The sequence below is a fragment of the Enterobacter sp. ECC-219 genome, assembly GCF_043966805.1.
In the GTDB taxonomy this organism is placed as follows: Bacteria; Pseudomonadota; Gammaproteobacteria; order Enterobacterales; family Enterobacteriaceae; genus Enterobacter; species Enterobacter cloacae_N.
In genome coordinates this window covers 224,919-282,589 of the sequence record NZ_CP143680.1, presented here as the reverse complement: position 1 = coordinate 282,589, position 57,671 = coordinate 224,919, and the positions used below count along the sequence as shown (strand labels likewise).

The window sequence follows — 57,671 nt, the reverse complement described above, 5'->3', positions numbered from 1 at the left end:
ATCAGGATCAATAAAACCGCTGCTGAAATGATTTCACTCATGTAAATTATCCCTGAAACTCTCTATGGTTATTATGATAATTAGCTGTATTTCTGATTGCCGGGCAATCATCGATTAATTTCGCTTGCGACTTTGGCAGCATTTTGTAATGTGAAGCATATCCCAGTTCAATACTGGCTTGCACAATCAGCACACACCCTCAGCAGGAAAAAAATGCTATGAAAAACGTTGGTTTTATCGGCTGGCGCGGTATGGTCGGCTCTGTACTCATGCAACGCATGGTTGAAGAGCGCGATTTCGACGCTATCCGCCCGGTCTTCTTCTCCACTTCTCAGCTCGGCCAGGCTGCTCCGTCCTTTGGTGGTACCACAGGCACGTTGCAGGATGCTTACGATCTGGAGGCGCTGAAGGCACTTGATATTATTGTGACCTGCCAGGGCGGCGATTATACCAACGAAATCTATCCAAAGCTGCGTGAAAGCGGCTGGCAGGGCTACTGGATTGACGCAGCCTCTTCGCTGCGTATGAAAGACGATGCCATTATTATTCTCGACCCGGTTAACCAGGGTGTCATCACCGACGGCCTGAATAACGGCGTGAAAACCTTTGTCGGCGGTAACTGCACCGTCAGCCTGATGCTGATGTCCCTCGGCGGCCTGTTCGCGCAGGATCTGGTGGAGTGGGTCTCCGTGGCGACCTACCAGGCCGCGTCCGGCGGCGGCGCGCGTCACATGCGCGAGCTGCTGACCCAGATGGGCCAGCTGCACCACAGCGTTGCGGCCGAGCTGGCAAACCCGGCGTCCGCTATTCTTGATATCGAACGTAAAGTGACCGAGCTGACCCGCAGCGGCGAGCTGCCGGTGGATAACTTTGGCGTACCGCTGGCCGGTGGCCTGATCCCGTGGATCGACAAACAGCTGGATAACGGTCAGACCCGCGAAGAGTGGAAAGGCCAGGCCGAGACCAACAAAATCCTCAATACCGCGTCGGCGATCCCGGTTGACGGTCTGTGCGTGCGTATCGGCGCGCTGCGCTGCCACAGCCAGGCCTTCACCATTAAACTGAAAAAAGATGTGTCTATTCCGACCGTGGAAGAGCTGCTGGCCGCGCACAACCCGTGGGCGAAAGTGGTGCCAAACGATCGCGATATCACCATGCGTGAGCTGACCCCGGCAGCCGTTACCGGCACGCTGACCACGCCGGTTGGTCGTCTGCGCAAGCTAAACATGGGGCCGGAGTACCTCTCCGCGTTCACCGTCGGCGACCAGCTCCTGTGGGGAGCCGCCGAGCCGCTGCGCCGCATGCTGCGTCAGCTGGCGTAATAATTTGTTAACTACCGGGGGTGATTTTCACCCCCTTTTTTTTGCGTAATACATGGAGTAACGCGCGTATGTCTTATTTTTATCAGGAGTCGTGTAGAGCGTTGGCTATGCTTTAAGGAAGAGTCATTTCTTACCTGAGGTTAGGACGGGACTAAGTGGATGCCCGTTCAGGTCACATTAAAGTCGTCCCAGGCGCTAAAAAAGGACGACATAAAAAACAGGATGAATACCATGTCCGATCGTGTGGATAGAGACGTGATTAATGCGCTTATTGCGGGTCACTTTGCCGACCCCTTTTCCGTGCTGGGGATGCACCATACAGAGGCCGGGCTGGAAGTCCGGGCGTTGTTACCGGATGCCACCGAAGTGTGGGTCATCGAGCCCAAAACCGGCCGCAAGGTGGGCAACCTGGAGTGCCTCGACTCGCGCGGCTTTTTCTCGGGCGTCATGCCCCGCCGTAAAAACCCCTTTCGCTATCAGCTCGCCGTTATCTGGCACGGCCAGCAAAACCTGATCGACGATCCCTACAGCTTTGGCCCTCTGCTGAAAGAGATGGATGCCTGGCTGCTCTCCGAAGGCACGCATCTTCGCCCTTATGAAACGCTGGGTGCCCATGCGGATACCATGGACGGAATTACCGGTACGCGGTTTGCCGTGTGGGCGCCTAACGCCCAGCGCGTCTCCGTTGTCGGGCAGTTCAACTACTGGGACGGTCGCCGCCACCCGATGCGCCTGCGCCGTGAGACGGGCATCTGGGAGCTGTTTATCCCCGGGGCGCACAACGGCCAGCTCTATAAATTCGAAATGATCGACGCCCACGGCAAGCTGCGCATTAAAGCCGACCCGTATGCCTTCGAGGCGCAGATGCGCCCGGATACCGCGTCGCTGATTTGCGGCCTGCCGGAGAAGGTCGTCCAGACGGAGGAGCGTAAGCAGGCTAACCGCTTTGATGCGCCGATCTCCGTTTATGAAGTGCATCTCGGCTCCTGGCGCCGCCACACCGATAATAACTTCTGGCTCAGCTACCGGGAGCTCGCCGACCAACTGGTGCCGTACGCCAAATGGATGGGCTTTACCCACCTCGAACTGCTGCCGGTTAACGAGCATCCGTTCGACGGCAGCTGGGGCTATCAGCCCACCGGGCTGTACGCCCCGACGCGCCGCTTCGGCACGCGGGATGACTTCCGCTATTTCATTGATGCCGCGCACGCCGCCGGGCTGAACGTGATCCTCGACTGGGTGCCGGGCCATTTCCCGTCGGACGATTTTGCGCTGGCAGAGTTTGACGGCACGAAGCTGTACGAGCACAGCGACCCGCGCGAAGGCTATCACCAGGACTGGAACACGCTGATCTACAACTACGGGCGCCGTGAAGTCGCGAACTACCTGGTCGGGAACGCGCTGTACTGGATCGAGCGATTTGGTATTGACGCCCTGCGCGTGGATGCGGTGGCCTCGATGATCTACCGCGACTACAGCCGCAAAGAGGGCGAGTGGATCCCGAACGAGTACGGCGGTCGTGAAAACCTGGAAGCGATTGAGTTCCTGCGCAATACCAACCGCATTATTGGCGAGCAGGTGGACGGCGCCGTGACTATGGCGGAAGAGTCGACGGACTTTGCAGGCGTCTCCCGCCCACCGTCATCAGGCGGCCTGGGGTTCTGGTATAAGTGGAACCTGGGCTGGATGCACGACACCCTCGACTACATGAAGCTCGACCCGGTTTATCGTCAGTATCACCACGATAAGCTCACTTTCGGGCTGCTCTACAACTACACCGAAAACTTCATGCTGCCGCTGTCGCACGATGAAGTGGTGCACGGCAAAAAATCCATTCTCGACCGCATGCCCGGCGACGCGTGGCAGAAGTTTGCCAACCTGCGCGCCTACTACGGCTGGATGTTTGCCTTCCCGGGTAAAAAACTGCTGTTTATGGGCAATGAGTTCGCCCAGGGGCGCGAGTGGAACCACGACTCAAGCCTCGACTGGCATCTGCTGGAAGGCGGCGACAACTGGCATCACGGCGTGCAGCGTCTGGTGCGCGACCTGAACCTGACCTACCGCCACCACAAAGCGCTGCACGAGCTGGACTTCGACCCGTACGGCTTTGAGTGGCTGGTGGTGGACGATCACGAGCGCTCGGTGTTTGTCTTTGTGCGTCGCGATAAAGCGGGCAACGAGATCATTGTCGCCAGCAACTTCACGCCGGTGCCGCGCGAACACTACCGCTTCGGCATTAACCAGCCGGGGAAATGGCGCGAGATACTGAATACCGATTCCATGCACTACCACGGCAGCAACGCCGGCAACGGCGGGCTGGTGCAGAGCGATGCCGTCGAAAGCCACGGGCGACCAAACTCCCTGAGCCTGACGCTGCCGCCGCTTGGCACCATCTGGCTGATGCGGGAGGGAGAATGACGCAGCTTACGGCAGGTAAACCCGAACCGCTCGGCGCGAGCTATGACGGAAAAGGGGTGAACTTCACGCTCTTTTCTGCTCACGCGGAGCGGGTGGAGCTCTGCGTGTTTGACGGGGAGGGTAACGAGCACCGTTACGATTTACCGTCCCGCACGGGAGACATCTGGCACGGTTACCTGTCGGGTGGGCGTCCGGGGATGCACTACGGTTTTCGCGTACACGGCCCGTGGGAGCCCTCTCAGGGGCACTGGTTTAACCCGGCGAAGCTATTGATTGACCCGTGCGCGCACCGCGTGGACGGCGAGTTTAAAGACGACCCGCTGTTCCACGTCGGCTACGGCGAGCCCGACCACCGCGACAGCGCGCCCGTCGCGCCAAAAAGCGTGGTGGTGCACGATCTCTACGACTGGGAAGACGATGCCCCGCCGCGCACGCCGTGGGGCAACACCGTCATTTATGAAGCGCACGTCAAAGGGCTGACCTACCTGCACCCGTCGATCCCCAAAGAGATGCGCGGCACCTATCAGGCGCTTGGGCATCCGACGATGGTCGCTTACCTGAAGCATTTGGGCATCACGGCCCTGGAGCTGCTGCCTGTGGCGCATTTCGCCAGCGAGCCGCGCCTGCAGCGCCTGGGGCTGAGCAACTACTGGGGCTACAACCCGCTGGCGATGTTCGCCCTGGAACCGCGCTATGCCGCGCATCCGGAGAAGGCGCGGGATGAGTTTCGCGACGCGGTGAAGGCGCTCCACGCCGCGGGAATTGAGGTCATTCTGGACGTGGTGCTGAACCACAGTGCGGAAAGCGATCTTGACGGCCCAACGCTCTCACAGCGCGGAATCGATAACCGTAGCTATTATTGGATCAGGGACGACGGCGATTACGAGAACTGGACCGGCTGCGGTAACACCCTCAACCTCAGTCACCCGGCGGTCACGCATTACGCGTACGAGTGCCTGAAATACTGGGTTGAGACGTTCCACGTGGACGGTTTCCGTTTCGACCTGGCGCCCGTGATGGGGCGCACGCCGTCCTTTAGCCAGCAGGCGCCTCTGTTTGAGGCAATCAAAAACTGTCCGGTGCTTTCACAGGTGAAGCTTATCGCGGAGCCGTGGGACATCGGTGACGGCGGTTATCAGGTGGGGAACTTCCCGCCGCTGTTTGCCGAGTGGAACGACCACTACCGTGATGCCATCCGCCGCTTCTGGCTGGCGCGCGATCTGTCACTGGGCGAATTTGCCGGGCGCTTTGCCGGCTCCAGCGATCTCTTTAAGCGCGACGGCAAACGTCCGTCGGCCACCGTCAACCTGGTGACGGCGCACGACGGTTTTACGCTGCGCGACTGCGTTTGTTTCAATCAGAAACACAATGAGGCCAACGGCGAAGAGAATCGCGATGGCACTAACAATAACCATAGCTTCAATCATGGTATAGAAGGATTAGGCGGAAGTCTGGATGTGATCGAGCGGCGACGCGCCAGCGTTCATGCGCTGCTGACGACGCTTTTGCTGTCGCAGGGCACGCCGATGCTACTGGCGGGCGACGAGCACGGCCATAGCCAGCACGGCAACAACAACGCCTATTGTCAGGACAATACCCTGACCTGGCTCGACTGGGGGGAGGCGAACAGCGGGTTGACCCATTTCACCGCGGCGCTGATCCACCTTCGCCAGCAGATCCCCGCCCTTACCGCCGACCGCTGGTGGGAAGAGGGTGACGGCAACGTTCGCTGGCTGAATAAAGACGCGCAACCGTTGAGCGCGCAAGAGTGGCAACACGGCATCACCTGTCTGCAAATCCTGCTCTCGGATAAGTGGCTGGTGACGCTGAACGCGACGGACGACGTCGCAGAGATTGTTTTACCTGACGGGGAGTGGCGAGCCGTTCCCCCCTTTGCCGGAGCGGATAATCCGGTAGTAATGGCTGTCTGGCACGGGCCTGCGCACGGAGTGTGCGTATTCCAAAGATGATAAAAAAGGAGTTAGTCATGGTTAGATTAGAGAAGAACGATCCCTTAATGTTGGCACGCCAGCTACCCTTAAAAACGGTTGCCCTGATACTCGCGGGCGGGCGTGGTACCCGTCTGAAAGATTTGACCATCAAGCGTGCCAAGCCGGCCGTTCACTTTGGTGGTAAGTTTCGCATCATTGACTTTGCGCTCTCCAACTGCCTGAACTCGGGCATTCGCCGCATTGGCGTCATTACGCAGTATCAGTCGCACACCCTGGTGCAGCACATCCAGCGCGGCTGGTCATTCTTCAGCGAAGAGATGAACGAGTTTGTCGATCTGCTCCCGGCGCAGCAGCGCGTTCACGGCGAAAACTGGTACCGCGGCACGGCGGATGCCGTGACCCAAAACCTCGACATCATTCGTCGCTACAGCGCGGAATACATCGTGATCCTCGCCGGGGACCACATCTACAAGCAAGACTACTCGCATATGCTGATCGACCACGTCGAAAAAGGGGCTCGATGCACCGTGGCGTGTCTGCCGGTGCCCGTTGCCGAGGCGACGGCGTTTGGCGTGATGCACGTGGATGCGGACGATAAGATTATCGACTTCGTAGAAAAACCGGCGAACCCGCCCACCATGCCGGGGGATGACACCAAATCGCTCGCCAGCATGGGGATCTATGTCTTTGATGCGGATTATCTTTATGAGCTACTGGAAGAAGACGACAAAGACGAAAACTCCAGCCACGACTTCGGCAAAGACATTATCCCAAAAATAACCAAAGCTGGCATGGCCTATGCACATCCTTTCCCATTGTCCTGCGTACAGTCCGACCCGAATGCGGAGCCTTACTGGCGCGATGTGGGAACGCTGGAAGCATACTGGAAAGCCAACCTGGACCTGGCGTCCGTGACGCCCGAGCTGGATATGTACGACCAGAACTGGCCGATTCGTACCCATATGGAATCCCTGCCGCCTGCGAAATTTGTTCAGGACCGCTCCGGCAGCCACGGCATGACGCTGAACTCGCTGGTCTCCGGCGGGTGCATTATCTCCGGTTCGGTGGTGGTGCAGTCCGTGCTGTTCCCGCGCGTGCGTATAAACTCATTCTGTAATATCGATTCGGCAGTCCTGCTGCCGGATGTCTGGGTAGGGCGTTCGTGTCGTCTGCGTCGCTGCGTGATCGACCGGGCCTGCGTCATTCCTGAGGGAATGGTGATTGGTGAAAACGCGGAAGAAGACGCGCGTCGCTTCTACCGTTCTGAAGAGGGGATCGTGTTAGTCACACGGGAAATGTTGCGGAAGCTGCAGATCAAACAGGAGCGATGATGCAGGTTTTACACGTATGTTCTGAGATGTTCCCGTTGTTAAAAACGGGCGGTCTGGCAGATGTTCTGGGTGCATTACCCGCGGCGCAGATCGCCGGAGGGGTGGATACCCGAGTCCTGCTGCCCGCCTTCCCGGATATCCGGCGCGGCATACCTGATGCAAAGGTCGTGACCCGCCGTGAAACGTTTGCCGGACGCATCACCCTGCTGTTTGGGCATTACAACGGCGTAGGGATCTACCTGATCGACGCGCCGCATCTGTACGACCGACCGGGCAGCCCGTATCACGATACGAACCTGTTCGCTTATACCGACAACGTGCTGCGCTTTGCGCTGCTCGGCTGGGTGGGGGCGGAGATGGCCGTCGGGCTGGATCCGTTCTGGCGTCCGGATGTAGTGCATGCGCATGACTGGCACGCCGGGCTGGCGCCTGCATATCTGGCGGCAAAAGGGCATCCGGCAAAATCGGTGTTTACGGTGCACAACCTGGCGTATCAGGGCATGTACTACGCCCATCATATGAATGACATCGATCTGCCATGGTCGTTCTATAACATGCACGGTCTGGAGTTCAACGGGCAAATTTCGTTCCTGAAGGCCGGGCTGTACTATGCCGATCACATTACGGCGGTGAGCCCCACCTATGCGCGTGAAATCACCCAGCCGGAGTTTGGCTACGGCCTGGAAGGGCTGCTGCAGCAGCGCCACCGCGAAGGCCGCCTGTCGGGCATTCTGAACGGCGTGGATGAACAGATCTGGAGCCCGGAAACCGATCTCCTGCTGGCGGCGCGCTATGGCCGCGACTCGGTGGAAGACAAAGCCGAAAACAAACGCCAGCTGCAGATTGCGATGGGGCTGAAGGTCAACGACAAGGTGCCGCTGTTTGCGGTGGTCAGCCGCCTGACCAGCCAGAAAGGGCTGGATCTGGTGCTGGAAGCGCTGCCCGGTTTACTGGAGCAGGGCGGACAACTGGCGCTGCTCGGCGCAGGCGACCCGGTGCTGCAGGAGGGTTTCCTCGCCGCCGCCGCGGAACATCCGGGGCAGGTGGGCGTGCAGATTGGCTATCACGAAGCGTTCTCGCACCGAATCATGGGCGGCGCGGACGTGATTCTGGTGCCGAGCCGTTTCGAACCCTGCGGCCTGACGCAGCTCTACGGCCTGAAGTACGGCACGCTGCCGCTGGTGCGCCGCACGGGCGGGCTGGCGGATACGGTGTCGGATAGCTCTCTGGAAAACCTGGCGGACGGTATTGCCAGCGGGTTTGTCTTTGAAGACAGTAATGCCTGGTCGCTGCTTCGGGCGATTCGGCGTGCTTTCGTCTTGTGGTCCCGTCCATCCCTTTGGCGTTACGTACAGCGTCAGGCGATGTCCATGGACTTTAGCTGGCACGTTGCGGCGCAGTCGTACCGCGATCTCTATCAACGCTTGATGTAACGAGGCGAAGTTACTGATATGAACGCTCCATTTAGCTACTCTTCACCCACGCTCAGCGTTGAGGCGTTAAAGCACTCCATCGCCTACAAGCTGATGTTCACCATCGGGAAAGACCCGGTCATTGCCAACAAGCACGAGTGGCTGAACGCCGCGCTGTTTGCGGTGCGTGACCGCATGGTCGAACGCTGGCTGCGCTCAAACCGCGCTCAGCTTTCGCAGGAGACGCGGCAGGTTTATTACCTGTCGATGGAATTTTTGATTGGCCGCACCCTCTCTAACGCGCTGCTGTCGCTCGGTATCTACGACGACGTCAAAACCGCGCTGGAAGAGATGGGGCTGGATTTAGAAGAGCTGATTGACGAAGAGAACGACCCGGGGCTGGGCAACGGGGGGCTGGGGCGTCTCGCCGCCTGCTTCCTCGACTCGCTGGCGACGCTGGCGCTGCCGGGCCGCGGCTACGGTATTCGCTATGACTACGGCATGTTCAAACAGAACATCGTCGATGGTCGTCAGAAAGAGTCCCCGGACTACTGGCTGGAGTACGGCAACCCGTGGGAGTTTAAGCGCCACAATACGCGCTACAAAGTGCGCTTTGGCGGGCGTATCCAGCAGGAAGGAAAAAAGTCCCGCTGGGTAGAAACTGAAGAGATCCTCGCCGTGGCCTATGATCAGATCATCCCCGGCTACGACACCGACGCGACCAACACGCTGCGCCTGTGGAACGCCCAGGCCAGCAGCGAGATCAACCTCGGTAAATTTAACCAGGGCGACTACTTTGCGGCGGTGGAAGATAAAAACCACTCTGAGAACGTCTCCCGCGTCCTGTACCCGGATGACTCCACCTACTCCGGCCGCGAGTTGCGCCTGCGTCAGGAGTATTTCCTCGTCTCCGCGACGATTCAGGACATCCTCAGTCGCCACCATCAGCTGCACAAAACCTACGCCAACCTGGCGGAGAAAACGGCGATTCACCTTAACGACACCCACCCGGTGCTCTCCATTCCCGAGCTGATGCGCCTGCTGATCGACGAACATAAGTTCAGCTGGGACGACGCGTTTGAGGTGACGTGTCAGGTGTTCTCCTACACCAACCACACGCTGATGAGCGAAGCGCTGGAGACGTGGCCGGTGGATATGCTCGGCAAAATCCTGCCGCGCCATCTGCAGATTATCTTTGAGATCAACGACTATTTCCTCAAGACACTGCAGGAGCAGTATCCGAACGATACCGGCCTGCTGAGCCGAGCCTCGATTATTGATGAATCCAACGGCCGTCGCGTGCGTATGGCCTGGCTGGCGGTGGTGATCAGCCACAAGGTGAACGGGGTGTCTGAGCTCCACTCAAACCTGATGGTGCAGTCGCTGTTCGCCGACTTCGCGAAGATCTTCCCGACGCGCTTCTGCAATGTCACCAACGGCGTCACGCCGCGCCGCTGGCTGGCGCTGGCGAACCAGCCGCTGTCCGACGTGCTGGATGAGAATATCGGCCGCACCTGGCGTACCGATTTGAGCCAGCTGAGCGAGCTTAAGCAGCACATTGATTTCCCGACGGTGAATAAAGCCGTGCGGGAAGCTAAGCTGCGGAACAAAAAACGTCTGGCGGTCTGGCTGGCGATGCACCTCAACGTGGTGGCAAACCCGAAAGCGCTGTTCGACGTGCAGATCAAACGCATCCACGAATACAAGCGTCAGCTGATGAACGTGCTGCACGTGATCACCCACTACAATCGCATTAAGGCCGATCCAACCGCCGAGTGGGTGCCGCGCGTGAAGATCTTCGCCGGTAAGGCGGCTTCCGCCTACTACATGGCGAAGCACATTATTCATCTCATCAACGACGTGGCGAAGGTGGTGAACCAGGATCCGGATATTGGCGACAAGCTGAAGGTGGTGTTCATCCCGAACTACAGCGTCAGCCTGGCGCAGCTGATCATCCCGGCGGCGGATCTCTCTGAGCAGATTTCCACGGCGGGCACGGAAGCGTCCGGCACCAGTAACATGAAGTTTGCCCTTAACGGAGCGCTGACCATCGGCACCCTGGACGGGGCGAACGTCGAAATGCTGGAGCACGTCGGGGAAGAGAATATCTTCATCTTCGGTAACACCACGGAAGAGGTGGAGGCGCTGCGCAGGAAAGGTTACTCGCCGCGTGAGTTCTATGAAGGGGATGAAGAGCTACGTCAGGTTCTGACGCAGATTGCGACCGGCGTGTTCAGCCCCGACGAGCCGGGCCGTTATCGCGATCTGGTGGATTCGCTGATTAACTTTGGCGACCACTATCAGGTGCTGGCGGATTATCGCAGCTACGTGGACTGCCAGGATAAGGTGGATGAGCTATACCGCCAGCAGGAGAAATGGACCAGCGCGGCGATGCATAACATCGCCAACATGGGGTATTTCTCTTCTGACAGGACCATCAAGGAGTATGCCGAGACGATCTGGCATATTGATCCGGTGAGGTTGTAAAAGCAAAACGGCAACCTCGGTTGCCGTTTTTAGTGTTTGTTCCCTTTCCCTGTGGGAGAGGGGCAGGGTGAGGGCATCAGCCCGCACCGATCGCATCAGGACGCCAGCGAAAGCTCACGCTTGCCCGCATGCTGCTGCAGCCATTGCGCCACACGGGACTGCTGCTCTGTGTTCAGCCACATCCCTTCTTTAGTACGACGCCAGATGGCATCGTCCAGGCGGCGAACCCATTCGTGCTCAACCAGGTAGCGCAGCTCGGCCTCGTACAGCTCGTGGCCGAAATGTTCACCCAGATCGGCAAGCGATTTCGCGTCGCCCAGGAACAGCTCGGTATTGCTGCCGTAGGTGCGGGCATAGTGGCGCGCCATCCCTTCGGTAATGAACGGGAAGCGACGGCGCAGCTTCGCGGCGTAATCGTCGCGGTTTCCGCCGATATCTCCACCGGGCAGTACCGCCTCTTTGGTCCACGCCGGGCCAATGCCCTTGTAGTACGGCGCCAGTTTTTCCAGCGCGTGCTCGGCCAGCTTGCGGTAGGTGGTGAGCTTGCCGCCAAACACCGACAGCAGCGGTGCCTGACCGTCAACGTCGTGAATATCGAGCGTATAGTCGCGGGTAATCGCCTGCGGCGAGTCAGACTCGTCATCGCACAGCGGACGCACGCCGGAGTAGGTCCAGACCACGTCATCCCGTGACAGCTGTTTCTTAAAGTGCGCGTTATACACTTTGAGCAGGTAATTCACTTCGCTCTCGTCGATCTCGACGTTCTTCGGATCGCCTTTGTACTCCACGTCGGTGGTGCCGATGATGGAGAACTCGTCCATCCACGGGATCACAAACACGATGCGCTTGTCTTCGTTTTGCAGAATGTACGCCTGCTTCTGGGTATGCACGCGCGGCACCACAATGTGGCTGCCCTTGATCAGGCGAATGCCGTACGGTGAAGGCAGGTGCATGCCGTCGTCGAAGAACTGCTTCACCCACGGGCCGGTAGCGTTCACCAGGCCGCGCGCTTTCCAGCTGAATTTCTCGCCGGTATCGATGTCCTCTGCTTCCACAATCCACAGGCCGTTTTCGCGGCGTGCGGCGGTCGCGCGGGTCCGGGTTTTCACCTCGCCGCCTTTCTTCTCGACCATCTGCGCATTCGCCAGCACCAGACGCGCATCGTCCACCCAACAGTCGGAATATTCGAAACCGCGCACGATTTCCGGCTTAAGGACCGATTCTGAGCCAAAACGCAAACCGTTCGAACCCGGCAGGCTGGTGCGTTTACCCAGATGATCGTACATAAACAGACCGATGCGGATCATCCACGCCGGACGCAGGTGCGGGCGGTGCGGCAGGCGGAAGCGCATCGGGATCGCCAGATGCGGGGCCATTTTCAGCAGCACTTCACGTTCTGCCAGCGCTTCGCTGACCAGGCGGAATTCGTAGTGTTCCAGGTAGCGCAGGCCACCGTGGATCAGCTTGGAGCTGGCGGACGACGTCGCGCAGGCGAGGTCGTTAGCTTCCAGCATCAGCACGGATAAACCGCGTCCTGCGGCATCAACCGCAATACCGGCACCGTTGATGCCACCGCCTATCACAATCAGATCTTTGGTTTCCATAACACCCTCATGCACTTTCGTTAAAGCTCAAAAATGTTCGATATCGCTCATAATAGCAAAGGAACGCGCTTTTGGTAACATCAAAAAAACAATTTAGAGTGATATGGATAACATAATGGCGTTTACCCGCCGTCAGGACGTACACTACGGGGTAAAATAGTGCGGTCTGATGCCCTCACCCCAGCCCTCTCCCACGGGGAGAGGGTAGGGTGAGGGGAAAAACGCACCACACCTGAATAAGCGAAAGAGAACACCATGGATCAGTTTGAATGTATTAACGTAGAAGAAGCCCACCAGAAGATGCACCAGGGAAAAGCGGTGCTGGTGGACATCCGCGATCCGCAAAGTTTTGCGATGGGCCACACGCCGGGCGCGTTCCATCTCACCAACGACACGCTGGGCGCGTTTATGCGCGATAACGACTTCGACACGCCGGTAATGGTCATGTGCTACCACGGCAACAGCAGCAAAGGCGCGGCGCAGTATCTTATTCAGCAGGGCTACGACGCGGTATACAGCGTCGATGGCGGCTTCGATGCCTGGCATCGTCATTTCCCGGCAGAAGTGGAATACGCGTTTGAGCGCTAATCCCGCTATACTGTTCCCTTTTGTGTGGAAATAAGCGACCGCTGCCCATGTTGATGATCACCTCTTTTACCAACCCGCGCGTCGCCCAGGCGTTTGTCGACTATATGGCGACGCAGGGCGTTATTCTGACCATTCAGCAACATACTCAGACCGACGTCTGGCTGGCCGACGAGAGCCAGGCAGGGCGGGTAAACGAAGAGCTGGCGCGTTTTCTTGAGAACCCTGGCGACCCGCGCTATCTGGCGGCCAGCTGGCAATCCGGCCAGACCGGCAGCGGACTGCATTACAGCCGTTTTCCCTTCCTTGCCACGATTCGCGAGCGCGCGGGCCCGTTTACGCTGCTGCTGATGGCGGCCTGTATTATCGTCTTCATTATTATGAACGTGGTGGGCGACCAGAGCGTAATGATCGCGCTGGCGTGGCCGTATGACCCATCGCTGCAGTTTGACGTCTGGCGCTACTTTACCCACGCGCTGATGCACTTCTCGGTGATGCATATCCTCTTTAACCTGCTGTGGTGGTGGTATCTCGGCGGCATCGTTGAGAAGCGGCTCGGCAGCGGTAAGCTGATTGTCATCACCGTGATTAGCGCCCTTCTGAGCGGCTACGTGCAGCATAAATTCAGCGGCCCGTGGTTCGGCGGGCTGTCGGGTGTCGTCTACGCCCTGATGGGCTACGTCTGGCTTCGCGGGGAGCGCGACCCGGAAAGCGGCATCTATTTACAACGCGGATTAATAGCCTTTGCGTTAATATGGCTAATTGCCGGATGGTTTGATCTGTTTGGTATGTCTATCGCCAATGGTGCGCACGTCACCGGCCTGGCGGTCGGGCTGGCAATGGCGCTTGCCGACACGCTCCATGCGCGAAAACGAACATAATTCTCAGGGATAATTGATGAAACAAACACAACGTCATGACGCCATTATCGAACTGGTCAAAAAACAGGGATACGTCAGCACCGAAGAGCTGGTCGAGCAGTTTGCCGTCAGCCCGCAAACCATCCGTCGTGACCTGAACGATCTGGCCGATCAGAACCGTATTTTGCGCCACCACGGCGGGGCCGCGCTGCCGTCCAGCTCGGTCAACACCTCCTGGCACGACCGTAAAGCCACGCAGACGGCGGAAAAAGAGCGCATTGCCCGTAAAGTGGCGAGCCAGATCCCGAACGGCGCGACGCTGTTTATTGACATCGGCACCACGCCGGAAGCGGTCGCCCATGCCCTGCTGGATCACGAGAACCTGCGCGTGGTGACCAACAACCTGAACGTCGCCAACACCTTGATGCAGAAAGACGATTTTCGCATCATCCTCGCGGGCGGCGAACTGCGCAGCCGCGACGGCGGGATTATCGGCGAAGCGACGCTCGATTTTATCTCTCAGTTCCGCCTCGACTTCGGCATTCTGGGGATCAGCGGCATCGACACCGACGGCTCGTTGCTGGAATTTGATTACCACGAGGTGCGCACCAAGCGCGCGATTATTGAAAACTCGCGTCACGTGATGCTGGTGGTGGATCATTCGAAGTTTGGCCGTAACGCAATGGTGAACATGGGCAGCATCAGCATGGTGGATGCGGTCTATACCGACGTGATGCCGCCGGCGGGCGTGATGCAGGTAATTAAAGATAATAATTTGCAGTTAGAGTTGTGTTGAAAAGCCTTTCACCCTCTCCCCGTGGGTGTACAGTCCGGGGACATGGTAGACAGGTGTTCGGGGACATGGTGAACACTTTTTAACATCCTTTACCCATGGTGATCGACTTTTTCTTCAGGTCGATCACCCCCACTTTCGTGCTGTACCACCACACTTCATAGCAGCCGTCCTCCTGCGTCTCCTTCAGCCCGACCCGTTCTCCCCTGAACGCCTTGCCTGCGCTCAGACTTACCCCTTTCACGCTCAGCTTTCCGCTGACATCCACTTTCCTGACCATCACGCCCTCGTCATATTCCGGTGGCGTTGTGTTGCCGCTGTACTGCCGGGCTGACGGCTGATACCGCGAGCCCGGTACCGCCATATCCAGCGCCTCGTGCGGGCGTTCAAGGTTATAGACCGTCCGCCAGTGGTCGAAGGCGCGCTGCAGCTCACCGCTGTCCGCGAACCATTTTCCCTGCAGCACTTCCGCCTTCAGGCTGCGGTGAAAACGCTCCAGCTTGCCCTGCGTCTGCGGATGGTAAGGCCGGGAGTGCCCCACCCGGATACCCAGACGCATCAGCCACAACTCCAGCGCCGTCCAGGTGCCGGTGGTGTCGCCCCACGGTGAGCCGTTGTCCATCGTCATCCGGTCCGGCAGGCCGTAGCGTTCAAACACGCTGACCAGCTGCTGCTGCACGGTCTCGCGCCGTTCATCGGTACAGGGCGCCAGGCACAGGGAAAAACGGGAGTGGTCGTCCAGCAGGGTGAGCGGATGGCAGCGGCCACCGCCAAAGAGAAAGTGGCCCTTAAAATCCATCTGCCAGAGGCGGTTCGGCGCGTCGTGTTCGAAGCGTCCCGTGGCGGGAATGCCCGGTGAAGCGCCCGGCAGCAGGCCGTGACGGGCCATGAGGTTATGGACGGTGCTGAAGGCGGGCATGGGGTGCCCCTGGTCTTCGAGCCAGCGCTTAATCTTGCGGGCGCCCCAGCGTTCATGACGGTCATGCGCCATGCGCAGCAGGGCAGTGATGTCGTCAGATGAGCGGTTCGGGGAATGGTGCGGTATGCGCGGGCGGTCCTGAAGGCCGGACGGGCCTTCGTGAGCCCAGCGGCGAAGCCACTTGTAGCCGGTGGCAGGTGAAATGCCAAAGCGACGGCAGAGGGAACGGATGTTCGCCCCGTCCTGCGAGGCGAACAAAACAAACTCGGTACGTAATGACATGGTATCTCTCGCATCCCAGGGCATAAGCGACTCCATAAACGGGTTCTTATGCCTCAGTTGTAAGTGTCTACCATGTCCCCGAACAAGTGTTCACTATGTCCCCGGACTGTACAGTGGGAGAGGGCCGGGGTGAGCAGCTGTGTTTAAAGTCAACGGCTGACGGCTAAGCTGCCACCCATTTTTTATTGTCCCGCACCATTGCATTCAGGATTGTCACCAGCTTCCTGACGCAGGCCGTCATCGCCACTTTAAACGCTTTTCCCTTTCCTCTCAGTCTCTCAAAAAACGCCTGTATGGTCGGGTTATAACGCACCGCTGACATCGCAGCCATATACAACGCTGCCCGCACTGCACTCCGTCCTCCCCAGATACAGCGTTTTCCTTTCATTTTTCCGCTGTCATGCGCATACGGACACACCCCGACCAGGGCACTGATTTTACGTCTGCTAAGCTGCCCCAGCTCAGGCAGCATCGACAGCAGAACCGCCAGTGTTGTCCGCCCGATACCTTTCACTTCCTCCAGAAGCTTTACCTTCTCCTGCCATAGCGGCATCACTTTTATCTGCCGGTCTATGTCGTCATCCGTGTCCTTTATCTCCGCGTTCAGCCAGTCGATATGCCGTTTGATACCCGTCCGGATGAGTTCGTCGGTGCAGGAGCCGTAGCGGTTCTGCTCCATGGTTCTGTTGTCCACCAGCTGACGACGACGGGATACCATCATGGCCAGACGCTGCGTCTGCTCGTCTGGTGCGGGGCGTACATCCGGCGTCATCCTGCGACCAAACTCGCAGATAATACGGGCATCATTCGGGTCGGTCTTGAAGAGTGTTCCCAGCGCCCGGGCGAAATGTCTGACCTGAGCGGGGTTCACCACGGCGACGGGAAGGCCGGCAAGCTCAAGCGTGGCAGCCAGAAGGTTATGGTAACGGCCGGTGGCCTCCATCACGATGCGAACAACGGTGCGGGATGCGAGTGCATCGAGGAGTTGCTGGTGCCCGTGTGGGGTGTTCTCCAGATGGAGAAACAGTCCGTCAGGACTGATGAAGACGTCAAAAGTGTCTTTGGCAATATCGATGCCGACGGTGGTATGTTCAGTCATGTTCATGTCTCCCGGCCTTGTAATATACGGGCTGGCACAGGCCGCCCGGGCAGCTGTTCGGGTTAACAGGAAAACTGATGCCACGCCATGAGCTCACCCGCGGGCTTGAAAACCCAGAGGGCTAACGGGCTGTGGCATCAGGTGAAACTCAGTGACAGTTTACCCGTCTGTAGACGGGTAACTGAAGTGACTTTAAACATACAAGGGCATCAGACCGCAGAGGATCTAAACCCCATATCCCATCATCTTCAACAGTTGCTGCGCATGCTGCACCGCATCCTGACGGTGCGCCACGCCCAGCTTCTGATACAGATTGCGAATATGCGTTTTGATGGTGGTTGCCGCCACCGCCAGCTCTCCGGCAATCTGCTCATTGCTGTAGCCTGAATAGATCAGCCCCAGCACCTGCCATTCGCGCTGGGTGAGCGGGCTGGTGCGAATAAGCTCTGGCACTTCCGGGTGGTTCAGCAGGCGTTCAACGAAGTTCTCGTCGAAATGCGCAAACTTGTGACGGTGGTGCTGATTAATCTCGCGCAGAATGCGCTGGGCGCGATGCTGATCCAGCTCCGGCAGCGTGTTGAGCTGAATCAGCTGGCGCAGCTGCTGCGCCATCACTTCACCTTCAATCACGAAGTGGCTAATAAACCCGGTGCGGTTCGCCAGCTGCAGGGCTTCCAGCAGCACGCGCTGGGCGTCGTTTTTGCGCCCCGCCTGCCAGTAAAGCTGATTAAGCAGCAGCAGGTTGCGGTTCAGGTCGCTCATCAGGCGCAGGCTGCGGGCGTTTTCGTTTAACTCTTCCAGCACAATTTCGGCAGGCTCAAAGTCACCCAGCAGGATCTGCACGCGGGCGATGTTGCGCCACTGGCTTTGCAGGAAGTGGTTATTGGCAAATTCCGGTTTTGGCGTCTGACGCAGCCAGTTGGCGGCGGATTTTTTGTCCCCCGTCATCTGCCAGTAAATTACCCGGACCTTGTCAGCGTTTGACACCCAGTCGCTGTGGTACTGCCCGTTGCCGAGCAGGTTTTCCAGACGGTTAAGGTGATTGCGGGCGTTATCCAGATCGCCGCGCGCCAGCGAGCACTGCACCAGCAGAGCCAGACACTGCAACTGCTGCTGCGGCTGGAAGCCAGAAAGCACGTTCACACCCTGACGGGCGCAGCTTTCTGCTTCATCCAGGCGCGACCACGCCCACAGGAGCTGAGCGCGAATACGCAACAGGAACTCGTGCATCGGCAGCTGTTCCAGGTGCTGTTCACGAATCAGCTGGAACGCTTTTTCCTGATTTTCCCAGGCCGCCTGCAGGAACCCCTGAGCGAATAAAATCTCGCTTTGCTGGATCAGGCTCCACAGCGCGTAGTGCCACACATCATGGCGGCGCGCCATCTGCTCGGTTTGCTGCATCAGCGAAAGGGAACGCGTCAGTTCACCCTTGCAGTGCAGCACTTCGCCGTGCACCGAGGTCGCCACAATCCGGCTGTAGAAATTCGCCAGCGGCAGTTCATCCAGCGCGACCATCGCCAGTCGTTCCGCTTCATCCGCATCGCCGTCGTTAATCGCGACCTGCGCCCGCAGGGCGTTAAATTCGCCATGCAGGGTGATATCCATTTCGCTTTCCATCTCCTGCTCGGCGCGCGCCAGCAGGGTATTCACTTCGCTGTAGCGGTGCTGGCTCTGCATCAGCCAGGCCTGGAGCAGCACCAGACGCGGGTTCTCCAGCAGGCTCTCCCACGGCAGGGCTTTCAACGACTCTTCCAGCAGCGTCAGCTCGCTGTGGTTAAACAGTCCCCACGCGTGGTTAAGCAAGATATCGCGCAGCATGCTGGCGTCACCGGCGGCAAGCGCGTGGTGAATGGCCTCGCTCGGGAAACCTTGCGCCATCCAGCTTTCGGCGGCGGCGCGGTGGATTTCCGGCAATTCCGTGGCAAGCTCCCACTGGCAGCGCTGGCGCAGGAAGCTGCCAAACAGCGGATGGTAGCTGAACCACTCGCCGGGATCGTCCATGCGCGTCAGGAACAGGCCCTGACGTTCAATCTCTTCCAGCTGCAGCTGGCCGTTTTCACAGCCGGTAACGCGCACAATCAGCGCGTCGTTCATGGAACGCAGCAGGGAACTTTTCAGCAGGAAATTACGGGTCGATGGATCGACGCTGTTCAGCACCTCATCCACCAGGTAATCAGAAAGATGGCTGGCGTTGATGCCGGCCAGACGACGCGCAGACTGGTGCGTCGGGCTGTTGTTTTGCCGGGCAGAGAGGGCAATCAGCTGTAGCGCCGTCGCCCAGCCCGCGACGTCATCACACAGGCGGCTGCTTTCAGCGGCCTCAATCGGCGAGGTCAGGCGGCAGTCGAAGAACTGTTTCGCTTCCTGGTGGGTGAAGGCCAGCTGTTGGCTGCCCACTTCCAGAAGCTGATCGCGCACGCGCAGGTTGGCAATTCCCAGCTGCGGCAGGTTGCGTGACAGCACGACTAAGGTCAGGTTTTCCGGCTGATGACGCAGGAAGAAGCGCATCGACTCGTGGATCACCGGGTTCGTAATCAGATGATAGTCATCAATTACCACGTACAGCGGGCGATGCCATTCGGCCAGTTCGATAAATAGCTGAGAGAAAAGGGAGGACAGGCTGGCGTACTGGCGCTTTTGCACCATCGCTTCACTGGCGACGCAGTGTCCATTGGTTGCCTGTTGAATAGCGGCAATCAGATAGCTGGCAAAACGCTCTTGCTGGTTATCGCCCTCATCAAGAGAGTACCAGCCAAGATCGCTTTTACCTGCGGCCCATTGTGAAATGAGCGTTGTTTTTCCATAACCTGCAGGGCTCGTAACCAGCGCCAGTCGGAAATTATGCGCGCCGGAAAGTTTAGCCAACAGACGCTCGCGGACCACTGTATGGTCAAGACGAACCGGGCGACTTAATTTAGACGGAATCAACATAGGTTTCACTTCACTGTGGGGAACGAGAGAATTTATTTTTTTTGCGCTTCGTAATTAATAGCTATAAGGTCGGTCAGAAAGAGAACTATTGCAAGTTATGTCTGGCTTTTGTGGCTCTGAATTTGCACTCTGTCACAAAACATTCCGGCCAGTGTTGGAACTTTTTTGAAAAGGCTTTGATGCCGCGTGAATGCTGGCTTGTATGGATGTCATCCGGTCGGGCTGAAACTGGTTTCAGAAAGGTATAATGACGTCGAATTTAATAAACTTCGGGTAAAGTTGAGTGAGATTAATAATCTCCTTAGGTATGAGCCCATTGCTGAAATATTATTCTCCGTAAGCAATCATTTCCGGGCGGATTAATTTCACCCGAAACTGCATTTCATTTCTTTGACATTCTCCCCGGTTACTTTTTTAACTTCCTGGCACGCTACGGCTATGCTCTCAGAGTGGCCTCGATCACACTTTTATGCTCATCCCCACTACTCCTCCCTGTCTAATCCCCCACGGGAGGAGGAAGAGGTGAAATGAGCCAGGCACACTAGCGCCAACTTGTGTTTTCTTTCTAAAGGATGCCGATCCCCTATGTCACAGCCTACCTTCAACAAAGCTCAATTCCAGGCTGCCCTGACGCGTCAGTGGCAGCGTTTTGGCCTTCATGCTGCAAACGAGATGACGCCTCACCAGTGGTGGCAGGCGGTGAGCGGGGCGCTCGCAGAGCAGCTGGATGCTCAGCCCGTGGCGAAGCCCGTCAAAGGCCAGCGTCACGTCAACTATATCTCGATGGAGTTCCTGATTGGCCGCCTGACCGGCAACAACCTGCTGAACCTTGGCTGGTATCAGGAGGTGGGTGATGTGCTGAAAGAGCATGACATTAACCTGACCGACCTGCTGGAAGAAGAGATTGACCCGGCGCTGGGTAACGGCGGTCTGGGTCGTCTGGCGGCCTGCTTCCTTGACTCCATGGCGACCGTCGGCCAGTCGGCGATTGGCTATGGTCTGAACTACCAGTACGGTCTGTTCCGTCAGTCGTTTGCCGACGGCCATCAGATGGAAGCGCCGGACGACTGGCACCGTAACACCTACCCGTGGTTCCGCCACAACGCGCAGCTGGATGTGCAGGTCGGCATAGGCGGGAAAGTGACGAAGCTGGGGCTCTGGGAGCCGGCGTTCACTATTACCGGTGAAGCCTGGGATCTGCCGGTGCTCGGCTACCGTAACGGTGTGGCGCAGCCGCTGCGTCTGTGGCAGGCGAAGCACGCGCATCCGTTTAACCTGACCAAATTCAACGACGGTGATTTCCTGCGCGCCGAACAGCAGGGCATTGACGCCGAGAAGCTGACGAAGGTCCTCTACCCGAACGACAATCATCTGGCGGGTAAAAAGCTGCGCCTGATGCAGCAGTACTTCCAGTGCGCCTGCTCCGTGGCGGACATTCTGCGTCGCCATCATCTGGCGGGCCGCAAGCTGGCGCAGCTGCCGGACTTCGAAGTTATCCAGCTCAACGACACGCACCCGACTATTGCCATCCCGGAACTGCTGCGCGTGCTGATCGACGAGCATCAGCTGAGCTGGGACGACGCCTGGGCCATCACCAGCCGCACCTTCGCCTACACCAACCACACCCTGATGCCAGAAGCGCTCGAGTGCTGGGATGAGAAGCTGGTGAAAGCGCTGCTGCCGCGCCATATGCAGATCATCAACAAGATTAACGACCAGTTTAAAGCGCTGGTTGAGAAAACCTGGCCGGGCGACAAAGCCGTTTGGGCCAAGCTGGCAGTGGTGCACGACAAACAGGTGCGCATGGCAAACATGTGCGTAGTCAGCGGCTTTGCCGTTAACGGCGTGGCGGCGCTGCACTCCGACCTGGTGGTGAAAGATCTGTTCCCGGAATATCACCAGCTGTGGCCGACCAAATTCCACAACGTGACCAACGGCATCACGCCGCGTCGCTGGATCAAGCAGTGCAACCCGCTGCTGGCCGGCCTGCTGGACAAGACCCTGAAGAAAGAGTGGGCCAACGATCTGGACCAGCTGATCAACCTGGAAAAACAGGCCGACGACGCGAAATTCCGCGAGCAGTACCGTGCGATCAAGCTGGAGAACAAGGTTCGCCTGGCGGAGTTCGTGAAAGTGCGTACCGGGATTGAGATCAACCCGCATGCCATTTTCGACATTCAGATCAAACGTCTGCATGAGTACAAGCGCCAGCACCTGAACCTGCTGCACATTCTGGCGCTGTACAAAGAGATCCGCGAGAACCCGCAGGCCGACCGCGTGCCGCGCGTGTTCCTGTTCGGTGCGAAAGCGGCGCCGGGCTACTACCTGGCGAAAAACATTATCCTCGCCATTAATAAAGTGGCGGCGGCGATCAACAGCGATCCGAAAGTGGGCGACAAGCTGAAGGTGGTGTTCCTGCCGGACTACTGCGTCTCGGCGGCTGAAATGCTGATCCCGGCGGCGGATATCTCCGAGCAGATCTCGACCGCAGGGAAAGAAGCGTCCGGTACCGGCAACATGAAGCTGGCGCTGAACGGCGCGCTGACCGTCGGCACGCTCGACGGGGCGAACGTCGAAATCGCCGAGAAGGTCGGTGAAGAGAATATCTTTATCTTCGGCCATACCGTGGAAGAGGTGAAAGCCATCAAGGCCAAAGGCTACGATCCGGTGAAATGGCGTAAGAAAGACAAAGTGCTGGATGCGGTGCTGAAGGAGCTGGAAAGCGGCAAATATAGCGACGGCGACAAGCACGCGTTTGACCAGATGCTGCACAGCATGGACAAACACGGTGGCGACCCATACCTGGTAATGGCGGACTTCACGGCCTACGTTGAAGCGCAGAAACAGGTCGACGTGCTGTACCGCGACCAGGAGGCGTGGACCCGGGCGTGCATTCTGAACACCGCCCGCTGCGGCATGTTCAGCTCTGACCGCTCAATCCGTGATTATCAGGCTCGTATCTGGCAGGCAAAACGCTAAGGAAGCGCGATGGAGAGTAAACGTCTGGACAGTGCCGCGCAGGCGGCGGGAATTAGCCTCAGTTACATCAACGCGCACGGCAAACCGCAGTCTATTGGTGCGGACACCAAAAGACGTTTGCTGGATGCGATGCACAAAACCGACGCGAAAGCGTCGGTTGCCCCGGTGCCAAACGTGAAGGTCTTTACCGCAGGCAAAAAGATGCCGCTGGCGGTGGAGGGGCTCGGCGAGTTTAGCTGGCTGCTCACCACCGAAGAGGGGCATCAGCATAAAGGCCACGCCACCGGCGGCAAAACGTTAAACCTTCCGGCGAAGCTGCCGGAGGGCTATCACAGCCTGACGCTCACCCAGGACGAACAGCGTTTTCACTGCCGGGTGATCGTCGCGCCAAAACGCTGCTATGAGCCGCAGGCGCTGCTTGAAGGCAAAAAGCTGTGGGGCGCCTGCGTGCAGCTCTATACGCTGCGTTCCGACAGCAACTGGGGCATCGGCGATTTTGGCGACCTGAAGAACATGCTGGCATCCGTGGGCGAGCGCGGTGGGGCCTTTATTGGCCTTAACCCAATTCACGCGCTCTATCCGGCGAATCCGGAAAGCGCCAGCCCGTACAGCCCGTCTTCCCGACGCTGGCTGAACGTGATTTACATCGACGTTAACGCGTTAGACGACTTCAAAAACAGCAAAGAGGCGCAGGCGTGGTGGAAGCTTGATACCACCCGGCAGATGCTGAAGCAGGCTCGCGACGCGGACTGGGTGGACTATTCCACCGTCACGGCGCTGAAAATGGCCGCGCTGCGTCTGGCGTGGAAAGGCTTTGCGAAACGTGATGATGAGCAGATGGCGGCCTTCCGCCAGTTTGTGATGCAGGAAGGCGAAAGCCTCTACTGGCAGGCGGCATTTGATGCGCTGCACGCATATCAGGTGAAAGAGGACGAAATGCGCTGGGGCTGGCCGGTCTGGCCGGAAGCGTATCAGACCGTTGATACCCCTGAAGTCAAAGCCTTCTGTAAAAATCATGCCGACGAGGTGGACTTCTACCTGTGGCTGCAGTGGCTGGCGTACAGCCAGTTTGCTGCCTGCTGGCAGGTGAGCCAGGGCTATAAGATGCCGATCGGTCTGTATCGTGACCTGGCCGTGGGCGTGGCGGAAGGCGGCGCTGAAACCTGGTGCGACCGTGAGCTCTACTGCCTGAAGGCGTCTGTGGGCGCGCCGCCGGATATCCTCGGGCCGCTCGGCCAAAACTGGGGGCTGCCGCCGATGGATCCGCACGTCATCGCGGCGCGCGCCTACGAGCCGTTTATCGACTTGCTGCGCGCGAACATGCAGAACTGCGGGGCGCTGCGCATTGACCACGTGATGTCCGTGCTGCGCCTGTGGTGGATCCCGTACGGTGAAACGGCCGATCACGGGGCGTACGTCCAATATCCGGTTGACGATCTGCTGTCGATCCTGGCGCTGGAGAGTAAACGTCACCAGTGCATGGTGATCGGTGAAGATCTCGGTACCGTGCCGGTGGAAATTGTCAGCAAGCTCCGCGACAGCGGCGTCTACTCCTATAAAGTGCTCTATTTTGAAAACGACCATGAGAAAACCTTCCGCGCGCCGAAAGCGTACCCTGAACAGTCAATGGCAGTCGCGACGACGCATGATCTTCCTACGCTCAGGGGCTACTGGGAAAGCGGCGACCTGACCCTCGGCAAAACGCTGGGACTGTATCCTGATGAAGAGGTTCTGCGCGGTCTGTATCAGGATCGTGAGCTGGCGAAGCAGGGGCTGCTGGATGCGCTGCATAAGCATGGCTGTCTGCCGAAGCGTGCAGGGCATAAAGCGTCGCTGATGGCGATGACCCCAACGCTCAACCGTGGCCTGCAGCGCTATATTGCCGACAGCAACAGCGCGTTGCTCGGCCTGCAGCCGGAAGACTGGATTGATATGGCGGAGCCGGTGAACGTTCCGGGCACCAGCTATCAGTACAAGAACTGGCGACGCAAGCTGTCCACAACGCTTGAGAAGATGTTTGCCGATGACGGGGTGAACAGGCTGATTAAGGATTTGGATAAGCGCAGAAGGGCAGTGGGTAAGAAGCGGTAGTTTCACCCTTGTATGTTTAAAGTCACTTCAGTTACCCGTCTACAGACGGGTAAACTGTCACTGAGTTTCACCTGATGCCACAGCCCGTTAGCCCTCTGGGTTTTCAAGCCCGCGGGTGAGCTCATGGCGTGGCATCAGTTTTCCTGTTAACCCGAACAGCTGCCCGGGCGGCCTGTGCCAGCCCGTATATTACAAGGCCGGGAGACATGAACATGACTGAACATACCACCGTCGGCATCGATATTGCCAAAGACACTTTTGACGTCTTCATCAGTCCTGACGGACTGTTTCTCCATCTGGAGAACACCCCACACGGGCACCAGCAACTCCTCGATGCACTCGCATCCCGCACCGTTGTTCGCATCGTGATGGAGGCCACCGGCCGTTACCATAACCTTCTGGCTGCCACGCTTGAGCTTGCCGGCCTTCCCGTCGCCGTGGTGAACCCCGCTCAGGTCAGACATTTCGCCCGGGCGCTGGGAACACTCTTCAAGACCGACCCGAATGATGCCCGTATTATCTGCGAGTTTGGTCGCAGGATGACGCCGGATGTACGCCCCGCACCAGACGAGCAGACGCAGCGTCTGGCCATGATGGTATCCCGTCGTCGTCAGCTGGTGGACAACAGAACCATGGAGCAGAACCGCTACGGCTCCTGCACCGACGAACTCATCCGGACGGGTATCAAACGGCATATCGACTGGCTGAACGCGGAGATAAAGGACACGGATGACGACATAGACCGGCAGATAAAAGTGATGCCGCTATGGCAGGAGAAGGTAAAGCTTCTGGAGGAAGTGAAAGGTATCGGGCGGACAACACTGGCGGTTCTGCTGTCGATGCTGCCTGAGCTGGGGCAGCTTAGCAGACGTAAAATCAGTGCCCTGGTCGGGGTGTGTCCGTATGCGCATGACAGCGGAAAAATGAAAGGAAAACGCTGTATCTGGGGAGGACGGAGTGCAGTGCGGGCAGCGTTGTATATGGCTGCGATGTCAGCGGTGCGTTATAACCCGACCATACAGGCGTTTTTTGAGAGACTGAGAGGAAAGGGAAAAGCGTTTAAAGTGGCGATGACGGCCTGCGTCAGGAAGCTGGTGACAATCCTGAATGCAATGGTGCGGGACAATAAAAAATGGGTGGCAGCTTAGCCGTCAGCCGTTGACTTTAAACACAGCTGCTCACCCTAACCCTCTCCCGGAGGGAGAGGAAATAGAATGTAGGCCGGGTAAGCGTCAGCGCCACCCGGCTTTTTTACATCAGACAACCATATTCAACAGCAGCACCCCGACCAGACCACACACCGAAATAATGGTTTCCAGCGCGGACCAGGACTTGATGGTTTCACCGATCGTCAGGTTGAAGTACTCCTTGAACAGCCAGAAGCCAGGGTCGTTAACGTGAGAGAAAATCACGCTACCGGAACCGACGGCGATAACCATCAGCTCAGGGCTTACGCCCGTGGTCGCAATCAGCGGGGCAACGATACCGCCTGCGGTGATCGCCGCAACGGTCGCAGAACCCAGCGCAATACGCAGAACTGCAGCAATAGACCAGGCCATCAGGAGCGGCGACACGTTGGTTTCATGCATCATGGCAGCGATGTATTTGTCCACGCCGCTGTCGACCAGCACCTGCTTGAACGCACCGCCGCCGCCGATGATCAGGAGCATCATGGCAATGATTTTGATGGAAGAGGTCAGCGTGTCGTTGATTTGATCCATTGAACGACCGCGGTTAAGACCGAAGGTGAACATCGCGATCAACACCGCAATCAGCGTTGCCATTACCGGGTCACCCAGGAATTCCGCAACGGACAGGAAAGCATGACCTTTCGGCAGGATCATCTCCGCCACGGCGCGCATCGCCATCAGGATCACCGGCACCAGAGAGGTCCAGACGCTGACGCCAAAGCCCGGCATCTCTTCTTCGGTGAAGGTTTTGGCGCTGTACAGACCTTCCGGGATAGGCTTATCAATGCCTTTCAGGAAGCGGGCATACACCGGGCCCGCCAGAATCACGGTCGGGATCGCCAGAATCGTACCGAACAGCAGGGTTTTACCCATATCGGCGTGGAAGATGGTGGCGATAGCGGTTGGACCCGGGTGTGGCGGCAGGAAGCCGTGGGTCACGGACAGGGCCGCAGCCATTGGCACACCCACAAACAGCAGCGGGATGTTCGCTGCCGCAGCGATGGTAAACACCAGCGGCAGCATCAGCACAAAGCCCACTTCATAGAACAGCGCGAAACCGACGGTAAAACCGGTTAACACCACTGCCCACTGAATGTGCTGTTTACCGAATTTGGCAATCAGGGTGGTGGCAATACGCTGCGCGCCACCGCAGTCCGCCAGCATTTTGCCGAGCATGGCGCCGAAGCCCATGATCAGCGCCAGGCTGCCGAGCGTGCCGCCGACGCCGGCTTTGATAGAGCTGATAACTTTAACCAGCGGCATCCCCTGCATCAGACCGACTGCAAGTGCCACCAGAACCAGAGCGATAAATCCGTTCATTTTGAAACGGATCATCAAGAGCAGTAATAACACAACACCGATAGCAACGATGACTAATGGCATGATTTACCTGGCCTTTGAATTGTTATGGGTAACGTCATTGTTTCAACGACAAATTCCGATTGTCCCAACTGGGAACAGAGTGGTTAACGGCACTCATACTGATGCCTGCGAAACAGTTAAGTTTAGTCGGCTGTTATAAGGGTATTGAGTGCCCACGAGAATGATACGGGTAACATATCGCGGTTGAGAATCACCCAGTGAGGCAAAATTTGAATTATGAGACGCAGGTCAACATATCGAGGTGGGAAGGCAAGGGAGGTTGGCCCGGTAAGCGTGGCGCCACCGGGCAATACGGGCGGGTACTGAATTAGTAGTAAGAGTGCTCGCCGCGCTGGTGCTCGGTCAGATCACGCACGCCTTTCAGTTCCGGGAACTCGTTCAGCAGCTGCTTCTCGATCCCTTCTTTCAGGGTCACGTCGACCATAGAGCAACCATTACAGCCGCCGCCGAACTGCAGGATCGCCAGGCCGTCTTCCGTGATTTCCATCAGGGAAACGCGACCGCCGTGGCCAGCTAGCTGTGGGTTGATCTGGGACTGAAGCAGATACTCAACGCGCTCCATCAGCGGCGCATCGTCAGACACTTTACGCATTTTGGCGTTTGGCGCTTTCAGGGTCAGCTGAGAACCCAGCTGGTCGGTGACGAAGTCGATCTCCGCATCTTCAAGATACGGCGCGCTCAGTTCATCGACATAAGCGGTGAGCTGTTCAAATTTAAGGGCAGTGTCAGTTGCTTCCACAGCATCCGGAGGACAATAAGAGACACCACATTCTGCATTCGGAGTGCCTGGATTGATCACAAACACGCGGATCTGCGTCCCTTCTTCCTGATTTGCCAGCAGTTTGGCAAAGTGCGCTTGTGCAGAATCGGAAATACGGATCATAGCTTTGGCCTAATAGTTGACTAAATTACCTGGGTATAATCATACGCCCATTGAAGAAGGGCTACAAGGTACGGCACAGACACCATACCTGAACCGACGCGGCGCCGCTTTGCAAAAGCAGTCGGGAAAGTTCAGCAACGGTACTGCCTGTGGTGACGACGTCATCCACGATGGCGATATGGAGGCCTTTGACCGGCAATTCAAGGCGAAAGGCGTTTTTCAGGTTCCTTTTGCGAAGCCGGGCGTTGAGCTGATGCTGGATAGCGGTGGCATGTACGCGGGTAAGCGCGCAGGCATCATAGCGACAGCCTAGCCACCGGGCGAGCGGGCGGCAGAGCAGGTCGCTTTGATTATAGCCGCGCCGCCAGTGCCGACGTTGGTATAAGGGGACATTCACCACCCTATCGATTTTCGGCAGAGCGCGGGTTCTTCGCGCCTGTAAAACCGCCAGCAATAGCAGGCGGGCAAGGGGCTGCGCCAGCGAACTCTGGCCGGAAAACTTCAGGGCGTGAATAAGCCCGCTCAGCGGTGGGACATAATCATCCACGGCTACCAGCGCGCTCCACGGCGGGGATTTTTTCAGGCAGCGGCCGCAGGGCACATAGCGGTTAGCCGCCGGTAAACCACATTGCGGGCAGGTTGTGATACGCCTTGCCAGCGAGCGCGTGCAGACGGAACAGACGCCCCACGCGCTGAGGGCAAGCGGCATTTTGCATAGCCAGCACAAGCCAGGCACTGTTAGCATGTGCAACCTCCATGTGAAAAAAGAGAACAGTAACTGATGAAGACGCTGTGGTGGCAGACCGTAGGGACAGGAAATTGCCATCTTGTGCTGCTGCACGGATGGGGCCTGAATGCGGAAGTGTGGCATTGCATAAGCGAGGAACTTGCCTCGCAATTTACGTTACATCTGGTTGATCTACCGGGCTACGGTCGCAGCCGCGGCTTTAGCGCGATGTCGCTTGATGAGATGGCGCAGCAGGTTGTGGACGCCGCGCCGCAAAATGCCATCTGGCTGGGCTGGAGCCTGGGCGGGCTGGTGGCAAGCCAGATTGCGCTCTCCTGGCCCGAGCGCGTTAAGGCGCTGGTCACCGTGGCCTCGTCGCCATGCTTTAGCGCGCAAGAGGCGTGGCCCGGCATCAAACCTGACGTGCTGGCGGGCTTCCAGCAGCAGCTGAGCGACGATTTCCAGCGGACTGTCGAGCGATTCCTCGCATTGCAGACAATGGGGACGGAAACCGCGCGTCAGGATGCCAGAGCGCTGAAGCAGGTGGTGCTCTCCCTGCCGATGCCGGACGTCGAGGTGCTTAACGGCGGTCTTGAGATCCTGAAAACGGTCGACCTGCGGGAGCCGCTGACTGCGCTGGCCATGCCGCACCTGCGTATCTATGGCCATCTGGACGGGCTGGTGCCGCGCAAAGTGGTTCCACTTCTGGATTCCCTCTGGCCGGACAGCGAATCCCGGGTCATTGCCAAAGCCGCGCATGCTCCGTTTATCTCTCATCCGACGGAATTTTGTTCAGCGCTGGTTGCGTTAAGTCAACGTTTAGACTGATTATTTTCTATCCAGCCTGGAAAAAGTTACACACCGCAACCATACTCCAGATGTCGTTGCGGTTGTTCTGCCTACGATAATCAAAAACAACAATCCTATGGAGAGTCAGGCTATGAAACTTGTTACAGGTATTGTCACTTCTCTGGTTATTGGGTCACTGTCATTTGGCGTTTTTGCGGCGAAAGAGCTGGAAAAAGATAAAGTTGCCGGGATGAATCTGACGAAAATTGGTGAGATTTCTACGTCTGACACCACCGCGCCGATGGATGCAAGAAAAGAGCTGTCGAAGAAAGCGGATGAGCTGGGCGGGACGTACTACGTCGTCACCAGTGCAGAAAAACAGACCAAAAACGTACGCGCTACCGCGGACGTCTATAAGTAATACGATAAAGCCGGGCAGCAATGCCCGGCTTTATTAGCGCAGTGCCCACCACTCCCTGAGGCAGGCCTTTCCTTCCGGGCAGCTTTTACAACTGCCGGAGAGGCAGCCGTCCGCTTCTTCCTTAATCCGCACGGCTTTACCCATCGCTTCCAGGCGTTCCAGCATGGCATCGATCATCGGCTGCGGCGTATGCAGGCTGAGGCTGAGCTGTTTTGCCTCCATCCGCCCCTGAAGCGCCAGCAGGTCACGAACCTGAATCAACGATGCCATCTGGTTTCCTCTTAGTGACAGTCGCCAGCCGGGCTGCTGCAGCAGGTTGCGGCGGTTTTACGATTCGCCAGCAGGTCGATGTCGACGCGGCTGCGTGCCCGGCGTAGCAGACCGAGAATCATTACGTTAAACAGCACAACCGCGAGAATGCAGACCAGGCTGTAGCGCGGGTGCTGACTGAAGTTAACGGTCTGATAAAACAGCGTCGCCAGCGCGTAAGCGATATTCAGGCCCCACAGGATGGAGAAGCCCATCCAGCCGCGGCTGGACTCGCGGGCAATCGCTCCCATGACGGAGATGCACGGGATATAGAGCAGGACAAAGATGAGATAGCTGTAGGCCGCAGACGCGCTGCCAAACTTCTCGCCCATCACGCCCATGGCACCGGTCGCCATTTCACCGTCGCCCTTGCTGGCCTCAATCGGGTTCGCCAGCACGCTCAGGCTGAAGGTATCTTTCAGGCTCTGCCAGGTCTCCTCTACGGCACCCAGCAGTTCGTCACCGAGGTGAAACTCCGCCGGGTTAAATTCCTGCTCCTGAATGTTCTCTGCGGTGTAGAGCGTGTTCAGGGTCCCGACGACCACCTCTTTCGCCATCGCCCCGGTGAACAGTCCCACGGTCGCCTGCCAGTTATCTTCCTGCACGCCAATTGGTTTAAAGACCGGCGTGATGACGCGGCTGACGGAGGCGAGGGCAGAGTCGTTGATGTTATCCGCCGTCTGTCCACTCAGGGTGAAGCTGTTCAGCGCGCTCAGGAAAATACTGACAATGACAATCACCTTACCGGCGCGCAGCACAAAGCCTTTCAGGCGCTGCCAGGTCTGGATCGCCAGGCTTTTCAGATGCGGTACGTGGTAGACCGGAAGCTCCATCACAAACGGCGACGCTTCACCACGCATGATGGTGTGCTTGAGCATTAAGCCGGTCAGGATCGCCATCACGATGCCCAGCACATACAGCGAGAAGACTGCCAGCGCGCCCTGCTGACCAAAGAAGGCGGCTGCAAAAACCGCAAAGATTGCCAGACGCGCGCCGCAGGACATAAATGGCGCCATCATGATGGTCATCAGACGTTCACGCGGCGCATCCAGGGTGCGCGCGCCCATCACCGACGGCACGTTACAGCCGAAGCCGACGATCAGTGGGACGAAGGATTTACCCGGCAGACCCAGCGCCTGCATCAGGCGGTCCATCACGAAGGCGGCGCGCGCCATGTAACCGGAATCTTCAAGGAACGAGAGGAACAGATACATCATGCCGATCTGCGGCACCAGCGGCAGCACGGTGTTGATACCGCCGCCGATCCCCTGAGCGAGGAAGATGGTTAGCCATTCCGGGAAGTGCAGGGTGTAACCCAGCCACTGAATACCATGAACGAAAACGGCGACAGAACCCGCGTCAAAAATCGGCTGGAGCGCGCCACCAATGTTAATGGCAAGCAGGAACATCACGTACATCACCAGCAGGAAGATTGGCAAACCGAGGAAGCGGTTGAGCACAATCTTATCCACCGCCGCCGTAAAGCGGCTGGGTTCCGCGGTAAGGGCGTTGCTGACCACGTCACAAATTGACGCAATAGCCTGATAACGCGCATCGGCGATGTGCAGCGCCGGGTCGTCCAGCTCGCCGCTGAGACGGGCGAGGGTCACGTCCAGCTTATCTGCCGCATGTCCGGCATAGGCGCGGCTATAGATATCCCCTTCCAGCATCTGCAGGCCGAGCCACAGACGCTGTTTCGCAGGCATATTTTTGTCCATCTCCTGCGCCAGCAGATCGGCTTCGCGCAGCAGCGGCTGGGCGTAGTGCACCAGCTCAACGTCGCGGTTTCCCGCGTGGCGATCAATCGCCAGCTTCAGCGCGTCGATACCGCGAGCGCGGGTCGAGACCAGCGGAACGACAGGGCACCCAAGGCGCGCAGAGAGGGCATCGACGTCAATGCGCAGCTTTTGTTTCTCTGCAATGTCGAGCATGTTGAGCGCCACGATGCAGGGGATCCCCAGCTCCAGCAGCTGCAGTGTCAGGTAAAGGTTTCGTTCGAGGTTAGAGGCGTCGACCACGTTGATCAGCAGATCGGCATCGCCGCCAAGAATGTAGTGGCAGGCAATTTGCTCATCGAGCGAGGTCTGGGATGAAATCGTGGTTAAGGAATAGGTGCCGGGAAGGTCGACCAGGGTCACCTGATTGTCTGTTGTCGTGAACTGACCTTCTTTACGTTCAACCGTTACGCCTGCCCAATTTCCCACGCGCTGGCGCGCGCCGGTTAACTGATTAAATAAGGTTGTCTTGCCGGAATTAGGATTGCCAATTAAGCCAATAGTTAATTTTTTCATTGTATTAGACCCACCGAAACCGCTGGCTTGTTAACGGGATAAAGATTCAACTTCAATTAATGCGAGGTCTTTTTTGCGCAGAACCAGATTCACGCGCCGGGTTTCGATATGGACAGGATCGCCCAACGGCGCTACGCGCACGACCTGGAATGATGAGCCGGGCAGCATGCCCAGTGACAGCAGCTTCTGCCGATAGGCCGGGCTAATTTCGCGGGTAAAACCGGTAATTTTCCATGCACTGTCTGGAGTGAATTGCATAATGCCTGATTCCACGAGAGGTTAAATAATCTACACTGCGATGATAATGAGAATAGTTTTTATCAGCAATAATAAAAATGTGACGGGATGTTGTTAATCGTATTAATTTGCGGTCTGATTGACCTTGCTCAATATTTGCTGAATTGCCGGGAAAATGAAAAGAGGGATATTTGTTAACGGGGTGATAATTAGTGGTTTAAATCTGGCTGTGCAATCGGTTTCATATATTTCGAGATGTTTTATTCCCCTCACCCCGGCCCTCTCCCCAAAGGGGCGAGGGTGTTAAAGTTCCCTCTCCCCTTTGGGGAGAGGGTTATGGTGAGGGGGGGGTTGCCTTAGCGTTTCTTACCCATCGCGGCCGCCAGCGCATCCATCATCGCGCTGTTGCCCGCAGGCTGTGCATCACGCCCGCGCGGTTTTGCGGCTTTCGCGGCCGGACGCTGCTGCTCGCGGCCTCCGCCGTTGCCGCCACGGCGCGCGTTGGTGTCGCCCGGCTGCTCGTCCAGACGCATGGTCAGGGCGATACGCTTGCGCTGCAGATCCACTTCCAGCACTTTCACCTTCACGATGTCCCCCGCTTTGACCACGGTGTGTGGGTCTTCAACGAACTTGTCGGCAAGGGAGGAGATATGCACCAGACCGTCCTGGTGCACGCCGATATCCACAAACGCGCCGAAGTTGGTGACGTTGGTCACCGCGCCTTCCAGCACCATGCCCGGCAGGAGATCGTTCATGGTCTCGATGCCGTCAGCAAAGGTCGCCGTTTTGAACTCAGGACGCGGATCGCGGCCCGGTTTTTCCAGCTCTTTGATGATATCGGTGACGGTAGGCACGCCAAATTTTTCGTCTGTGAAGTCCACCGCTTTCAGGTTGCGCAGGGCGCCGCTGTCGCCCATCAGGTCTTTAAGCGCCTGCTGAGTAGCGGCCAGGATGCGCTCAACAACCGGGTATGCTTCCGGGTGAACGGTAGAGGCATCCAGCGGGTTATCGCCGTGGTTGATGCGCAGGAAGCCCGCGCACTGCTCAAACGCTTTCGGCCCCAGGCGGCTCACTTTAAGCAGCTGCTGACGGTTCTGGAACTGACCGTTCTCGTCACGCCAGGCCACGATGTTCTGCGCCATCATGCGGGTTAAGCCCGCCACACGGGTCAGCAGAGGAACGGAGGCGGTGTTCAGGTCCACGCCGACGGCGTTTACGCAGTCTTCCACCACCGCATCCAGCTTGCGCGCCAGCTGCGTCTGGCTCACGTCGTGCTGGTACTGGCCCACGCCGATGGATTTCGGGTCGATCTTCACGAGTTCGGCAAGCGGATCCTGCAGGCGACGGGCGATGGAGACCGCACCACGCAGGGAAACGTCCAGGTCCGGGAACTCCTGCGCCGCCAGCTCAGAGGCGGAGTAGACCGATGCGCCCGCTTCGCTGACGATCACTTTCTGTGCCGTCACTTTCGGGAACTGCTTCTGCACGTCGAGGTAGAAACGCTCGGTTTCGCGTGATGCGGTGCCGTTACCGATGGCAACCAGCTCCACGTTGTACTTCTCGCACAGCGCCGCCACCACGACGGCGGCTTTCGCTGCCTGTCCGGTATGCGGGTAAATGGTGTCGGTGGCGACCAGCTTGCCGGTGCCGTCAACCACAGCGACCTTCACGCCGGTACGCAGGCCCGGATCGAGACCCATGGTGGCGCGCAGGCCGGCAGGAGCGGCCATCAGCAGGTCGTGCAGGTTACGGGCGAAAACGTTAATCGCTTCATCTTCAGCGCGCTCGCGTACGGTACCCATCAGCTCGGTTTCCAGGTGCATCAGCACCTTGATGCGCCAGGTCCAGCTCACTACGCCTTTGCGCCAGCTGTCCGCTGGGGCGTTGTTCAGGCGCAGGCCGAGATGGTCGATAATGATCTGCTCGCAGTGGCTCTCTTTCGGCGGCTCGTCAAACTGCGGGTCGGCGTTCAGGGAGAGCTGGAGCACGCCTTCGTTGCGGCCGCGGAACATCGCCAGCGCGCGGTGAGAAGGGGTGGTTGAAATCGGTTCGTGGTGATCGAAGTAGTCGCGGAACTTCGCGCCTTCTTCCTCTTTGCCCGCGACGACGGTAGAGACGATGTGGGCATTCTTCCACAGGTAATCACGCACTTTGGCCAGCAGGGCAGCGTCTTCCGCGAAGCGCTCCATCAGGATGTAGCGCGCGCCGTCCAGAGCGGCCTTGGTGTCCGCGACGCCTTTGTCGGCGTCGATGAATTTCGCCGCTTCGGTGTCCGGGTCGTGAGACGGCTCATTCCATAGCAGGTCGGCCAGCGGCTCAAGGCCCGCTTCAATCGCAATCTGCCCGCGCGTGCGGCGCTTCGGTTTATACGGCAGATAGAGATCTTCGAGTTCGGTTTTGCTCAGGGTGCCGTTAATGGCGCTTTCCAGCTCGCTGGTCAGCTTGCCCTGTTCGCCGATGGATTTGAGGATCGCCTGACGACGTTCTTCCAGCTCGCGCAGATAGCCCAGACGGGTCTCCAGGTTACGCAGCTGCGTGTCATCCAGACCGCCGGTGACTTCCTTACGATAGCGTGCAATAAACGGCACGGTGTTCCCTTCATCAAGCAGGCGAACGGCAGCTTCTACCTGTTCGGCTCTGGCCTGAAGTTCACCCGCAATAATGCGGCAGAGCGAATCTTTCATCATGGCTTTATCATCTTGTGGGTCAAAATCAGGGGATAGTTATACGGGCTGACACGGCAAAATGCCAGCCGGGGAGGGCGCTCTCGGACTATTTTACGTAGACGATCTCATTGACGTACCAGCTGGCTTCTCCCGCCGGGGTCTGAACGACGGCCAAATCGCCCACTTCCTTTTTCAGCAGCGCGCGGGCCATCGGGGAGTCGATGGAGATGTAATCTTTACGACCAAAAATTTCATCGTAGCCGACAATGCGAAAACGCAGGGTGTCACCGTCATCGTTTTCAATTTCCACCCACGCGCCGAAGAACACTTTGCCCTCCTGCTGTGGGGAGTAATCGACAATTTTGAGATTCTCGAGGCACTTCGTCAGGTAGCGAACCCGGCGGTCAATTTCGCGCAGCCGCTTTTTGTTGTACTGGTAATCCGCATTCTCGCTGCGATCGCCCAGGCTGGCCGCCCAGGTCACCTTTTTGGTGACCTCAGGACGCTCTTCGCGCCACAGGTAATCCATCTCTTTCTTGAGTTTCTCGTACCCTTCGCGGGTGATCAGGGGCGTTTTCATGGTGCAGCCTTTAATGCCGGTTAACTGTCTTTGCGCACAATACGTAGCGCACAGTGTAACAGACAGGATTAATAATGATTTATGTGATGAAATGAACAGATAAGCTGCTGTTAAATATGCTTTGTAACAATTTCGACTAGAATTTATACCAGAATTAACTGGTCGAATACGTGCACTTTTTTAGAATACGCTGTTACAAAGACTATCCGAACCTTTGGGAGTACACACAATGCAAGAGAACTACAAAATTCTGGTCGTGGATGACGACATGCGCCTGCGCGCGCTGCTGGAGCGTTATCTGACCGAGCAGGGCTTCCAGGTTCGTAGCGTCGCGAACGCTGAGCAGATGGACCGTCTGCTGACCCGTGAATCTTTCCACCTGATGGTTCTCGACCTGATGCTGCCGGGCGAAGACGGGCTTTCTATTTGCCGCCGTCTGCGCAGCCAGAGCAACCCGATGCCAATCATCATGGTGACCGCGAAGGGTGAAGAGGTTGACCGTATTGTGGGCCTCGAAATCGGCGCGGACGACTACATTCCAAAACCGTTTAACCCGCGAGAACTGCTGGCGCGTATTCGCGCCGTGCTGCGCCGTCAGGCGAACGAACTGCCTGGCGCACCGTCGCAGGAAGAAGCGGTGATTGCCTTCGGCAAGTTCAAGCTGAACCTCGGCACGCGCGAGATGTTCCGTGAAGATGAGCCAATGCCGCTCACCAGCGGTGAGTTTGCCGTACTGAAAGCGCTGGTCAGCCACCCGCGCGAGCCGCTTTCCCGTGACAAGCTGATGAACCTGGCGCGCGGTCGCGAATACTCAGCAATGGAACGCTCCATCGACGTGCAGATCTCTCGCCTGCGCCGCATGGTGGAAGAAGATCCGGCGCATCCTCGTTATATTCAGACCGTGTGGGGTCTGGGCTACGTATTTGTCCCGGACGGCTCTAAAGCATGAGGCGAATGCGCTTCTCGCCGCGAAGCTCGTTTGCCCGCACCCTGCTGCTGATCGTCACCCTGCTGTTCGTCAGCCTGGTGACGACCTACCTGGTTGTGCTGAACTTTGCGATCCTGCCGAGCCTCCAGCAGTTTAATAAGGTCCTGGCCTACGAAGTGCGTATGCTGATGACCGATAAGCTGCAGCTGGAGGACGGTACGCAGCTGGTTGTTCCCCCGGCGTTTCGCCGTGAAATTTACCGTGAGCTGGGCATTTCGCTCTACTCGAATGAGGCGGCGGAAGACGCTGGCCTGCGCTGGGCGCAGCACTACGAATTTCTCAGCCAGCAGATGGCGCAGCAGCTGGGTGGCCCAACGGAAGTGCGCGTTGAGGTCAACAAAAGCTCGCCCGTCGTCTGGCTGAAAACCTGGCTGTCACCCAACATCTGGGTGCGCGTTCCGCTGACCGAAATCCATCAGGGCGACTTCTCGCCGCTGTTCCGCTACACCCTGGCCATTATGCTGCTGGCGATAGGTGGCGCGTGGCTGTTTATCCGTATCCAGAACCGACCGCTGGTCGACCTGGAGCACGCGGCGCTGCAGGTCGGTAAAGGCATCATTCCTCCTCCGCTGCGCGAATATGGTGCCTCTGAAGTGCGTTCGGTAACGCGCGCGTTTAACCATATGGCGGCAGGCGTGAAGCAACTGGCGGACGACCGTACGCTGCTGATGGCAGGCGTCAGTCATGACCTTCGCACCCCGCTAACGCGTATTCGTCTGGCGACGGAGATGATGGGGGAAGAGGACGGCTATCTCGCCGAGTCCATTAACAAGGACATCGAAGAGTGTAATGCCATCATCGAGCAGTTCATCGACTACCTGCGCACCGGCCAGGAAATGCCAATGGAAATGGCCGATCTGAACGCGGTGCTGGGCGAAGTGGTGGCCGCAGAAAGTGGTTATGAACGTGAAATTGACACTGACCTTCAGGACGGTGAAATTCAGGTTCGTATGCACCCGCTCTCCATTAAGCGTGCGGTGGCTAACATGGTGGTCAATGCGGCGCGTTACGGTAACGGCTGGATTAAGGTCAGCAGCGGGTCTGAACTCAACCGCGCCTGGTTCCAGGTGGAAGACGACGGTCCGGGCATTAAGCCCGAGCAGCGTAAGCATCTGTTCCAGCCGTTTGTGCGCGGCGATAGCGCGCGCAGCACCAGCGGTACGGGCTTAGGCCTGGCGATTGTGCAGCGTATCATTGATAACCATAACGGATTGCTGGAGATCGGTACCAGCGAGCGGGGTGGGTTGAGCATTCGCGCCTGGCTACCGGTACCGGTGACGCGGGGGCAGGTGAAAGAGAGTTAAAAAAAGGGTGGCGCTAGCCACCCTTTTTTGTAGGTCGGGTAAGGCGAAGCCGCCACCCGACAACATAAGACCTCTGCGGCCTGATGCCCTCACCCCGGCCCTCTCCCACGGGGAGAGGGAGAAGGACTACAGCTTCGGTCCCGCACTTACCAGTGCTTCACCCGCCGGGGTATCGGTATACTTCTCGAAGTTCTCAATAAACAGCTTCGCCAGCGATTCCGCCTTCTCGCGCCACTGCTCCGGCGATCCGTAGGTATTGCGCGGGTCGAGGATACGCGTGTCCACACCCGGCAGTTCCGTCGGAATGGCCAGATCAAACATCGGCAGCGTGAAGGTTTCGGCATTATCCAGTGAACCATCCAGAATGGCGTCGATAATGGCCCGGGTATCTTTGATAGAGATACGCTTGCCGGTACCGTTCCAGCCGGTGTTGACCAGGTAGGCCTGCGCGCCGGATGCCTGCATGCGTTTCACCAGCACCTCAGCGTACTGCGTCGGGTGCAGCGACAGGAATGCCGCGCCGAAGCAGGCGGAGAAGGTTGGGGTTGGCTCCGTGACGCCACGCTCGGTACCCGCCAGTTTGGCAGTAAAGCCAGAGAGGAAATGGTACTGCGTCTGGCTGGCGGTCAGGCGGGACACCGGAGGCAGCACGCCGAACGCATCCGCCGTCAGGAAAATCACCTTCGTGGCATGGCCCGCTTTTGACACCGGCTTCACGATATTGTCGATGTGGTAGATCGGATAAGAGACGCGGGTGTTTTCGGTTTTTGACGCATCGTCGAAGTCGATAGAGCCGTCGGCACGTACGGTGACGTTTTCCAGCAGCGCGTCGCGACGGATCGCATGGAAGATATCCGGCTCGGCCTCTTCAGACAGGCGAATGGTCTTCGCGTAGCAGCCGCCTTCGAAGTTAAACACGCCGTCATCGTCCCAGCCGTGCTCGTCATCGCCAATCAGACGGCGTTTTGGATCGGTGGAGAGCGTGGTTTTCCCGGTGCCGGACAGGCCGAAGAATACCGCCACGTCGCCTTTCTCGCCGACGTTCGCCGAGCAGTGCATGGAGGCAATACCGCGCAGCGGCAGCAGGTAGTTCATGACCGAGAACATCCCTTTCTTCATTTCGCCGCCGTACCAGGTACCGCCAATCAGCTGGATACGCTCGGTCAGGTTGAAGGCAATGAAGTTCTCAGAGTTCAGGCCCTGCTCTTTCCACTGTGGGTTGGTGCATTTCGCACCATTCATCACGATGAAGTCAGGTGTGAAGTCCTGCAGCTCTTCGTCGGTCGGACGAATAAACATATTCTTAACGAAATGCGCCTGCCAGGCCACTTCGGTAATGAAACGCACGGAAAGGCGGGTATCGGCGTTAGCGCCGCAGAAAGCGTCGACAATGAACAGACGCTTGCCGGAAAGTTGATGGGTGACGAGCCCTTTCAGGTGCTGCCAGGTTTCCGGGGAGAGCGGTTTGTTGTCGTTCTTCCCTTTGCCTTTGTCAGCCCACCACAGCGTATCGCGGGTGGTTTCGTCGCGGACGATATACTTATCTTTCGGCGAACGACCGGTAAAGATACCGGTATCGACGGCGATAGCACCAAGGTTCGTCAACACACCGCGCTCGTATCCTTCCAGTGCTGGATTGAGCTCTTCCTGATACAGCGTATCGTAATCGGGGTTGTAGACGACTTCCTGGACGTCGTGAATACCATAAGCCTTGAGATCTTGCGGGGTTAAACCAGTAACACGCATATCACTGCTCCTTAGCCAATATGTACTGCCTGAAATTGTAGGGTTTTTCTGGGGATGTTAACCGCGACGGGGCTCATAGATTTGTGCATCTGGATAAAACCCTTACTAACGGAAAACGCTGCGACTCCAGTCACAGTGCAGGCGGATTATCGCAGGAATCGCTTTTTGGTTGGGGAAAATGTTCCGAAAAGGTTAAAGACTGGTGATTTTATCGGAAAGAATGTGAATGTAATCGCATACATGTAAGAAAATTACGTAAGAGTTACATAGGGAAAACGATTCAGCTTGGATGGGATATTTGCTCCTCACCCCGGCCCTCTCCCCAAAGGGGAGAGGGGGTTCACGTTCCCTCTCCCCTTTGGGGAGAGGGTTAGGGTGAGGGGGAAATAGGTTTAATGAACCTGTGGATCCGCCGGGGAGGCGTTGTTGCGGATCTCAGCGATATCCATCGAATTGAACACGTAGTGCGTACCGCAGTAGTCACAGTGCATATCAATTTCGCCGTCTTCCGCCATGATGCTGTCGATCTCTTCATCCGGCAGGGTTTTCAGTGCGCCAGCGCAGCGCTCGCGTGAGCAGGTGCACTTAAACTCCACGGACTGCGGATCGTACACGGTCACTTCTTCTTCGTGATACAGACGCCACAGCACGTCGGTCGCCGACAGGTTGAACAGCTCTTCCGCCTTGATGGTTTCGGTCAGCGTCGCCAGATGCTCAAAGTCATTGGTCTGCGCGTCCTGTGCAGGCAGAACCTGGAGCAGCATGCCGCCCGCAGCTGGCTGGCCGTCCACTTCACCGGTGCGGATGAACAGACGCGTTGGGAGCTGTTCGGAGCGCATGAAGTAGTCTTCCAGGCAGGCTGCCAGGGTATCGCCTTCCAGACCCACCACGCCCTGATAGCGTTCACCTTCCTCCGGGGAGATGGTGATCACCAGGTAGCCATTGCCCACCAGCGTTTTGAGGTCTGCATTTTCAGGCACATCGCCCTGAACGCGCGCTACGCCGCGCATCTGCTGCTGGTTATTGCCGTTGATCACCGCCAGCGTCATCGGGCCGTCACCCTGCAGCTGCACGGTGATATCGCCGGCAAACTTCAGCGTCGCGGTCAGCAGGCTGGTGGCAACCAGCAGTTCGCCCAACAGGGTCTTCACCGGCAGCGGGTAGTTGTGGTTTTCCAGAATCTGTTTCCAGGTTTCGGATACGGTGACCAGCTCGCCGCGCACGGCGAATTGTTCAAACAGATAGCGGTGTAATTGGTCGTGTTGGGCCATTTTCATCTCTCGTGCGGGTGAGGGTTACTCGCTCTCACCGTGTTTAAATTTCATCAGATCGCGGCGCTCTTTTTTATCCGGTCGCCGGTCCGGGTGGGGCATGGTCAGCGCATTCATTTTGCGCGCCAGCGCGGTTTTCTCGCGCTTTTCAACGCTTTCAGGCGTTTCTTCGTAAAGCTGTACGGCTTCCGATGCGGGCCGTCGCTGTTCGGTAATGGCTTTAATCACTACCGTACGTTCGTCGTTGCCCTGGCGCAGCGTTAAGGTGGCGTTCAGCTCGACCAGCTTGCTCGGCTTGCTGCGCTGGCCGTTGTAATGCACTTTACCGCCGTCAACCATCTCGCGGGCAAGGGCGCGCGTTTTATAAAAACGGGCTGCCCACAGCCATTTATCCAGTCTTACCCCGTCTGAGGGCTTTTCTTTCATGGCGTCTCCTTCACGGTTAGTGAGGGGATCATCTGGCGGTAGTCGTTCAGCCCCGGATGGCGCAGGTAGCGTTTTTCAGCCAGGCCAGAGTCAGGATTGGTAACGCCCAGACAATAGCGAATACCAAACGTTGCCGCAGAATCCAGAATAGGCTCGCTGTCGTCAATGAACAGTGTGCGTTCCGGCTGCAGGCCGGTCTCTTCCTTCACCGCATGCCACAACCGCTGATCCTCTTTCGGATAACCAAATGTGTGGGTAGAAAGTAATAAATCAAGGTGCGACGCCAGCCCCGTGTGCTCCAGCTTCACGGCCAGGTTATGTGGATGCGCGTTAGTCAGCAAAATACGGCGCTTGCCGCTGGCTTTCAGCGCGTCCAGGAATGGAACCGTATCTTCGCGCAGCACGGCGCGTGGTCCCTGGGCGGTGGTCATGGCACAAATATCCAAACCGAGGCGCTCGCTCCAGTAGTCCAGACAGTACCAGTTTAGCGTATGTTGCACCGCGCTATATTGCGAACGAATGAACGCCTGCGCTTCTGCCGGGGAGATACCCTGCTGTTCACCATAGGTTTCCGGCACCAGCTTTTGCCAGAAATAGTTGTCAAAGGCGAGATCGAGCAGCGTGCCGTCCATATCCAGCAGAACGGTGTCGACCTGCTGCCAGTCGATATCAAGATGCATAGGGGGGAACTCCAGCCAGAAGAAACGTGCGCGACAGGGTAGCACATCTTGTCGCGCAACGACGTTATCAGATCAGGCTCTCAGAGGAGGGGATCAGCTTAGGATTGAGGCAATTCTCGTAATATTGCTGGATCTCAGCCAGACGCGTTCGCGAGCGCTGGTAGCGGCGCAGCGCCATAAAACCGTTCCAGAAAATGGCGATCAGCATGGCGACCATCAGCAGAGAGGTGCCAATGTAACGCCACAATCCTGCGCTGTCCGGCATCCGGTGCAGGCCGATATGGCGGGTGCCGTTGGCGTCGGTGTAGATGCTTGTAACAATCCCTTCGGCACTAAACGGCGTTTGCATCAGCATCTGCGCCAGGCGCTGGAACTGGCTCCACTGCTCCTGCGCCGGGTAGTCGTAAAGCGCAACCTGCGGGTAAGGCTGATCGACCAGGTCGCTGCCTTCATCGCTGGCAATCACAAAGCCGCCCGGTGCCGGGCTGTTGAGCGCCTGAGCCGCCCGGGTGGTTTCGCGCATCATAAACGGCGATGTCGACGTCGCGACCAGGTTATCCAGCGACTCCGCGCTGACCGGACGCAGCAGCACGTTGACGCCATCCAGTCGTCCCGCTTCGGCGCGTTTCACCAGCGAGTCCCAGTCTTTACTGTTCCCGAGGTTAACCAGCGCGTTTTTGAGGCGTACGCACTCATCCTGCGTGGAGCATAAATCCTGGGTTTTCAGAACGATATCGCCAAAATCATCCAGCAGAATCATACCTGATTTCTGAATGGCGGAACGAAGCGCGGGGCTGACGCGTGAGTCATCGTCCGGTTTCGGGTGCAGCTGGCGGTTAACCGTCTGGGTCAGCGCCGTGGCTTTATTCACCACTTCAGATTCCGGCAGCGGCAGCGGCGGCGCGTCGTTCCAGATAATTTGCGAACAGTCGAACGGCATGAACGGCGAGTTCTGGCGCGTGTTCCACGCCCCCGGAGTATGGATGTTACACATCCCGGTGCCCTTCAGGCGCAGCGTATCGCCCACCCGCACGCCCGCTTCATCGAGCTGATTGACGCTGGTCGCCTCGATTGTCTGCGCGCCTTTGATCCACGAAAGGGTAAATTTGATGGGCATATCCAGCGGCACGAAAAGCAGCAGCATGATAAACACCAGCCCGGCGCCGCCGGCGATGACCGTGCTGCGGAGCCAGTGCTGAAGCGGGAAATTTTTCACTTCATCATGCAGAGACAGGAAGCGCCCCTGACGCACAACGTGGCGGTCAAGGTAGATATCAATATCGGTTTTCTGCCCTAAATCCTGCGCAATCCACGGCTGCCAGTGGCGCGGATAGATAAGGTCAATAATACCGAGTGAAATATTGTTGAGATGCTCCTGATCGTTCTCACCGAACAGGCCCCAGCGCTTTGGCGTGCCGCGCAGGCAGTGGATCTCCCGCAGCGAGGTTTTGGTCGGCGGGGCAAAGAGTCCCCACAGCCCGGCCGCCAGAAGCAACACTGCGCCACCCGCCAGCCATGGGACAAAGACGTCCGGCGTCAGCAGGCAGACAAAAAAGAGCAGGAAAGCGGCAACGATCAGGATGGCTTCACGAATACCGTCCGGACGACTCAGAGCGTACTCTTCATGCGTTTCCTGACGAATATTCAGCAGTTCAATCTGCTCGGTCTCTTCACCACGAATAGAGGCCTGCGTTGAGCTCGTGCGCTCCAGCGCAAAGCGCGGGGCTTCGTGAAGATAGTCATTCAGGGTATGGCCGTTGAGCGAGATCACCAGCGGCAGCGAATCGGTGTGAATCAGCTCAACGCTGTTTTCGTCGTTAATGTACTGCTCCCAGGAAGGGGGCAGATGCACCTCAACGGAATCAAGGTAGTAGCGCCACTTGTTGGGGTCGTCAGTCGTAATGCCGTAGCGCGTGATGGAGCGCGTCACGCAGAGCACGGTGTCACTTTGCGCGTTCAGCTTAAGCGCGACAGGCGCAGCGGTGGCTCCCGTCGGCCCAGGCGTTAACTGAGAACGGTTCAGCGTTTCGAGATAGTTTTCAACTGCATCGCGCTCGTCTTGCGTGAGCTTACGGGTTGTCGCACCCGCAAAGGCATTTAAAAAGGGCAGCCGGTAACGGCGCTGTACGCGTCGCCTGTACAGCCACCCTGCAATCAATGCGCTGACCAGCATAGCAGCGAGAACAATCAAAATGGTGCTCATGCTTTCCCCATCTTACTTATCTTACAGGTGTAGTCAGTAGCACCTTTACATTGAATGAGAATCTGTGGCTGGCTATCGGCAAGTATGGAGTCGAACTTGAGCATTCTGAAGCGCATCCCAGTGACCGGTGATGATAGCAAAGCCTGCCATGGCGCGATATCAGCAAATTCCTGGAAACATTTCAACCTCTTGACATTTGTTTTGAATTGAGGATTGATCCCTGCTACGTTGCATAAATGTAAATAAAGAACGATTGACATTGCCGAAACCGTGCGGCATATCGCACAATAAAGCCAGTTCACACTGCTAAGACCCCATCAAGATGAGCAAACCACTACAAAAACCCACCATTCTGAATGTTGAAACTGTCGCTAAATCGCGCCTGTTTAATGTCGAGAGTGTGGACCTGGAGTTCAGCAACGGTGTGCGTCGTGTTTATGAACGTATGCGACCCTCCTCGCGCGAAGCGGTTATGATTGTGCCTATCGTCGACGATCATCTGATTTTGATCCGCGAATACGCCGTGGGGACGGAATCTTACGAGCTTGGGTTCTCGAAAGGGCTCATCGATCCGGGCGAAACGGTCTTTGAAGCGGCAAACCGCGAGCTGAAAGAAGAGGTGGGTTTTGGTGCGAACGAGCTGTCGTTCCTGAAAAAGCTGAGCATGGCACCGTCTTATTTTTCCAGCAAAATGAATATCGTGGTGGCTGAAGATCTCTATCCTGAATCGCTTGAGGGAGACGAGCCGGAGCCGCTGCCGCAGGTTCGCTGGCCGCTGGCGCACCTGATGGATTTGCTGGAAGACCCTGACTTTAACGAGGCGCGCAACGTGAGCGCGCTGTTCCTGGTCCGGGAGTGGCTGAAGGGGCAGGGGAGACTGTAGTGGCCTGATGCCCTCACCCTAACCCTCTCCCACGGGAGAGGGAGCAAACACAAAAACGGCAACCCGAGGTTGCCGTTTTGCTTTGTTGTCAGAACAGCTCGTGCGTCTCGCCGTTATCAATAATCTCCGTTCCCACCTCATGCACCGCCTGCGTGGTTGGCTGCGTGCCCTCAATGAAATACTCGGCGCGGCTATTACCGCCGTTAGCGAGCTGACCAGTGCTGCGGTCAATATTGACCGTCACCACGCCCGGCGGCGGCGTCAGCGGCTGCTCCGGCACGCCTTCAAGAACGGATTTCATGTAGGCATCCCAGGCCGGCTGCGCGCTTTTGGCGCCGCCTTCGTAGCCGGAAATCTGATCTTTAATCGCACCGGAGGCCGTGGTACGGCCTAAATCACGGCGATGATCGTCGAAACCGATCCAGACCGACGTCACCACGCCCGGCCCGTAGCCGGAGAACCACGCATCTTTCGAGCTGTTGGTTGTCCCGGTTTTACCGCCGATATCGTGGCGCTGCAGATCGCGCCCTGCACGCCAGCCGGTACCCTGCCAGCCCGGTTCACCGAAGATGTTGGTGTTCAGCGCGCTCTTGATCAGGAACGCCAGCGGCGTGTTGATCACGTGCGGGGCGTACTCCTGCGCGCCGGTTTGCGCCACCAGCGACTGGTTAGCCTGCTCCAGCTGCGGCTGCGGTAAGACGATATTCGGCTGCTCCTGAGACACGGCAGGGTCTTCCATGTCCTTGTTTTCGAGCACCTCGGATTTCGGCGTATTGCCGTAAATGACCGGAATATCACACTCAGGGCAGGCGATTTTCGGCTTCGCTTCAAACAGCACGCCACCCTGGTCGTTCTCGATTTTACTGATGAAGTACGGGTCAACCAGGAAGCCGCCGTTAGCCATCACCGAGTATCCGCGCGCGACCTGAAGCGGCGTAAAGGAGGCTGAACCTAATGCCAGCGACTCGGTGCGAACGATGTTCTGCGCCGGGAAGCCGAAGCGCTGCAGGTACTCTGCCGCATAATCGACGCCCATCGCGCGCATGGCACGCACCATCACCACGTTTTTCGACTGCCCAAGACCCTGACGAAGACGAATTGGACCGGCATACTCCGCTGGGGAGTTCTTCGGCTGCCAGTCGGAACCGGCACCGGCATCCCAGCGGGAGATTGGCACGTCGTTAAGAATGCTGGCAAGGGTCAGTCCTTTATCCATCGCAGCCGTGTAGAGGAACGGTTTGATGTTGGAACCGACCTGACGCAGGGCCTGCGTGGCGCGGTTAAATTTGCTCTGGTTGAAATCGAACCCGCCGACCAGCGCCATTACCGCCCCGTTCTGTGGGTTGATAGAAACCAGGGCCGAGTTGACATCCGGTACCTGCGCCAGCCACCAGGCATCGCCAACCTTGCGTACCCAGATCTGCTGCCCGGTCTGTACCACGTCGGTCACTTTGCGCGGCGTTGGCCCCTGCAGGGTGTCTGAACGGTATGGACGCGCCCAGCGAATACCGTCCATACGCAAAGAAACGGACGTGCCGTCCGCCAGCGTCGCAACGGCTTCCTGAGGATCGGCCTGAGTGACCACGGCTGGAAGGAGCGGACCGTATGTTGGCAGCGCTTTCAGCGTGCTGGTGATTTTTTTGCTGTCCCAGGCGCTCTCACCCACTTTCCAGAGCACGTTCGACGGGCCGCGATAGCCGTGACGCATATCGTAGTCCATCACGTTATTGCGCACCGCGTCCTGAGCCGCCTGCTGCACTTTACGGGTGACGGTGGTGTACACGCGATAGCCGTCTTCATAGGCCTTGTCGCCATAACGACTCACCATCTCCTGGCGCACCATTTCGGTCAGATAAGGGGCAGAGAAAGCGATCTCAGGGGCGTGGTAATTGGCGTCAATAACGTCGTTACGCGCCTGGTCGTACTCGCTCTGGCTGATATAGCCTTCGCTCAGCATACGTGAAAGGACGACGTTACGACGTGAGGTGGCGCGATCGAGCGAGTAGAGCGGGTTGAACGTGGAGGGCGCTTTTGGCAGACCGGCAATAGTTGCCATTTCGCTTAAGGTGAGCTGCTCAACAGGCTTACCGAAGTACACCTGTGCGGCAGCCCCCACGCCATAGGCACGGTAGCCCAGGTAGATTTTATTGAGGTATAGCTCAAGGATCTCGTCCTTGCTCAGCAGTTGCTCAATACGGATCGCCAGGAACACCTCTTTGATCTTACGTGTCAGCGTCTTTTCGGGGCTGAGGAAGAAGTTACGCGCCAGCTGCTGCGTAATGGTACTCGCCCCCTGGGAGGCATGACCGGAGAACAACGCAATGCTTGCGGCACGGAAAATCCCCACCGGATCGACACCGTGGTGCTCGTAGAAACGGCTGTCCTCTGTGGCGATAAAAGCTTTCACCATCACGGGGGGGATTTGGTTTAAGGTCAGCGGGATACGACGCTTCTCGCCATACTGCGCCATCAGTTCGCCATCGGCGCTATAGACCTGCATCGGGATCTGGAGGCGCACATCGCGGAGCGTGGCGACATCAGGTAGCTGTGGCTCAATATATTTGTACAAACCGTAAATCGAGCCTGCTCCCAGCAGAATGCAACAGACTGCAAGGATGAATAAATACTTTACGAACTTCACCGGAGATTTCCCATTTGGTTTCACTTGGGCAGTTTCTAAACAATCGCGCGGTAGTATAAAGGCAAGCCTGATTCATTGATATAGCCGTCAAGGCGACGGGCGATAAGGAGATCGTGAAGCATGGCTTTCAAAACATGGCAAACGGGCGTGCATATTCAACAGGATAGGGTGCTGATTGCGGCGCTGGCCCGGGAGAGAGGCGGCTGGTGCTTACGCCGCTGGTGGGCCATTCCTCTGGCCGAAGGCATCATTCGTGACGGCAAAATTTGCCAGCCAGAAGCGCTGGCCGATGCCTTACGCGGCTGGCGGAAAGCGCTACCGCACTACCACCGGGTGTTTCTCTCCTTCCCTGCTGCACGGACTCTGCAAAAATCGTTGCCTCGTCCAGCACTTGCATTGCGCGACAGCGAGCAGCTCTCGTGGCTGGGGGCGGCGCTCTCGCGCGAACTGGAGATGTCTGCAGAGTCCCTCTGTTTCGACTACACCCAGGACACCTTCAGCAATACGTTTCACGTGACTGCTGCACAAAACAAAGAGGTTGAAACGCTTCTGACTCTGGCGAAAACGCTACGTTTGCGGCTGGCTACCATCACTCCGGATGCCAGCGCGCTGGCGAACCTGCTGCCTGCGGTAGCGCCGACGCAGTGCGTCGCCTGGCGGGATGCGCATCAATGGCTGTGGGCCATGCGCCATCAGTGGGGGCGTCGTTATACCGCTGAAGCAGAAAACGTCACTGAGCTGGCGGCGCTGCTGGCTCTCAGCCAGAACGACATCGCGCTCTTTGATGCCGAACGAACCCCATGGGAAACGCTGCAGCGCTGGCATGCGCCTCTTCCCGAATGCGGGGCTGACTATACCGTCGCGCTGGCGCTGGCCATGAGCGAGGTGCCTGAATGAACATGACCAACTTCCTGCCCTGGCGTCAGCAGCGGCGCGCGCGATGCCTGCGTTTTTGGGCCGGCGTGTTTGCCGGCGCATTGCTGCTCATGCTGCTGGCCGTTTTTAGCGTAAGGATGAACCATCTGGTAACGCTGCGCGCGCTACAGGCTCAACTGGCGGGTACGCAGTCCGTGCAGCGTGGCCTTGTGTCTCGCCAGCGACCCACAGCAGAGGCGCAGAAACCTGCTGGCACGCCGCCGCGCCGCGCATGGCAACGGGTGCTGGAGACACTTTCTGGCGCTATGCCTGCGCAGGTCTGGCTGACAGAGCTGCGTTATCAGCCTCCAGCTCTGATGTTGATCGGATATGCCACCACCCTGCCGGCGCTCTCTGCCTTACGTAATGGGCTGGAGCACATAGACGGCTTTACGACCGGGCCAGAGGGGGAACTCCGGCAGGATAGCCAGGGGCGCTGGATGTTCACTCTGCACCTGAAAAGCGAGGGGTAACGCGTGGACACCTTGTTAGAACGCTGGTGTGAGAGTCGTCCCTGGTGTCGGCTGGTCTGCGGAGGGCTGGCTATTCTCCTGATGGGGCTGGCAGCATGGGGCGTATTGCTCCGGCCAGTAGAGCAGCAGTGTGCGGAGCGACAGCAGCAGTTGATCCAGGCCGCGCGGACTAACGCGTCGCTGTGGCCCACCGCCAGTCAGGCGCCGTTTAGCTCGCAAACCCGGACGGCACTGGAGCTAAAGCCCTTTTCACCGCTCGATTTTCAGGGGGAGGGCACAAGGCTCCTTCACTGGAAGCCGTTGCAGAACGGCGGTGAACTGGCGCTGGAGGCGGAGTGGCAGGCGATCCCTCCTCTTTTTTCCCGGCTGGCGCAGCGGGATGTGCGGGTCGCTGCTTTTACGCTTTCGCCACAAAATACGGCGTTACGCCTGCAGCTGGAGCTGGAACATGCGAAATAGCGCGAGATACCTGCTGGTTTGCTCGGCGCTGCTGTTGACCGGCATGCGCGATCCCTTTCGCCCGCCGGATGACCCCTGCGCCACAGCCGAGCTGGCACAGTGGCACTACCGCGGAATGGTAGGAGGGCAGCAGCGCGTTGGCATTTTACAGGATGGGCAAAGGCGCTGGCATCGCCTGAAAGCGCAGGAACGTTTCCCGGCGGGCTGGCGGATAACGGCCATCAATGAAACGGAACTGGTTGTTGATGTGGGTGACACATGCGATCCCGAAGAATGGGCGTGGCAACGAGAAGGAAAGGATAAAAATGAAGTTAAGGATAGTGCTGTTGCTGCTGGCGTTCAGCCGCCCGCTGTGGGCCGCCGTGCCAAAGCCGGTCACGCTGGTGGTGGATGACGTGCCGGTGGTTCAGGTGCTGCAGGCGCTGGTCACGCAGGAGAACCGTAATCTGGTGGTATCGCCGGATGTCAGCGGCACGCTCTCGCTTAACCTGACGCGCGTCCCCTGGCGGCAGGCGTTACAGACGGTTGTCACCAGCGCCGGGCTCGTTTTGCGTGAGGAGAGCGGTATTTTTTATGTTCATACCGCGGCATGGCAGCGCGAGCAGCGGGAACGTTTAGAGCAGGAGCGGGCGCGTCGACAGCTTGATGCACCGCTGGTCTCAAAAAGCATCCCATTTTCTTATGCGGATGCCGGAGAATTGCAAAAAGCTGCGGAAACGCTCCTGAGTCCAAAGGGGAGTTTATCTGTCGACAAACGCACCAACCGTCTGCTGGTCAGGGATAGTCAGGCGGTGCTGGAGGCGCTGCAGCAGTGGGCGGCTCAGATGGATATTCCCGTCGAGCAGGTTGAGCTGGCGGCGCACATTGTCACCATTAATGAAAAAAGCCTGCGTGAGTTGGGGGTGAAGTGGAATCTTGCCGAGGCCACTGAGGCGGGCAAGGTTGGACAGCTCACGACGCTTGGCAGCGATCTTTCTGTGGCCAGTGCTACCACGCATGTGGGGTTTAACATCGGGCGGATTAACGGAAGGCTGTTGGATCTGGAGCTCTCTGCGCTGGAGCAAAAACAGCAGGTCGATATCATCGCCAGCCCGCGGTTGCTGGCCTCGCACATGCAACCGGCCAGCATCAAGCAGGGAAGCGAGATCCCGTATCAGGTTTCAAGCGGTGAAAGCGGGGCGACCTCGGTGGAGTTCAAAGAGGCGGTTCTCGGAATGGAGGTCACGCCGGTAGTATTGCCCGGCGGGCGCGTGCGCCTGAAGTTACACATCAGTGAAAACATGCCGGGACAGGTATTGCAGCAGGCCGATGGCGAAACGCTGGCTATCGACAAGCAGGAGATAGAAACCCAGGTGGAGGTAAAAAGTGGAGAAACGCTGGCGCTGGGCGGAATTTTTTCGCAAAAGAACAAAACCGGCAGCGACAGCGTGCCCGGGCTTGGGAACATCCCCTGGCTGGGACAGCTTTTTCGCCATGATGGAAAAGATAATGAGCGGCGTGAGTTAGTGGTGTTTATTACGCCACGTCTGGTCGGTATTCACTAACGGGTAACGATCCCCGCAATGATTTTGCATTCAGTTTGTTGCAGATGTTTGACGTGGGGCATGAATTAGCATACAAGGAGTACCGATTTGAGTTGGACTTACGTCTTATTACCTTATGCGCCCGGCGCGGTGATTTAATCAGTTGCCAAACAAGCCGGAGTATTGAGATAATTTTTAGTCTGACTCTCGCTCTATTGCATATGAGGTTTCAGTTCATGTCCTGCTACGCCGGGTGTCTGCGAAGCGGGGATTACCATTAACGAATAGTCTTAGTAGTACCGATAAAATGGCAGAGAAACGCAATATCTTTCTGGTTGGGCCTATGGGTGCCGGCAAAAGCACTATTGGGCGTCAGTTAGCTCAACAACTCAATATGGAATTTTACGATTCTGATCAAGAGATTGAGAAACGAACCGGAGCTGATGTGGGCTGGGTTTTCGATGTAGAAGGCGAAGAAGGTTTCCGTGACCGAGAAGAAAAAGTGATCAACGAACTCACGGAAAAACAGGGCATCGTACTGGCAACAGGCGGCGGCTCTGTGAAATCTCGCGAAACCCGCAACCGTCTCTCCGCCCGTGGCGTAGTGGTCTATCTCGAGACGACCATTGAGAAACAGCTGGCACGTACGCAGCGCGATAAAAAGCGCCCGCTGCTGCAGGTTGAAACGCCACCACGCGAAGTTCTTGAAGCGTTGGCCGATGAACGCAATCCGCTGTATGAAGAGATTGCCGATGTGACCATTCGTACTGACGATCAGAGCGCTAAAGTGGTTGCAAACCAGATTATTCATATGCTGGAAAGCAACTGATTCTGGCTTTATATACACTCGCCTGCGGGTAAAAGCATTAAAGGTGGATGTCGCGTCATGGAGAGGATTACAGTTACTCTCGGGGAACGTAGTTACCCTATCACCATCGCGGCTGGTTTGTTTAACGACCCAGCTTCCTTTTTACCACTAAAAGCGGGTGATCAGGCGATGCTGGTCACCAATGAGACGCTGGCTCCGCTTTATCTCGACCGCGTACGCCACCTGCTTGAGCAGGCAGGCGTAAAAGTCGACAGTGTGATTCTGCCCGATGGCGAGCAGTATAAAAGCCTGACGGTGCTCGATACCGTCTTTACCGCATTGCTGCAAAAACCGCACGGTCGCGATACAACACTGCTTGCCCTGGGCGGCGGTGTTGTGGGCGATCTGACCGGCTTTGCGGCCGCAAGCTACCAACGTGGCGTCCGTTTTATTCAAATCCCGACCACGTTGCTGTCTCAGGTCGACTCCTCTGTGGGTGGCAAAACGGCAGTTAACCATCCCCTCGGCAAAAACATGATTGGCGCGTTCTACCAGCCTGCGTCGGTGGTGGTGGATCTCGACTGTCTGAAAACCCTGCCGAAGCGCGAGCTGGCTTCTGGCCTGGCTGAAGTAATCAAATACGGCATTATTCTGGATGGCGAGTTCTTTAACTGGCTTGAAGAGAATATGGATGCGTTGCTGCGCCTGGATGAGGCGAAACTGGCATACTGCATTCGTCGTTGTTGTGAGCTGAAAGCAGAAGTTGTCGCCGCAGACGAGCGTGAAACGGGCTTACGTGCTTTACTGAATCTTGGGCATACGTTTGGCCACGCCATTGAAGCCGAAATGGGTTACGGCAACTGGCTGCACGGTGAAGCCGTCTCGGCTGGCATGGTCATGGCAGCCCGCACCTCTGAACGCCTTGGGCAGTTTAAACCGGAAGAAACGGCACGTATCATTGCACTGCTTGAACGTGCGGGTTTGCCGGTAACCGGGCCGCAAGAGATGTCGGCGCAAGCGTATTTACCCCACATGATGCGCGATAAAAAAGTATTGGCAGGTGAGATGCGTCTTGTACTCCCGCTTGCAATAGGGAAGAGTGAAGTGCGCGGCGGAGTGTCGCACGATGTCGTTCTTGGCGCTATTGCTGATTGCCAGCAGGCGTAACAACTAGAAAGGTCAGGCCACTGTTACCGGTGGTCGTTTAGCTTCAGGCGAAATGCAAAGACGTAGGCATAAGCCTTTGAGTGGGGTGTTAAATGGATGAATTCAAACCAGAAGACGAGCTGAAACCCGATCCCAGCGATCGTCGTACTGGTCGTTCTCGTCAATCTTCAGAACGTGATAACGAGCCGCAGATCAACTTTGACGATGTTGATCTGGATGCAGACGATCGTCGCCCTTCGCGCAGCCGCAACGCGCGTGATGAGCGAGAAGAAGAGGATTATGAGTCCGAAGAAGATTCAATGGACGAACAGCCTGTAGAGCGTCGCCCGCGTAAACGTAAAAAAGCCGCTGCGCAAAAACCGGCCTCCCGTCAGTACATTATGATGGGGCTTGGCGTTCTGGTGCTTGTACTGCTGATTGTTGGCATTGGCTCCGCGCTGAAAGCACCGTCCACCAACTCAACCGAACAAACCGCCTCCGCAGAGAAGAGCATCAACCTCTCCGGTAATGATGCGACGGATCAGGCGAATGGTGCACAGCCAGCGCCGGGTACCACTTCTGCTGAGCAGACTGCCAGCAACACAACGACGCCGCAGGATGTTTCTCTGCCGCCTGTTTCGTCAACGCCTGCTCAGGGCCAGTCCCCTGTCACGCCTCAAGGCCAGCAGCGTGTTGAAGTTCAGGGAGACCTGAACAATGCGCTGATGCAGCCGCAAAACCAGCAGCAGGTTGATAACGTCGTGGTTAACTCTACGCTGCCAACTGAACCTGCAACCGTCGCGCCGATTCACGGTTCTACCGCTCAGCCGCAGACTGCAGCAACGGAAACCAAGCCGCGCCAGACGCAAACTGCAACACGTCCTGAACGTAAGCAGGCGGTCATTGAGCCGAAGCGTGAAACCAAACCTCAGGCCGTGGTAAAAGCGCCTGAAGTGAAAACCGCACCGGCACAGCCGAAACGCACAGAAACGGCTGCAGTAAGCGAACCAGCTAAAGCGCCAGTCACGCAGACTGCGCCGAAAGCGACGGCAACTACAACGGCACCTGCTGCCACCGCTGCGCCTGCCGCAACGGCGACGGCTTCCAGTGCAGCAGCAGGTAAAACCGCTGGCAACGTCGGTTCGCTGAAATCTGCGCCATCCAGCAACTACACGCTGCAGTTGAGCAGTTCGTCTAACTATGACAACCTCAACGGCTGGGCGAAGAAATCGAATCTGAAAAACTACGTGGTTTATCAGACGACCCGTAACGGTCAGCCGTGGTATGTGCTGGTAAGCGGTGTTTACGCTTCCAAAGATGAAGCGAAACGCGCCGTGGCGTCGCTGCCTGCTGATGTTCAGGCTAAGAACCCATGGGCGAAGCCGATTCATCAGGTGCAGGCCGATCTGAAGTAATGTTTAAAGCGCAGGATGCTGTCGGAGCTTTCTCCACAGCCGGAGAAGGTGTAATCAGTTAGTCAGCATGAAAAAAAATCGCGCTTTTCTGAAATGGGCAGGGGGGAAATACCCCCTGCTCGATGATATTAAAAAGCACCTGCCAAAAGGCGAGTGTCTTATCGAGCCCTTCGTGGGCGCGGGATCGGTGTTCCTGAACACCGATTTTTCTCGTTATATCCTGGCGGATATCAACAGCGACCTTATCAGCCTCTATAACATTGTTAAGCTGCGTACCGATGAGTATGTGGATGAGGCGCGCAAGCTGTTTACGCCAGAGAACAACAACCCTGACGTCTACTACCAGTTCCGCGCGGAATTTAATCAGAGCCAGGATCCGTTCCGCCGCGCGCTGCTGTTCCTTTATCTCAACCGCCATGGTTACAACGGCCTGTGCCGGTATAACCTGCGCGGTGAATTTAACGTGCCGTTTGGTCGCTATAAGCGCCCGTATTTCCCGCAGGACGAGCTGTATCACTTTGCGGAAAAAGCGCAGAATGCAGAATTCCACTGCCTCTCCTATGAAGAGTGTATGGAGCTGGCAGGCGTAAATTCGGTGGTTTACTGCGATCCTCCTTACGCGCCGCTGTCTGCGACGGCGAACTTCACCGCCTACCACACCAACAGTTTCAGCCCGGCCGAACAGGCCCGTCTGGCGGAGATGGCGGAAAAGCTGGTCAGCAAAAGAATTCCGGTGTTAATTTCAAATCACGATACCCCTGATACGCGCGAATGGTACAAAGCCGCGAAGCATTTTCAGGTTAAGGTGCGGCGTAGCATTAGCAGCAACGGCGGCACACGTAAAAAGGTGGACGAACTCCTGGCTCTTTATCGCCCCTGAGCCGTTTTGCCCGCCGGTAAATACATTTCAAGGAGATGCGGATGAAACAGTTTTTGATTGCCCCCTCAATTCTGTCGGCCGATTTTGCCCGCCTGGGTGAAGACACGGCTAAAGCTCTCGCAGCTGGCGCAGATGTCGTCCATTTCGACGTTATGGATAACCACTACGTTCCCAATCTGACCATCGGTCCGATGGTGCTCAAGGCGCTGCGTAACTACGGCATTACCGCACCGATCGACGTTCACCTGATGGTGAAGCCTGTCGATCGCATCGTGCCAGATTTCGCCGCAGCGGGCGCCAGCATCATCACCTTCCATCCGGAAGCCTCCGAGCACGTTGACCGCACGCTGCAGCTGATCAAAGAGAACGGCTGTAAGGCGGGGCTGGTGTTTAACCCGGCTACGCCGCTGAGCTATCTGGACTACGTTATGGACAAGCTGGACGTGATTTTGCTGATGTCCGTTAACCCGGGCTTTGGCGGCCAGTCGTTCATCCCCCACACGCTGGATAAGCTGCGCGAAGTGCGCCGTCGCATTGACGAGTCAGGCTACGATATTCGTCTGGAAGTGGACGGCGGTGTGAAAGTGAATAACATTGGCGAAATTGCGGCAGCGGGCGCGGATATGTTCGTTGCAGGTTCGGCAATTTTCGACCAACCGGATTATAAAAAAGTTATTGATGAAATGCGCCGAGAGCTGGCGAAGGTAAGTCATGGATAAATTGCAGGCAATTCGGGGTGTGGCATTCGACCTCGACGGCACGCTGGTCGACAGCGCGCCGGGCTTAACGAGCGCCGTAGACCAGGCGTTGTACGCTCTTGAACTGCCCGTTGCGGGCGAAGATCGTGTTATTACGTGGATTGGCAACGGTGCCGATGTCCTGATGGAGCGCGCGTTAACATGGGCTCGTCAGGAACGCGCGTCGCAGCGTTCCGCGCAGGGTAAACCGAGCGTCGATCACGCCGATATCCCGCAGGATGAGCAGCTGCGTATTCTTCGCAAGCTGTTTGACCGCTTCTACGAAGAGACCGTCGAGGAGGGGAGCTTCCTGTTCCCGGACGTCCTGGAAACCTTGAGCGCGCTGCATGCCAAAGGGATCCCGCTGGGGCTGGTGACCAACAAGCCGACGCCGTTTGTTGCGCCGCTGCTGGAGGCGCTGGATATTGCGAAATACTTCTCCGTGATTGTAGGTGGGGATGACGTGCAGAACAAAAAGCCGCATCCGGAACCACTGTTGCTGGTGGCAGGAAAATTATCCTTAACGCCTGCGGAGCTGCTCTTTGTCGGGGATTCACGTAATGATATTCTGGCTGCCCGAGCGGCTGGGTGTCCTTCCGTCGGATTAACCTATGGCTACAACTACGGTGAAG

The 57,671-nt window shown here is 57.5% G+C and carries 47 protein-coding genes (2 of these 47 cut by a window edge); 28 read left to right on the top strand and 19 right to left on the bottom strand.

Annotated elements, in window-relative coordinates; all coding sequences use genetic code 11:
* Positions 1-41: the beginning of an NAAT family transporter YhgN gene (gene yhgN, locus V1603_RS01440; RefSeq protein WP_003861574.1), read on the bottom strand. Its footprint begins 553 nt before the window's first position; only the first 41 of its 594 coding nucleotides appear in the window; the start codon lies at positions 39-41; its stop codon lies beyond the left edge, outside the window.
* A gap of 177 nt (positions 42-218) precedes the next feature.
* On the opposite strand from yhgN, the gene asd reads away from it, so the two are divergent.
* From asd to glgP, 6 genes are all read left to right on the top strand, one after another.
* On the top strand, positions 219-1,322 hold the full coding sequence (gene asd / locus V1603_RS01435; protein WP_061096847.1) for an aspartate-semialdehyde dehydrogenase: 1,104 nt from the start codon (positions 219-221) through the stop codon (positions 1,320-1,322).
* Positions 1,323-1,553: 231 nt separating this feature from the next.
* Positions 1,554-3,740, top strand: coding sequence for a 1,4-alpha-glucan branching enzyme (gene glgB, locus V1603_RS01430; protein WP_116342733.1), 2,187 nt, complete (start codon positions 1,554-1,556; stop codon positions 3,738-3,740).
* On the top strand, positions 3,737-5,710 hold the full coding sequence (gene glgX, locus V1603_RS01425) for a glycogen debranching protein GlgX (protein WP_302220539.1): 1,974 nt from the start codon (positions 3,737-3,739) through the stop codon (positions 5,708-5,710). Before glgB ends, glgX begins: the two co-directional genes overlap by 4 nt.
* Positions 5,711-5,727: 17 nt before the next feature.
* The gene (gene glgC, locus V1603_RS01420; protein ID WP_023333724.1) at positions 5,728-7,023 is read left to right on the top strand and encodes a glucose-1-phosphate adenylyltransferase; all 1,296 of its coding nucleotides are present in this window, start codon (positions 5,728-5,730) and stop codon (positions 7,021-7,023) included.
* A complete protein-coding gene (gene glgA / locus V1603_RS01415; RefSeq protein WP_061096850.1) occupies positions 7,023-8,456 on the top strand; it encodes a glycogen synthase GlgA in 1,434 nt (477 codons plus the stop codon). The genes glgC and glgA overlap by 1 nt, the downstream gene beginning before the upstream one ends.
* 18 nt (positions 8,457-8,474) lie before the next feature.
* Positions 8,475-10,922, top strand: coding sequence for a glycogen phosphorylase (glgP, locus tag V1603_RS01410; RefSeq protein WP_395313406.1), 2,448 nt, complete (start codon positions 8,475-8,477; stop codon positions 10,920-10,922).
* Between the two features lie 95 nt (positions 10,923-11,017).
* Here the strand turns inward: glgP and glpD are convergent, their stop codons facing one another.
* Positions 11,018-12,526, bottom strand: coding sequence for a glycerol-3-phosphate dehydrogenase (gene glpD / locus V1603_RS01405; protein ID WP_395313405.1), 1,509 nt, complete (start codon positions 12,524-12,526; stop codon positions 11,018-11,020).
* Between the two features lie 255 nt (positions 12,527-12,781).
* On the opposite strand from glpD, the gene glpE reads away from it, so the two are divergent.
* Genes glpE through V1603_RS01390 form a run of 3 tightly spaced genes read left to right on the top strand, consistent with a single transcriptional unit; the run spans position 12,782 to position 14,767 of the window.
* Entirely contained in the window at positions 12,782-13,114 is a 333-nt protein-coding gene (gene glpE, locus V1603_RS01400; protein ID WP_096928555.1) for a thiosulfate sulfurtransferase GlpE, read from the top strand.
* Between the two features lie 47 nt (positions 13,115-13,161).
* A complete protein-coding gene (gene glpG / locus V1603_RS01395) occupies positions 13,162-13,992 on the top strand; it encodes a rhomboid family intramembrane serine protease GlpG (protein ID WP_166712536.1) in 831 nt (276 codons plus the stop codon).
* Positions 13,993-14,008: 16 nt separating this feature from the next.
* Positions 14,009-14,767, top strand: a complete 759-nt coding sequence (locus tag V1603_RS01390) for a DeoR/GlpR family transcriptional regulator (RefSeq protein ID WP_028014684.1) — start codon at positions 14,009-14,011, stop codon at positions 14,765-14,767.
* Positions 14,768-14,846: 79 nt separating this feature from the next.
* On the opposite strand, the gene V1603_RS01385 is transcribed toward V1603_RS01390, so the two are convergent.
* From V1603_RS01385 to malT, 3 genes are all read right to left on the bottom strand, one after another.
* Positions 14,847-16,001 (bottom strand): IS481 family transposase, encoded by a 1,155-nt coding sequence (locus tag V1603_RS01385; RefSeq protein ID WP_395313404.1) that lies wholly within the window; start codon positions 15,999-16,001, stop codon positions 14,847-14,849.
* Positions 16,002-16,128: 127 nt separating this feature from the next.
* The gene (locus tag V1603_RS01380; protein ID WP_395313161.1) at positions 16,129-17,064 is read right to left on the bottom strand and encodes an IS110 family transposase; all 936 of its coding nucleotides are present in this window, start codon (positions 17,062-17,064) and stop codon (positions 16,129-16,131) included.
* Between the two features lie 225 nt (positions 17,065-17,289).
* Positions 17,290-19,995, bottom strand: coding sequence for an HTH-type transcriptional regulator MalT (malT, locus tag V1603_RS01375; RefSeq protein WP_061096855.1), 2,706 nt, complete (start codon positions 19,993-19,995; stop codon positions 17,290-17,292).
* 585 nt (positions 19,996-20,580) lie between these two features.
* On the opposite strand from malT, the gene malP reads away from it, so the two are divergent.
* The 3 genes from malP to V1603_RS01360 all read left to right on the top strand — a co-directional run bounded on the left by malP (position 20,581) and on the right by V1603_RS01360 (position 26,213).
* A complete protein-coding gene (gene malP, locus V1603_RS01370) occupies positions 20,581-22,974 on the top strand; it encodes a maltodextrin phosphorylase (protein ID WP_395313403.1) in 2,394 nt (797 codons plus the stop codon).
* Between the two features lie 9 nt (positions 22,975-22,983).
* Complete coding sequence (gene malQ, locus V1603_RS01365; RefSeq protein WP_395313402.1) at positions 22,984-25,065, top strand: 4-alpha-glucanotransferase; 2,082 nt, start codon at positions 22,984-22,986, stop codon at positions 25,063-25,065.
* Between the two features lie 212 nt (positions 25,066-25,277).
* Positions 25,278-26,213 (top strand): IS110 family transposase, encoded by a 936-nt coding sequence (locus V1603_RS01360; protein WP_395313161.1) that lies wholly within the window; start codon positions 25,278-25,280, stop codon positions 26,211-26,213.
* Positions 26,214-26,321: 108 nt separating this feature from the next.
* Here V1603_RS01360 and gntT read toward each other — a convergent pair whose 3' ends face one another.
* The 3 genes from gntT to gntX all read right to left on the bottom strand — a co-directional run bounded on the left by gntT (position 26,322) and on the right by gntX (position 29,266).
* On the bottom strand, positions 26,322-27,638 hold the full coding sequence (gntT, locus tag V1603_RS01355; RefSeq protein WP_116342718.1) for a gluconate transporter: 1,317 nt from the start codon (positions 27,636-27,638) through the stop codon (positions 26,322-26,324).
* 307 nt (positions 27,639-27,945) lie between these two features.
* Positions 27,946-28,521: a Fe-S biogenesis protein NfuA gene (gene nfuA, locus V1603_RS01350; RefSeq protein WP_003861601.1), complete on the bottom strand. Its 576-nt coding sequence runs from the start codon at positions 28,519-28,521 to the stop codon at positions 27,946-27,948.
* Between the two features lie 61 nt (positions 28,522-28,582).
* Positions 28,583-29,266 carry a DNA utilization protein GntX gene (gntX, locus tag V1603_RS01345; RefSeq protein ID WP_395313401.1) on the bottom strand — a complete coding sequence of 228 codons (684 nt, stop codon included), beginning with the start codon at positions 29,264-29,266 and terminating at the stop codon, positions 28,583-28,585.
* Positions 29,267-29,302: 36 nt separating this feature from the next.
* Between gntX and bioH the strand changes: the two genes are divergently transcribed.
* Both bioH and V1603_RS01335 read left to right on the top strand, forming a co-directional pair.
* Positions 29,303-30,076, top strand: coding sequence for a pimeloyl-ACP methyl ester esterase BioH (bioH, locus tag V1603_RS01340; RefSeq protein WP_316380246.1), 774 nt, complete (start codon positions 29,303-29,305; stop codon positions 30,074-30,076).
* Positions 30,077-30,188: 112 nt separating this feature from the next.
* A complete protein-coding gene (locus V1603_RS01335) occupies positions 30,189-30,458 on the top strand; it encodes a YdgH/BhsA/McbA-like domain containing protein (RefSeq protein WP_023309499.1) in 270 nt (89 codons plus the stop codon).
* A gap of 33 nt (positions 30,459-30,491) precedes the next feature.
* Here the strand turns inward: V1603_RS01335 and feoC are convergent, their stop codons facing one another.
* The 5 genes from feoC to greB form a co-directional block, all read right to left on the bottom strand.
* Positions 30,492-30,728, bottom strand: a complete 237-nt coding sequence (gene feoC / locus V1603_RS01330; protein ID WP_233003201.1) for a [Fe-S]-dependent transcriptional repressor FeoC — start codon at positions 30,726-30,728, stop codon at positions 30,492-30,494.
* An 11-nt stretch (positions 30,729-30,739) separates the two neighbouring features.
* Entirely contained in the window at positions 30,740-33,058 is a 2,319-nt protein-coding gene (gene feoB, locus V1603_RS01325) for a Fe(2+) transporter permease subunit FeoB (RefSeq protein ID WP_395313400.1), read from the bottom strand.
* 30 nt (positions 33,059-33,088) lie between these two features.
* Positions 33,089-33,316, bottom strand: coding sequence for a ferrous iron transporter A (feoA, locus tag V1603_RS01320; protein WP_006177893.1), 228 nt, complete (start codon positions 33,314-33,316; stop codon positions 33,089-33,091).
* 335 nt (positions 33,317-33,651) lie between these two features.
* Positions 33,652-35,982 (bottom strand): Tex family protein, encoded by a 2,331-nt coding sequence (locus V1603_RS01315; protein ID WP_163330644.1) that lies wholly within the window; start codon positions 35,980-35,982, stop codon positions 33,652-33,654.
* Positions 35,983-36,067: 85 nt separating this feature from the next.
* On the bottom strand, positions 36,068-36,541 hold the full coding sequence (gene greB / locus V1603_RS01310) for a transcription elongation factor GreB (RefSeq protein ID WP_014885539.1): 474 nt from the start codon (positions 36,539-36,541) through the stop codon (positions 36,068-36,070).
* Positions 36,542-36,770: 229 nt separating this feature from the next.
* Between greB and ompR the strand changes: the two genes are divergently transcribed.
* Complete coding sequence (gene ompR / locus V1603_RS01305; protein ID WP_001157751.1) at positions 36,771-37,490, top strand: two-component system response regulator OmpR; 720 nt, start codon at positions 36,771-36,773, stop codon at positions 37,488-37,490.
* Entirely contained in the window at positions 37,487-38,833 is a 1,347-nt protein-coding gene (gene envZ, locus V1603_RS01300; protein WP_116342712.1) for a two-component system sensor histidine kinase EnvZ, read from the top strand. The genes ompR and envZ overlap by 4 nt, the downstream gene beginning before the upstream one ends.
* Before the next feature lie 126 nt (positions 38,834-38,959).
* Here envZ and pckA read toward each other — a convergent pair whose 3' ends face one another.
* From pckA to V1603_RS01275, 5 genes are all read right to left on the bottom strand, one after another.
* Positions 38,960-40,579 (bottom strand): phosphoenolpyruvate carboxykinase (ATP), encoded by a 1,620-nt coding sequence (pckA, locus tag V1603_RS01295; RefSeq protein WP_045259359.1) that lies wholly within the window; start codon positions 40,577-40,579, stop codon positions 38,960-38,962.
* A 392-nt stretch (positions 40,580-40,971) separates the two neighbouring features.
* The gene (gene hslO, locus V1603_RS01290; RefSeq protein WP_161495995.1) at positions 40,972-41,856 is read right to left on the bottom strand and encodes an Hsp33 family molecular chaperone HslO; all 885 of its coding nucleotides are present in this window, start codon (positions 41,854-41,856) and stop codon (positions 40,972-40,974) included.
* A gap of 18 nt (positions 41,857-41,874) precedes the next feature.
* A complete protein-coding gene (gene hslR, locus V1603_RS01285; RefSeq protein ID WP_116342711.1) occupies positions 41,875-42,276 on the bottom strand; it encodes a ribosome-associated heat shock protein Hsp15 in 402 nt (133 codons plus the stop codon).
* Positions 42,273-42,956: a GMP/IMP nucleotidase gene (gene yrfG, locus V1603_RS01280; RefSeq protein WP_014885534.1), complete on the bottom strand. Its 684-nt coding sequence runs from the start codon at positions 42,954-42,956 to the stop codon at positions 42,273-42,275. The genes hslR and yrfG overlap by 4 nt, the downstream gene beginning before the upstream one ends.
* 67 nt (positions 42,957-43,023) lie before the next feature.
* Positions 43,024-45,159 (bottom strand): intracellular growth attenuator family protein, encoded by a 2,136-nt coding sequence (locus V1603_RS01275; protein ID WP_163330646.1) that lies wholly within the window; start codon positions 45,157-45,159, stop codon positions 43,024-43,026.
* Positions 45,160-45,481: 322 nt separating this feature from the next.
* Here V1603_RS01275 and nudE point away from each other — a divergent pair, with 322 nt between their 5' ends.
* On the top strand, positions 45,482-46,042 hold the full coding sequence (gene nudE / locus V1603_RS01270; protein ID WP_008503041.1) for an ADP compounds hydrolase NudE: 561 nt from the start codon (positions 45,482-45,484) through the stop codon (positions 46,040-46,042).
* Positions 46,043-46,130: 88 nt separating this feature from the next.
* Here nudE and mrcA read toward each other — a convergent pair whose 3' ends face one another.
* Entirely contained in the window at positions 46,131-48,683 is a 2,553-nt protein-coding gene (gene mrcA / locus V1603_RS01265) for a peptidoglycan glycosyltransferase/peptidoglycan DD-transpeptidase MrcA (RefSeq protein WP_116342705.1), read from the bottom strand.
* A gap of 120 nt (positions 48,684-48,803) precedes the next feature.
* On the opposite strand from mrcA, the gene V1603_RS01260 reads away from it, so the two are divergent.
* The 11 genes from V1603_RS01260 to gph all read left to right on the top strand — a co-directional run.
* Positions 48,804-49,580, top strand: a complete 777-nt coding sequence (locus tag V1603_RS01260) for a DNA utilization protein HofM (RefSeq protein ID WP_163330647.1) — start codon at positions 48,804-48,806, stop codon at positions 49,578-49,580.
* A complete protein-coding gene (locus tag V1603_RS01255; protein ID WP_395313399.1) occupies positions 49,577-50,071 on the top strand; it encodes a PilN domain-containing protein in 495 nt (164 codons plus the stop codon). Before V1603_RS01260 ends, V1603_RS01255 begins: the two co-directional genes overlap by 4 nt.
* A 3-nt stretch (positions 50,072-50,074) precedes the next feature.
* Positions 50,075-50,530, top strand: coding sequence for a HofO (locus V1603_RS01250; RefSeq protein ID WP_395313398.1), 456 nt, complete (start codon positions 50,075-50,077; stop codon positions 50,528-50,530).
* The gene (locus tag V1603_RS01245) at positions 50,520-50,924 is read left to right on the top strand and encodes a HofP DNA utilization family protein (RefSeq protein ID WP_163330650.1); all 405 of its coding nucleotides are present in this window, start codon (positions 50,520-50,522) and stop codon (positions 50,922-50,924) included. Before V1603_RS01250 ends, V1603_RS01245 begins: the two co-directional genes overlap by 11 nt.
* Positions 50,836-52,074 carry a DNA uptake porin HofQ gene (gene hofQ / locus V1603_RS01240; protein ID WP_116342696.1) on the top strand — a complete coding sequence of 413 codons (1,239 nt, stop codon included), beginning with the start codon at positions 50,836-50,838 and terminating at the stop codon, positions 52,072-52,074. The genes V1603_RS01245 and hofQ overlap by 89 nt, the downstream gene beginning before the upstream one ends.
* A gap of 286 nt (positions 52,075-52,360) precedes the next feature.
* Positions 52,361-52,882, top strand: a complete 522-nt coding sequence (gene aroK, locus V1603_RS01235) for a shikimate kinase AroK (RefSeq protein WP_003861630.1) — start codon at positions 52,361-52,363, stop codon at positions 52,880-52,882.
* A gap of 57 nt (positions 52,883-52,939) precedes the next feature.
* Entirely contained in the window at positions 52,940-54,028 is a 1,089-nt protein-coding gene (gene aroB, locus V1603_RS01230; RefSeq protein WP_116342694.1) for a 3-dehydroquinate synthase, read from the top strand.
* 92 nt (positions 54,029-54,120) lie between these two features.
* Complete coding sequence (gene damX, locus V1603_RS01225) at positions 54,121-55,422, top strand: cell division protein DamX (protein ID WP_233003207.1); 1,302 nt, start codon at positions 54,121-54,123, stop codon at positions 55,420-55,422.
* A gap of 67 nt (positions 55,423-55,489) precedes the next feature.
* A complete protein-coding gene (gene dam, locus V1603_RS01220; protein ID WP_116342690.1) occupies positions 55,490-56,302 on the top strand; it encodes an adenine-specific DNA-methyltransferase in 813 nt (270 codons plus the stop codon).
* Between the two features lie 41 nt (positions 56,303-56,343).
* Positions 56,344-57,021 carry a ribulose-phosphate 3-epimerase gene (gene rpe / locus V1603_RS01215; protein ID WP_024907923.1) on the top strand — a complete coding sequence of 226 codons (678 nt, stop codon included), beginning with the start codon at positions 56,344-56,346 and terminating at the stop codon, positions 57,019-57,021.
* Positions 57,014-57,671, top strand: the 5' portion of a protein-coding gene (gene gph / locus V1603_RS01210) for a phosphoglycolate phosphatase (RefSeq protein WP_116342688.1). Its footprint extends 104 nt past the window's final position; 658 of the gene's 762 nt are visible here — the first part of the coding sequence; it begins with the start codon at positions 57,014-57,016; its stop codon lies beyond the right edge, outside the window. The genes rpe and gph overlap by 8 nt, the downstream gene beginning before the upstream one ends.

Bases quoted from the DNA above. Each gene is read 5' to 3' on its own strand.
- asd (WP_061096847.1), top strand. From the start codon at position 219: ATGAAAAACGTTGGTTTTATCGGCTGGCGCGGTATGGTCGGCTCTGTA.
- glgB (WP_116342733.1), top strand. From the start codon at position 1,554: ATGTCCGATCGTGTGGATAGAGACGTGATTAATGCGCTTATTGCGGGT.
- glgX (WP_302220539.1), top strand. From the start codon at position 3,737: ATGACGCAGCTTACGGCAGGTAAACCCGAACCGCTCGGCGCGAGCTAT.
- glgC (WP_023333724.1), top strand. From the start codon at position 5,728: ATGGTTAGATTAGAGAAGAACGATCCCTTAATGTTGGCACGCCAGCTA.
- glgA (WP_061096850.1), top strand. From the start codon at position 7,023: ATGCAGGTTTTACACGTATGTTCTGAGATGTTCCCGTTGTTAAAAACG.
- glgP (WP_395313406.1), top strand. From the start codon at position 8,475: ATGAACGCTCCATTTAGCTACTCTTCACCCACGCTCAGCGTTGAGGCG.
- glpD (WP_395313405.1), bottom strand. From the start codon at position 12,526: ATGGAAACCAAAGATCTGATTGTGATAGGCGGTGGCATCAACGGTGCC.
- glpE (WP_096928555.1), top strand. From the start codon at position 12,782: ATGGATCAGTTTGAATGTATTAACGTAGAAGAAGCCCACCAGAAGATG.
- glpG (WP_166712536.1), top strand. From the start codon at position 13,162: ATGTTGATGATCACCTCTTTTACCAACCCGCGCGTCGCCCAGGCGTTT.
- V1603_RS01390 (WP_028014684.1), top strand. From the start codon at position 14,009: ATGAAACAAACACAACGTCATGACGCCATTATCGAACTGGTCAAAAAA.
- V1603_RS01385 (WP_395313404.1), bottom strand. From the start codon at position 16,001: ATGGAGTCGCTTATGCCCTGGGATGCGAGAGATACCATGTCATTACGT.
- V1603_RS01380 (WP_395313161.1), bottom strand. From the start codon at position 17,064: ATGACTGAACATACCACCGTCGGCATCGATATTGCCAAAGACACTTTT.
- malT (WP_061096855.1), bottom strand. From the start codon at position 19,995: ATGTTGATTCCGTCTAAATTAAGTCGCCCGGTTCGTCTTGACCATACA.
- malP (WP_395313403.1), top strand. From the start codon at position 20,581: ATGTCACAGCCTACCTTCAACAAAGCTCAATTCCAGGCTGCCCTGACG.
- malQ (WP_395313402.1), top strand. From the start codon at position 22,984: ATGGAGAGTAAACGTCTGGACAGTGCCGCGCAGGCGGCGGGAATTAGC.
- V1603_RS01360 (WP_395313161.1), top strand. From the start codon at position 25,278: ATGACTGAACATACCACCGTCGGCATCGATATTGCCAAAGACACTTTT.
- gntT (WP_116342718.1), bottom strand. From the start codon at position 27,638: ATGCCATTAGTCATCGTTGCTATCGGTGTTGTGTTATTACTGCTCTTG.
- nfuA (WP_003861601.1), bottom strand. From the start codon at position 28,521: ATGATCCGTATTTCCGATTCTGCACAAGCGCACTTTGCCAAACTGCTG.
- gntX (WP_395313401.1), bottom strand. From the start codon at position 29,266: ATGCTAACAGTGCCTGGCTTGTGCTGGCTATGCAAAATGCCGCTTGCC.
- bioH (WP_316380246.1), top strand. From the start codon at position 29,303: ATGAAGACGCTGTGGTGGCAGACCGTAGGGACAGGAAATTGCCATCTT.
- V1603_RS01335 (WP_023309499.1), top strand. From the start codon at position 30,189: ATGAAACTTGTTACAGGTATTGTCACTTCTCTGGTTATTGGGTCACTG.
- feoC (WP_233003201.1), bottom strand. From the start codon at position 30,728: ATGGCATCGTTGATTCAGGTTCGTGACCTGCTGGCGCTTCAGGGGCGG.
- feoB (WP_395313400.1), bottom strand. From the start codon at position 33,058: ATGAAAAAATTAACTATTGGCTTAATTGGCAATCCTAATTCCGGCAAG.
- feoA (WP_006177893.1), bottom strand. From the start codon at position 33,316: ATGCAATTCACTCCAGACAGTGCATGGAAAATTACCGGTTTTACCCGC.
- V1603_RS01315 (WP_163330644.1), bottom strand. From the start codon at position 35,982: ATGATGAAAGATTCGCTCTGCCGCATTATTGCGGGTGAACTTCAGGCC.
- greB (WP_014885539.1), bottom strand. From the start codon at position 36,541: ATGAAAACGCCCCTGATCACCCGCGAAGGGTACGAGAAACTCAAGAAA.
- ompR (WP_001157751.1), top strand. From the start codon at position 36,771: ATGCAAGAGAACTACAAAATTCTGGTCGTGGATGACGACATGCGCCTG.
- envZ (WP_116342712.1), top strand. From the start codon at position 37,487: ATGAGGCGAATGCGCTTCTCGCCGCGAAGCTCGTTTGCCCGCACCCTG.
- pckA (WP_045259359.1), bottom strand. From the start codon at position 40,579: ATGCGTGTTACTGGTTTAACCCCGCAAGATCTCAAGGCTTATGGTATT.
- hslO (WP_161495995.1), bottom strand. From the start codon at position 41,856: ATGAAAATGGCCCAACACGACCAATTACACCGCTATCTGTTTGAACAA.
- hslR (WP_116342711.1), bottom strand. From the start codon at position 42,276: ATGAAAGAAAAGCCCTCAGACGGGGTAAGACTGGATAAATGGCTGTGG.
- yrfG (WP_014885534.1), bottom strand. From the start codon at position 42,956: ATGCATCTTGATATCGACTGGCAGCAGGTCGACACCGTTCTGCTGGAT.
- V1603_RS01275 (WP_163330646.1), bottom strand. From the start codon at position 45,159: ATGAGCACCATTTTGATTGTTCTCGCTGCTATGCTGGTCAGCGCATTG.
- nudE (WP_008503041.1), top strand. From the start codon at position 45,482: ATGAGCAAACCACTACAAAAACCCACCATTCTGAATGTTGAAACTGTC.
- V1603_RS01260 (WP_163330647.1), top strand. From the start codon at position 48,804: ATGGCTTTCAAAACATGGCAAACGGGCGTGCATATTCAACAGGATAGG.
- V1603_RS01255 (WP_395313399.1), top strand. From the start codon at position 49,577: ATGAACATGACCAACTTCCTGCCCTGGCGTCAGCAGCGGCGCGCGCGA.
- V1603_RS01245 (WP_163330650.1), top strand. From the start codon at position 50,520: ATGCGAAATAGCGCGAGATACCTGCTGGTTTGCTCGGCGCTGCTGTTG.
- hofQ (WP_116342696.1), top strand. From the start codon at position 50,836: ATGAAGTTAAGGATAGTGCTGTTGCTGCTGGCGTTCAGCCGCCCGCTG.
- aroK (WP_003861630.1), top strand. From the start codon at position 52,361: ATGGCAGAGAAACGCAATATCTTTCTGGTTGGGCCTATGGGTGCCGGC.
- aroB (WP_116342694.1), top strand. From the start codon at position 52,940: ATGGAGAGGATTACAGTTACTCTCGGGGAACGTAGTTACCCTATCACC.
- damX (WP_233003207.1), top strand. From the start codon at position 54,121: ATGGATGAATTCAAACCAGAAGACGAGCTGAAACCCGATCCCAGCGAT.
- dam (WP_116342690.1), top strand. From the start codon at position 55,490: ATGAAAAAAAATCGCGCTTTTCTGAAATGGGCAGGGGGGAAATACCCC.
- rpe (WP_024907923.1), top strand. From the start codon at position 56,344: ATGAAACAGTTTTTGATTGCCCCCTCAATTCTGTCGGCCGATTTTGCC.